This is a genomic window from Pseudonocardia sp. ICBG1142 (assembly GCF_020496255.1).
GTDB lineage: Bacteria > Actinomycetota > Actinomycetes > Mycobacteriales > Pseudonocardiaceae > Pseudonocardia.
In genome coordinates this window covers 1-57671 of record NZ_JAHLJC010000031.1, presented here as the reverse complement: position 1 = coordinate 57671, position 57671 = coordinate 1, and the positions used below count along the sequence as shown (strand labels likewise).

The window sequence follows — 57671 nt, the reverse complement described above, 5'->3', positions numbered from 1 at the left end:
GCCGAGGGTGCGGACCTGCTCGGACACCGCCTCGACGACGGCCGGGTGCGCATGCCCGAGCGCGTTGACCGCGAGCCCGGCGTACAGGTCCAGGTAGGCGCGACCCTCGGCGTCCCACACCCGGGCGCCCTCGCCGCGGACCAGGGTCAGCGGCGGGGTCCCGTAGTTGTTCATCAGGGCGGCCTGCCACCGCTGCGCGTGCGTGCTCATGTCGTTCCCCCAGCCGTGGCACCGGGGGCGTCCGGCAGCACCATCGTGCCGACGCCCTCGTGCGTGAACACCTCGAGCAGGACCGAGTGCGGCACCCGCCCGTCGATCACATGGGCCTGTCCGACGCCCGAGCGCACGGCGCGCAGGCAGGCCTCCATCTTCGGGGCCATGCCGCTCTCCAGGCGGGGCAGCATCGGCTCCAGCTGGTCCGCCGTCAGCGAGGTGATGATCGACTCCGGGTCGGGGTAGTTCGCGTAGAGACCCTCGACGTCGGTGAGCACCACGAGCTTCGCGGCGTCCAGCGCACCGGCCAGCGCCGCGGCGGCGCTGTCGGCGTTGATGTTGTGGACCTGGCCGTCGGCGTCCGGCGCGACGCCCGCGACGACCGGGATGCGGCCCGCGGCGATGATGTCCAGCACCGCGTCCGGGTTGACCTTCGTGACGTCGCCGACCAGGCCGATGTCGACGGGCTCGCCGCCGACCAGCGCGGTGCGCTTCTCGGCGGTGAACAGTCCTGCGTCCTCCCCGGACAGGCCGACGGCGAACGGGCCGTGGACGTTGATCAGCCCGACGAGCTCGCGCCCGACCTGGCCGAACAGCACCATCCGGACGATCTCCATCGTCTCCGGGGTGGTGACGCGCAGGCCTCCGCGGAACTCGCCGGGCATGCCGAGCCGCTTCAGCATGGCCGAGATCTGCGGCCCGCCGCCGTGCACGACGACCGGGTGGATGCCGGCGAGCCGCAGGAACACCATGTCCCGGGCGAAGGCCGGCTTCAGCTCCTCGTCGATCATGGCGTTCCCGCCGTACTTGACGACGACGATCCGGCCGTGGAACCGCTGCAGCCAGGGCAGCGCCTCGGCGAGCACGCCCGCCTTCTCCCCCGCCCGCTTCAGCCGGGCCGGGGTCTCCGGGGACGGCGCGATCTGCGGCTGGGGCAGCGCGTCCGGGGCGACCGGCTCAGGAGGAGTAGGCACTGTTCTCCTCGACGTAGGCGTGTGACAGGTCGGTGGTCCTGATCTCCGCGGTGTGCCCCTCGGCCCCGCCGGACAGGCCCAGCCCGACCTCGATCAGGACGTCCTTCCCGGACAGGTCGCAGTCGGCCCGGTCCCCGGCCACGGCCGCGCCCTTGCACAGCAGCACGCCGTTGATCGTGACGTCGAGGTGCTCGGGGTCGATCTCGGCGTCGGCGTACCCGGCGGCGGCCGCGACCCGGCCCCAGTTGGGGTCGGATCCGAACATCGCGGTCTTCACCAGGGAGTCGCGGGCGATCATGCGGGCGACGGTCACCGCGTCGTCCTCGGAGGCGGCGCCGGTGACCCGCACGGTGATGCGCTTGGTGACGCCCTCGGCGTCGGCCTGCATCTGCTCGGCGAGGTCACGGCACACGCGGGTGAGCGCGGCGGTGAACACCGCCGGGTCGGCCTCGACGCCGGACGCGCCGGAGGCCAGCACCAGCACGGTGTCGTTGGTGGACATCGAGCCGTCGACGTCGAGCCGGTCGAAGCTGTAGCGGACGGCCTCGCGCAGCGCGGCGTCGAGCGTCGCCCGGTCGAGCACCGCATCGGTGGTGAGCACGCTGAGCATCGTCGCCATCGACGGTGCGATCATCCCGGCGCCCTTGGTCGTGCCCCCGACGGTCCAGCCAGCCGGGTCGGTGACGACGGACTCCTTCGGGACGGTGTCGGTCGTCATGATCGCGCCGGCGACGGCGGACCCGGCCTCGGGCCCCGACGCCAGCTCCCCGGCGGCCGTCCGGACCCCGGCGAGCAGGGTCTCCCGCGGGAGCTGCTCGCCGATGAGGCCGGTGGAGCACACGGCGACATCGATAGCGCCGCAGCCGAGCACCTCGGCGGCCTGCTCCGCGGTGGCGTGCGCCGTCTGGAAGCCCTCGGCCCCGGTGCAGGCGTTCGCCCCGCCGGAGTTGAGGACGACCGCGCGCAGCGAGCCGGTGGTCAGCACCTGCTGCGACCACAGGACGGGAGCGGCCTTGACCTTGTTGCGGGTGAAGACCCCGGCGGCCTCGGTGCGCGGGCCGTCGTTCACCACGAGCGCCAGGTCGGCCCGCCCGGACTTCTTGATCCCGGCGGCGATCCCGGCGGCCCGGAAGCCCTTGGCTGCGGTCACGCTCACGGCGCCACTCCCGTCGTCGGCAGGCCGGTGGTCTCGGGCAGACCGAGGGCCAGGTTCATGCACTGGACGGCGCCGCCCGCGGTGCCCTTGGTCAGGTTGTCGATCGCCGAGACGACGACGAGGCGGCCCGCGTCGGCGTCGACGGTGACCTGCAGCGCGACGTTGTTGGAGCCCAGGGTCTGCGCCGTGGTGGGCCACTGGCCCTCCGGCAGCAGGTGCACGAACGGCTCGTCGGCGTAGGCCTTCTCGTAGACCGACCGGACCGCGGCCGCATCGGTCGCCGGGTCGGCCAGCAGGGCCGAGCAGGAGGCGAGGATGCCGCGCGGCAGCGGCGCGAGCACCGGGGTGAAGCTGACCGAGACGGGCGAGCCGAGCGCGGCGGACAGGTTCTGCGCGATCTCGGGGGTGTGCCGGTGCACACCGCCGACGCCGTACGCCGACAGCGACCCCATGACCTCCGCGCCCAGCAGGTGCGGCTTGAGCGACTTGCCCGCACCGGAGGTGCCGGTGACCGCGGTGATCACGACCTCGGGGGCGACCAGGACGGCGACCAGCGCGGGGACCAGCGCGAGGCTGGTCCCGGTCGGGTAGCAGCCGGGCACCGCGACGCGCCGGGTGCCGATCAGCGACGCCCGGGCGCCGGGCAGCTCGGGCAGCCCGTAGGGCCAGTGCCCGGCGTGCTCGCCGCCGTACCACCGGTCCCAGGCGGCCGGGTCGGTCAGGCGGTGGTCCGCCCCGCAGTCCACGACGAGGGTGTCCGGCCCCAGCTGCGCCGCCAGCTCGGCGGACTTGCCGTGCGGCAGGGCCAGGAACACCGCGTCGTGTCCGGCGAGGTTCTCCGCCGTGCTCTCGCCCAGGACGCGGTCCGCGAGCGGGGTCAGGTGCGGCTGGTGCTCGCCCAGACGCGTGCCCGCGTTCCCGCCGGCCGTGAGGGCGCCGATCTCCACCTCGGGATGTGCGAGCAGCAGCCGGAGGAGCTCTCCCCCGACGTAGCCACTGGCTCCCGCCACTGCGATGCGTACCACGTGGATGAGTATGCACGGCGACGCAAAGCCATGCAATCGGGATTCGCGATCGCGACCGGGCGGGGCGGAACCGGGCCCGGCGGGCACGTCCGGCGCCTAGTTTCCCGCGGGTGCGGCGACGGGTGACACGCGGGGTGGGACCGGGCGCGGGCACGCCTGCCCGGGAACGGTCGGCGACCGTGACGGCGGCGGTCACCGCGGTGGTCACGGCAGTGCTCGCGGTGCTGCTCGGCGGGTGCGCGTCGACCGTGGCCGGCACGCCGTGGCCCACCGGGCAGGGGCCGGCGCTGCCCTCGACCGCGGCGGCTCCGGTGGAGCCCACGCGGCGACCGCCGACGTCGTTCACGGTGCCGGGGCCGCTGTCGAACGGACCGCTCGCCGCCCCGACCACCGACGGCCGTCCGACGACGACGGTCCCGCCCGTCCCGGTTCCGCCCTCGTCCGGTCTCCCCGACGGCGGGGACGGCGGGGACGGCACGGCCCGCACGGTGCCGCCGGTGCCGGTCGGGGACGGTGCGTCCCGTGTCCCGGACGGCCGGACCCGGCCCGCACCGGACGCGCCGCGCGCCGCTCCCACGCGGGCCGCCGCGCCGGCTGCGCCGGCCGCCGCGCCGGCCCCGCTGACCTCCGACGTGGTGGCCGACGAGTGCCTGCTCGACCGTGCGGCGCTGACCGGGTTGCTGGGCGGCCCACCGGTCGCGCCGGCGACGAACGCCGTGGTCACCCGCACCGACGGGACCCGCACCCGGGCCTGTTTCGCGCTCGCCGACGGCGTGACGGTGTCGGTGAACGCCTACACGACCAACCGGAGCACCCCCGCCGGCTACGTCGCCGCCGCGCGGCACGGCAGCGCGGTGACCGGGCGGCCGGCGGGGACCTCGGCGACGGTGCTCGACACCGTCGCCGGGCCGACCCTGCAGCTGGCCACCGCCCGGTACCTCGTGACGGTGGCGGTCGCGGGGCGGACCCCGTCCCGGGACCAGTGGCGGGCCGCAGCGGTGGCCGCGGCCGCGGCGGTCCCGCGCTGAGCCGGCCGGGGCCGGCGCGGCACGGACCGCTGCGGGCCCGGGCTCAGCGCAGCGCGGCCCCGTGCCGGGCCGTGGCCTCGGCGACCGCCGCGTCGCGGGCGGCGTTCGCCTCCTCGCTGGTCAGCGTGCGGTCCGAGGCGCGCAGGCGCAGCGAGAACGCCAGCGAACGGCGCCCCTGTCCGACCTGGTCACCGGTGTAGACGTCGAACAGCCGCACCGACTCCAGCAGCTCCCCCGCGCCCGCGGTGAGCGCGTCGGCGAGGTCCGCCGCCGGGACCGACTCGTCGGCGACCAGCGCGACGTCCACCGCGACCGGCGGGAACGCCGACACCCGCGGCACCGGCAGGTTCTCCCGCAGCGGAATCGCGTCGAGGTCGATCTCGGCCGCGGCGGTGCGGGCCGGCAGCCCCAGCGCCTCGACGACCTTGGGGTGCAGCTCACCGGCGTACCCGACGACGGTGTCGGTCCCGGCCGCGTCGACCAGGACGAGCTCGGCGCACCGGCCGGGGTGCCACGGTGCGCGCTCGGCGCGGCGTGGCCGCAGCTCCACCCCGGCGGCGGAACCGGTCAGCCGGGCCGCCTCGACGGCGTCGGACCAGGACGCCGGACGGCCCGGGCCCCACCAGCCACGCGGCTCACGGTTCCCGGCGAGGACGATCCCGACGTGGACGGGCTGGTCGGGCAGCGCGGCGCGCAGGGCGGCGTACTCGTCGTCGGAGGGACGGCCGGTGACGGCCGGGTCGGGCATCGCGGGGGTGGTCTCCCCCGGCTGCACGACCTGGGCGATCGCGTACAGCGCGAGGTCCTCGGCGCCGCGGAAACGGTTGCGCACCAGCATGTCGAGCAGGCCGGGGAGCAGGGTCGTCGCGAGCCGGGACCGCTCGGCGTCGAGCGGGTTGGTGACGGCGACGGTGCGGCGGCGCTCGTCGTCGGCGGCCAGGCCCAGGTCGTCCCAGACGGCGTCGGAGACGAACGGGAACGGCAGCACCTCGACGTGGCCCGCCTCGGCGAGGGCCCGGGACACCGCGCGACGGCGCTGCTGGGCGGCGGTCAGGCCATGCCCGGCCGGGGCGGCGGGCAGCACCGACGGGATGGCGTCGTAGCCCTCCAGCCGCAGCACCTCCTCCACCAGGTCGGCGGCCATGGTGAGGTCCGGGCGCCAGGTCGGCGGGGTCGCGACGACGACACCCTCCCCGCCGGCGCCGGTGTCCAGGGAGATCGCGCAGCCGACCTGGGTCAGGCGCCGCACGGTGGCCCCGCGCGGGTACTCGACCCCGGCGACGCGGTCGGGCATCGACAGCGGCATCCGCACGCTCGCGACGGCGGGGACCCCGCCTTCGTCGGTGCGCCCGTCGGCGAGGGTGCCGCCGCCGAGCTCGACGAGCAGCTGCGCGGCACGCTCGGCCGCGACCGGCGGGAGCGCCGGGTCCACGACCCGCTCGAACCGCTTGGACGCCTCGCTGGGCAGCTTGTGCCGGCGTGCGGCGCGCGCGATCACCGGCGGCGAGAAGTGCGCGGCCTCCAGCAGGACGTCGACCCGGGCGCCGTCGGCGAGGTCCTCCGGCGCGGGGATCTCGGTGGACGCCCCGCCCATCACGCCGGCGAGCCCGATCGGGCCGGAGTCGTCGGTGATGAGCAGGTCGTCGGGGTCCAGGGCGCGGGTCTGGCCGTCGAGGGTCTGCAGCTTCTCCCCCGTCGTCGCGCGGCGGACCTCGATGGCGCCGCTCAGCCGGGACGCGTCGTAGGCGTGCAGCGGCTGACCGAGGTCGAGCATCACGTAGTTGGTGACGTCGACGACCAGCGAGATCGGGCGCATCCCGGCCGAGAGCAGCGCGCGCTGCATCCACCACGGACTGGGCGCGGCCGGGTCGACGCCGTCGACCCGCCGCGCGACGAACCGCGGGCAGGCGTCGGTGTCGGCGAGCCGGACCGGCCAGGCGTCGCCGGTGGTGTCCGGGACGGCGACCCGGGTGACCGGGTCGGTGTAGTCGGCGTCGAGCGAGGTCGCGAGCTCGCGGGCGAGGCCGCGGACGGCGAAGCAGTAGCCCCGGTCCGGGGTGACGGCGAGCTCGACGACGGGCTCGGTGAGCCCGAGGACCTCCAGCGCGTCGTCGCCGGGCTCGGCGGTGCCGGGCGGGAGCACGAGGATGCCGCCGGTGTCGGCGCCGAGGCCGAGCTCCTTCGCCGAGGCGATCATGCCGTCGGAGACCTTGCCGTAGGTCGTGCGTTGCGCGATCGCGAAGTCGCCGGGGAGCACGGCACCCGGCTCGGTGACGACGACGAGGTCGCCGACGGCGAAGTTCCGGGCACCGCACACCACGTAGCGGTGACGTGCTCCTTCGAAGCCCACCCGGCAGTACCGGATCGGCTTCTTGAACCCGGTGAGCTCCTCGATCTCCTGCACGCGGGCGACGGTCACCGGCCCGGTGATCGCGGGAGCCGGGTGGATGTCCTCGACCTCCAGCCCGACGCGGACGAAGGCGTCGCCGATCGCCTCGGGCCCGGCGGGCAGCGCCGCCGGGTCGATGTGCCGGGCGAGCCAGGACGCGGACACTCGCACTGCTCAGAACTCCTCGTGTGGAAGCGGGGTGGGCCGGGTCAGACGCCGAACGCGGTCGAGAAGCGGACGTCGCCCTCGACCATGTCCCGCATGTCCGGGATGCCGTTGCGGAACATGAGGGTCCGCTCGATGCCCATGCCGAAGGCGAACCCGGAGTACACCTCGGTGTCGACGCCGCAGGCGCGCAGGACGTTCGGGTTGACCATGCCGCAGCCGCCCCACTCGACCCAGCCGGGGCCGCCCTTCTTCTGCGGGAACCACAGGTCCACCTCGGCCGAGGGCTCGGTGAACGGGAAGTACGACGGTCGCATGCGGGTCCCGGCCTCGGGGCCGAAGACCGCGCGGGCGAACGCGTCGAGCGTCCCCTTGAGATGGGCCATGGTCAGCCCGCGGTCGACGGCGAGGCCCTCGACCTGGTGGAACACCGGGGTGTGGGTGGCGTCGAGCTCGTCGGTGCGGAAGGTCCGGCCCGGGCAGACGACGTAGACCGGCAACTCGCGCTCCAGCAGCGACCGGACCTGGACCGGCGAGGTGTGCGTGCGCAGCACCGTGCCCGAGTCCTGCCCGCGCTCGGGGTCACCCAGGTAGAAGGTGTCCTGCATGGTGCGGGCCGGGTGGTCCTTGCCGAAGTTGAGCGCGTCGAAGTTCAGCCAGGACGCCTCGACCTCGGGGCCCTCGGCGACCTCCCAGCCCATCCCGACGAAAATGTCGGCGATCCGCTCGGACAGCTGGGTGATGGGGTGGCGCGCGCCGCGCGGGCGGCGGTCCCAGGGCAGGGTGACGTCGACGGTCTCCTCGGCCAGCACCCGGGCGTCGCGCTCGGCGAGCAGGACCTCGCGGCGCGCGTCGAACGCGGCCTGGGCCTCCACGCGGGCGGCGTTGACCCGCTTGCCGGCGTCGGCGCGCTCGGGACCGGGCAGCTGTCCCAGCGACCGGCGCGCCATCGGGATCGGGGCGCGGTCGCCGAGGTGCGCGGGCTTCACCGCGGCCAGCGCGTCGAGGTCGCCCGCCTCGTCGAACGCCGTGCGGGCGGCCTCCACCGCGGCCTTCAGTACATCCGGGTCGAGAGGGCTCGCCGTGTCGTTCTCACTCATGGTGCCCACGATCGTAGAGGGCGGCCGCGAGCGGGTTTCAGCCGCGCGACGGGGGCAGCTGCGGGGCGACGCCAGCACGGGCCGCGACCGTCGCGTACAGGCAGATCGCCGCGGCGGTGGCGAGGTTCAGCGACTCGGCCCGGCCGTGGATCGGGACGCGGACCCGGTGGTCGGCGGCGTCGTACACCTCGGCCGACGGGCCGTGCGCCTCACTGCCGAGGATCCAGGCGACCGGCCCGGCGAGGGTCGGGGTGACGGCGGGGTCGTGCAGGTCGACCTCGCCGTGCCCGTCGGCGACGAGTGTGGTCAGCCCGGCCGCCCGGCACATCTCGACGACGGCGGGGGCGTCCCGGTCGCGGGCCAGCGGCAGGTGGAACACGCTGCCGGTGGAGGCCCGGACGGCCTTCCCGTTGTGCGGGTCGACGGTGTCCCCGGCGAGGAGGACCGCGTCGCAGCCGGCTGCGTCGGCGACCCGGATCACGGTGCCGACGTTGCCGGGGTCGGAGATGCCGTCGCAGACGGTGACGAAGCCGGGGACCCCGGCCAGCGCGGCGGACACCGGCACATCGAGCAGGTCGCAGACGGCGACGAGCCCCTGCGGGGTGACCGTCTCCGAGAGTGCCGCGGCGGCCTTCTCGGTCACCGGGGACACCCGGGCGCCGGAGCACTCCGCGGCCTCGACCAGCTCGGGGTGGCGCGCGGCGGCGACGGCGGTGACGAACAGCTCGTACACCGTGACGGCGTCGAGGGCCTCACGGACGGCCTGGGCCCCCTCGACGAGGAAACGCCCGGCCCGATCGCGCCCCGCGCGTCGCAGCAGCTTGCGTGCCGCTGCGACGCGGGGGGTGCGTTCGGTGCCGGGCGTGGAGTCCGCGGAGCGCTCACCGGCGCTGCGCGACTCGATGTCGCCCCGGGTCACCTCAGGCCGCGGAGCCCTGCTCGGTGCCGACCGGCAGGTTCTCCTTCGCCACCGCGACGAGCGCGGCGAAGGCGGCCGGGTCGCTCACGGCGATCTCGGCGAGGTTCTTGCGGTCGACCTCGACACCGGCGGCCTTGAGGCCCTGGATGAACCGGTTGTAGGTCATGTCGTTCGCGCGGGCCGCGGCGTTGATGCGGGTGATCCACAGCTGCCGGAAGTCGCCCTTGCGCGCGCGACGGTCCCGGTAGGCGTAGTTCATCGAGTGGAGCATCTGCTCCTTGGCCTTGCGGTACAGCCGCGAGCGCTGCCCGCGGTAGCCGGCGGCCGACTCGAGCGTGGTGCGGCGCTTCTTCTGGGCGTTCACGGAGCGCTTCACGCGTGCCATGGGGTATCTCCTGGGGCTTCTCCGGCACTACCGCGGTGGGGGTGCGGCGTGCCGGGGTTCGTGAAAGGGGCGGAAGGTCAGTGACCGAGCAGCTTCTTGACGCGCTTCACATCGGCCTTGGCGAGCTCGACGGTGCCCGACAGGTCACGCTTCTCCTTGCGCGACTTGACCTCGAGACGGTGCCGCAGCCCGGCCTGCTGGCGCATGAGCTTGCCGCCACCGGTGATGCGGACGCGCTTCGCGGTCCCCTTGTGCGTCTTGTTCTTCGGCATGACGTATCCGTTCGATGTCGGCCCCCGAGGTTCCGGGGGTCGGTGCGGGTACTGCGTGTCCCTCCCGTGCCCGGCGGCGGCCGGACACGGGAGTGGGACCTCACGCCTCGGCGTCTGCCGGGGCGTCGGAGCTGGCTGCGGCCGTCGTCTTGCGCGAGACCGGCTTCTTCGTCGGTGCCAGCACCATCGTCATGTTGCGGCCGTCCTGTTTCGGAGCGGCCTCGACGACGGCCATGTCACCGATGTCCTCGGCCAGGCGCTGGAGCAGGCGGTAGCCCAGCTCGGGACGCGACTGCTCGCGACCACGGAACATGATCGTGACCTTGACCTTGTTGCCGCCTTCGAGGAAGCGGATGACGTGACCGCGCTTCGTCTCGTAGTCGTGCTTGTCGATCTTCGGCCGGAGCTTCTGCTCCTTGATCACGGTGAGCTGCTGGTTGCGCCGGGACTCCCGGGCCTTCTGCGCGCTCTCGTACTTGAACTTTCCGTAGTCCATGAGCTTGCAGACCGGCGGGCGGGCCTGGCCGGCGACCTCGACGAGGTCGAGGTCGGCGTCCTGGGCCAGCTTGAGGGCGTCCTCGATGCGCACGATCCCGACCTGCTCGCCGTTCGGGCCCACGAGGCGGACCTCGGGCACGCGGATGCGGTCGTTGATGCGGGGCTCTGTGCTGATGGGGTCTCCTGAGTGACTCGCTGTGTCGCTACTACCTGCTGCGCCGGCGACGACAAGCGAAGACCCGTTGATCGGCCCGTGGCAGAATTCTGCCGCGAAGCCGAACCATGGACCCGGACACCGTCACGATCACGGCGCGGGTGGGAGCGGGGCTCCACTTGACGCCCGGAACACACGTGACAACGCGATCCCGGGTGGTCGCATTCCCGAGGGTAACAGGCCGCCGGTGCGCCGGGAACGCGGGGTCGGGCCGGGACCTGCGCGGACCCGACCCGAGGCGGGGCTCAGCCCGCGCTGGCCGCCTTGGCCCGACTGCGCCGTGCGGTGGTCGTCGACCGGCCCGCGGCCGCGGTCCCCGTGCCGCTTCCACTGCCCTTCGACGACGCGGCCCGCCGCCGGGCCGGTGTGACCGGGGTGTGGTCCGGGGTGACCAGGTCACGCAGGAACCGGCCGGTGTGGCTGTCGGGGTGCGCCGCGATCTGCTCCGGTGTCCCCTGCGCCACCACGGTGCCACCGCCCGAGCCGCCCTCCGGGCCCATGTCGATGACCCAGTCCGAGGTCTTGATGACGTCGAGGTTGTGCTCGATCACGATCACCGTGTTGCCCTTGTCCGCCAGCCCCTGGATGACGGCGAGGAGCTTGCGGATGTCCTCGAAGTGCAGGCCGGTGGTCGGCTCGTCGAGGATGTAGACGGTGCGGCCGTTGCTGCGCTTCTGCAGCTCGCTGGCCAGCTTGACCCGCTGGGCCTCACCGCCGGACAGCGTCGGCGCAGGCTGCCCGAGCCGGACGTAGCCGAGGCCCACGTCGACCAGGGTCCGCAGGTAGCGGGCGATCGAGGTGATCGGCTCGAAGAATTCGGCGGCCTCCTCGATCGGCATGTCGAGCACGTCGGCGACGGTCTTGCCCTTGTAGTGGACCTCCAGGGTCTCCCGGTTGTACCGGGCGCCCTTGCAGACCTCGCACGGCACGTAGACGTCCGGCAGGAAGTTCATCTCGATCTTGATCGTGCCGTCGCCGGTGCACGCCTCGCAGCGGCCACCCTTGACGTTGAAGGAGAAGCGACCCTCGGCGTAGCCGCGGACCTTCGCCTCGGTGGTCGCGGCGAACAGCTTGCGGACCTTGTCCCACACGCCGGTGTAGGTCGCCGGGTTGGACCGCGGGGTCCGCCCGATCGGCGACTGGTCGACCCGGACGAGCTTGTCGAGCTCGTCGACGCCGTTGATCCGGGTGTGCCTGCCGGGGACCTGGCGGGCGCCGTTGAGCCGGTTCGCCAGCACCGTGGCGAGGATGTCGTTGATCAGCGTCGACTTGCCGGACCCGGAGACCCCGGTGATCGACACCAGGCCACCGAGCGGGATGTCGACGTCGATGCCGCGCAGGTTGTGCTCCCGCGCGCCGACGATGGTCAGCCTGCGGTCGTGGTCGAGCACCCGGCGCTCGGGCAGCGGGATCGACTTGCGCCCGGACAGGTAGGCGCCGGTCAGCGAGGTGTCGTGCGACTCCAGGTCGGCGATGGTGCCCGAGTGCACGACGCGGCCGCCGTGCTCGCCGGCGCCGGGGCCGATGTCCACCGCCCAGTCCGAGGCGCGGATGGTGTCCTCGTCGTGCTCGACGACGATCAGCGTGTTCCCCAGCTCCTTGAGCCGAGTCAACGTGTCGATCAGCCGCCGGTTGTCGCGCTGGTGCAGCCCGATCGACGGCTCGTCGAGCACGTAGAGGACCCCGACCAGGCCGGAGCCGATCTGGGTGGCCAGCCGGATGCGCTGCGCCTCGCCACCGGACAGCGTGCCTGCGGCACGGTCCAGCGACAGGTAGTCCAGCCCGACGTCGAGCAGGAAGCCCAGCCGGGCCTGCACCTCCTTGAGCACCGCACCGGCGATCATCGCCTGCCGGTCGTCGAGCACCATGCCGTTCAGGAACTGTGAGCACTCGGCCACCGACATGTTCGACACCTGTGCGATCGACCGCTCCCCCAGGTCGCGGTGCGGCAGGGTCACCGACAGCACCTCGGGACGCAGCCGGGCGCCGTTGCAGGCCGGGCAGGGGATGTCGCGCATGTAGCCCTCGTAGCGCTCCCGCTGCGACTCGGACTCGGTCTGCTCCAGGCGACGTTCGAGGAACGGCATCACGCCCTCGAAGTTGGCGTAGTACGAGCGCTCGCGGCCGTAGCGGTTGCGGTAGCGCACGTGGACCTGGTCGTCGCTGCCGTGCAGGACCGCCTTCTGCGCGGCGGCGGGGAGCTTGCGCCAGGGGGTGTCCATCCGGAACCCGACCGCGGTGGCCAGGCCGGACAGCAGCCGGCCGAAGTACTCCGCGTTGTGTCCGGACGACCAGGGCGCGATGGCGCCGTCGCCGAGGGACAGGTCCGGGTCCGGCACGACCAGCTCCGGGTCGACCTCCTTCTTGATGCCGATGCCGGAGCAGGCCGGGCAGGCGCCGTAGGGCGAGTTGAAGGAGAAGGTGCGGGGCTCGAGGTCGTCGACGGCGAGGGTGTGCCCGTTCGGGCAGGCCATCTTCTCGGAGAAGCGGCGCTCGCGCTGCGGGTCGTCGTCGGGCAGGTCCACGAAGTCCAGCACGACCAGGCCGTCGGCCAGCCGCAGCGCGGTCTCCACCGAGTCGGTGAGCCGCTGCTTGGCCGTCGCCTTCACCGAGAGCCGGTCGACGACGACGGCGATGTCGTGCTTCTCCTGCTTCTTCAGCTTCGGCGGGTCCGACAACGGGTGGACCGTGCCGTCGACGAGGACACGGGAGTAGCCCTGGGCCTGCAGGTTCCCGAACAGGTCGACGAACTCGCCCTTGCGGGTCCGCACGACCGGCGCGAGCACCTGGAAGCGGCTGCCCTGCTCCATCTCCAGCACCTGGTCGACGATCTGCTGCGGGGTCTGCTTCTCGATCCGCTCGCCGCAGGTCGGGCAGTGCGGGATGCCGGCACGCGCGTAGAGCAGCCGCAGGTAGTCGTGGATCTCGGTGATCGTGCCGACCGTCGAGCGCGGGTTGCGGTTGGTCGACTTCTGGTCGATCGAGACCGCCGGGGACAGGCCCTCGATGAAGTCCACGTCGGGCTTGTCCATCTGCCCGAGGAACTGGCGCGCGTACGCCGAGAGGGACTCGACGTAGCGCCGCTGCCCCTCCGCGAAGATCGTGTCGAACGCCAGACTGGACTTGCCGGACCCGGACAGCCCGGTGAAGACGATCATGCTGTCGCGGGGCAGGTCGATGTCGACGCCCTGCAGGTTGTGCTCGCGCGCACCGCGCACGACCAGCTTCGGCCCCTCCGGGACCGGCGACGCGCCCGGGGACAGGGCGGTGCCGGCGTCGCGGCGGTCGGTGCTGTGGTCGCTCACGTTGCGCGCCTCCTGGGGTGGCGGTGCCGTCCGGGTCGGACCCGGTTGTGACGCCCGCGGGCTGACGGACATTCCCGGACCGGGCACCCGTGGCCGGTGAGGTTCGTCCCCTCGTCCGCCGTCGATGCTAGGTGCGACCCCCGACAGGAACCCGGTGAGCGGGGCCCGGCGGTGGTCCGGCGCGGTGGATGCACCTCGGTACGCGCCGGTCGGTCCACCGCGCACGGTACTCGCACGCCTGTTCGATCCGTCAGCGGCCCCGTGCGTGCGACCGGCGGGTTCTCCCCACCGCGGGATGTCGGGACGGGCCGCTACCCTCCCGCTCGTGGACGTCCTGGAGAACTACACCGGTCACACCGAGCCGGGCGGCGCGGCCATCCGCCGCGACCTGGAGCGGCTGAGCATCAGCAAGATCTCGGTCGGCGAGATGGACAACAACGCCTACCTGCTCGTGTGCAAGCAGACCAACGAGGCGCTGCTGATCGACGCGGCGGCCGAGCCGACCCGCATCGCCGACCTCATCGGCGCCGCGGACGAGCGCCCGGACCTGCGCCACCTGGTCACCACCCACCGCCATGCCGACCACTGGCAGGCGCTGGGCGCGATCGCGGGCATGTTCGAGCCGCGGCTGATCGCCCACCCGCTGGACGCCCCGGAGCTCCCCGCCCCGATGGACGAGTTCGTCGAGCACGGCGACACGATCGCCTTCGGTGAGATCGAGCTGGAGGTCATCCACCTGCGCGGGCACACGCCGGGCTCGGTGGCGCTGCTCTACCGCGGGGAGGACCGGCCGCACCTGTTCACCGGGGACAGCCTGTTCCCGGGCGGTCCTGGCAAGACCTGGTCGGCGGAGGACAACGCGCAGCTGATCAGTGACCTCGAGGAGCGGGTGTTCGACCGGCTCGACGACGACACCTGGTTCTACCCGGGCCACGGTGACGACTCGACGCTGGGGGCGGAGCGGCCGAGCATCCCCGAGTGGCGGTCACGGGGCTGGTGACCCTCGGCGTCACGCCGGGCCGCTGCGGGCGTAGCGGCCCGGCGTGACGCCGACCAGCCGCACGAACCGGCGGTGCAGGTGGGCCTGGTCGTGGAACCCCACCGCCGCGGCGGCCGCGGCCGGCGGCGTCCCGTCCAGCAGCAGTGACCGCGCCCGCTCGACGCGGCGGGCGTCGAGGTAGCGGTGCGGCGGGAGCCCGAAGCGGCGCGAGAAGGTGCGGACCAGGTGGCCGGGGTGGGCGTGCAGCAGGCGCCCGGCCTCGGCGAGGGTCACACCGTCGACGAGCCGGGAGTCGAGCAGGTCCCGCAGCCGGCCGGCCAGGTCCGTCGGCGGTACCGGGCCGGACCCGGCGGTCGGGTCCAGGTGCCGGGCGAGACGTTCGGCGACGAGTGCGAGGCGGCTCTCGGCGTGCAGCTCCTCCCCCGGCACCGCCAGCGCGCGGTGCAGCTCGTCGAGCCTGCGGCGCAGGAGGGGGTCGGCCACCCCCGGCCGGTCGACCGCGGGGCCGACCAGCCCGTCCGTCCCGGACGCCCCCGGGTCGAGCGCGGCGGGGTCGAGGTAGAGGACCCGCTTGCGGAAACCGGAGCCGCCCGCCGCGCGTCCGTCGTGCGCGACCAGCGGCGGCAGCAGCGTCACCGGGGCCTCCTCGGTCCCGTGCGGTCGCCGGTCCAGGTCGTAGCGCACGGCGCCGTCGTCGACGATCAGGACCGTCCACGTGGAGTGCGCGTGCAGCGGGTACCGGTGCCGGACGAAGCGCGCGTGCAGCACCTCCGTGATGCCCGGCACGCGCTGCGGCCGCCAGGCGGTGACGGCCTCGCCCGCCGCCCGCGAACCGGTTCCGGACATGTGCGGAACGTACAAGAGTGCAGGGGTCCTGCCGCCCGAGGATCGACGGCGTGACCGACACCGCCCTGCTCCCCGTCTCCTCCGATCGCCCCGCCACCAAGATCGCCGTCGTGCTGCGTGACGACCTGCGCGGCTGGCAGGTCGCGAACGTGACCGCCTTCCTCGCCGCCGGGGTCGCCGCGGGTGTCCCCGAGCTGATCGGCGAGCCCTACGCCGACGCCGACGGCACCGCCTACCTGCCGACCCTCGGTCTGCCGGTGCTCGTGCGTGCCGGGGACGCGACGACGCTCGCGACCTGCCGGGCCCGGGCGGTCGGCCGCGGACTGCCGGTGGCGGTGTTCACCTCCGCGATGTTCGGCACCGGCAACGACCACGACAACCGTGCGGTGGTCGCGGCGGCCCGGGCCGAGGAGCTCGACCTGGTCGGGCTGGCGCTGCACGGGCCGCGCAACGCCGTCGACAAGATCCTCAAGGGGACGACGACCCATCCGTGACGGCCGGTGCGGCCAGCCCGGCGTCGTCGAACAGCTCCCGCCAGCGCGCCGCCGGGAGCCGGTCCAGCGGCCGGTCGGCCGACGCCCACGCCGCGGCGACGGCCTCGGGCAGCAGGTCCGCGCCGACCAGCCCGGCGTCGGTGAGCTCGGCGAGCAGCTGCGGCACGCGGTGCCCGCCCACCCGGGCGACGGCGGCGTCCCAGTCGGCGCGGGTGAGCGGGCGGTCACGGTCGAGCAGCGCGTTGACGGTGATCTCGTACAGGGCCTGGCTCACGCCGCCAGGATGCCCCCTCGGCCCAGTTCCTCCAGCGCGAGCCCGGTGGAGCGTGGGCCGAGCAGGCCGACGTCGAGACAGAGCAGCACGATGAGCCCCGCGGCACCACCGAACACCGCGACCGGCCCGGCCGTGGCCAGCAGCGGGACGGCGACGAACGGGAGGAACGCCGACGTCGCGCGGGACAGCGAGTAGGCGATCCCGCCCGCGGTGGAGCGGATCGTCGTCGGGAAGATCTCGGCCTGGTAGATGTGGAAGGCGTTGGAGAACACGTTGCTCACCGCGGTCAGCGCGAACCCGGAGCCGACGATCACCAGCGGGGTCGCTCCGGCCGCGAACACGATGCCGAGCACTCCGATCGCCAGCGCCGAGGCGATGATCAGCCACTTCCGTTCGAACCGTTCGACCAGCGGGACCGAGGCGAGCGAGCCCAGCGGGTACCCGGCGAAGCTCAGCGCGGCGTAGCCGAGGGACTCGGTGATGTCGAAGCCCTTGGCCACCAGGACCAGCGGCGCGAGCGTGCCGAAACCGTAGTAGGCGACCGTCTGGAGCACCTGGAAGATCAGGAGCATCACCGTGCGGGTGCGGTAGACCCCGCTGAACGCGATCCGCAGCACCGCGACGGTCGAGCCGGCCCGCGGCTCCCCCGAGTCGGCCGTGGACACCTCCCCCTCGACCGGGGCGCCGGCCCGCCGGGCCACGTCCGCCGCGACGGCGGCGGCCTCCTCGCGCCGTCCGTGGGCGACCAGCCAGCGCGGGGACTCGGGCAGCACGCGGCGCAGCACCAGTACGAAGAACGCGCCCAGCCCGCCGGCGACGAGCAGCCAGCGCCAGCCGTCGACGCCCGCGATGGACTGCGCCGCGACGAGCCGGCCGCCGAGCAGCGCGGCCACCGGCACCCCGAGGAAGCCGACGGTGTACGCCCACGCCGTCCAGCGGCCGCGTGCCCGCCGGGGCAGGAACTCGGCCAAGTAGGTGTCGACGAGCACCAGCTCGGCGCCCAGCCCGAGGCCCGCGAGGAAGCGCAGAACGAGGAAGGTCTCCAGGTTCGGCGAGAACGCCGCCGCCACGGAGAACAGCGAGTAGGTGAGCAGGTTCAGCAGGAACACGGTGCGCCTGCCGAACCGGTCGGCCGCGATCGACAGCAGGACCGCGCCGACGAACATCCCGAGGAAGCCCGACGACACCACCGCCGCCTTGCCGGCCGAGCCGAGTGCCCACTCGCGGGCCAGGATCGGGGCCAGCACGCCACCGAGGAACACCTCGTACAGGTCGAAGAACGACCCGATCCCCACCAGGACGACGAGCCGTCGGTGCCATCCCGACAGCGGCAGCGACTCCAGCACCGCCGCGGGTCCGCTCGTGGCCGTCCCGGGCCGGGCCTCCGTCATCGCTTCCCCCTCACCGTCGTTGGCCTTGCTCACCATTGCACATTGCAACGCCGTCGTGCGGTGACCGGTACAGGACGGGCGGCGTCCGGCAGGATCGCCGGGAGCGGCACGACCCACGGTTGCCGTGCACGGACGGTCACCGAGACGAGGCGACCGGCCGCCGTGACTGCCCCGAACGGCCGCTGTCCGGGGACGGTCGGCCCGCTTAGCGTCCCGGACCGATGAGCGCTCCCCACGCCGACGACCGCACCCCCGCGCGCCCGGACGGCCGCCGCAACGGGCATCCGACGACGCTGCTGACCGGCGCCGCGCCCGCCGACGGCCTCCCGGCCCCCGGTACCGCCGCACCCACGACCGGGCCGGTCGCACCCGGTCCCGTCCCCGCCCCGCGCGCCGGGGGCTGGACCGGGGACCGTGCCGGGACGCAGCGGGAACCCGCGCCGGAGCCCACCGAGCTGACCGGACCGGTCGACGCCCGGAACCGGCCGGGCCCGCGGACCCCGCCGCTGCCCTGGCCCGCCGTCCCGGCCGAGGAGCGGCCGGTGGGCGGGGTCCCGGAGCAGCGGACCGGGCCGGCCGTGGGCGCGCAGGCTCCGTGGACCGCAGGTCCGGTTCCGGGGCCCGGCCGCGCCCCGTTCCCGAACGCGCCCTCGGCGGTGCCGGTCCAGGGCAGCCCGGTTCAGGGCAGCCCGGTTCAGAGCAGCCCGGTTCAGAGCGGCCCGGTTCAGAGCGGCCCGGTCCAGAGCGGCCCGGTCCAGGGCGGCCCGGTTCAGGCAGGCCCGCGCGCCGCCGCGCCCGTGCCGGTCGTGTACCCGCCCGGCCACGCCGCGTCCGGGACCCCGGCCGGACGGTGGGACGCCCTGCGCGACCGGCTGTCCGCGGCCCGGCTGCCCGACGGCGGGCTGCGCGACGCCGTCGGGCACCGGACCGCGGCGATCGCGGTGGCCGCGACGCTCGTGCTGGCCGCGGCGGTGGTCGTCGCCGCCTACGTCGGCTCCGGGCGCACCGGCGACCCCGGCGCGCCGCAGGGCGCCGGGGTCGCTCCCGCCCCGGTGGCGGCCCCGGCGGAGCTGGTCGCGGGCACCACCGCGGCCGACCCGGCCGCGTTCGGGTCGCCGATGTCGTTCACCTCCCCGACCGGCAACATCTCCTGCCGGATCACCGGCGGCGCCGGGGGCGGCGCCGTCCGCTGCGATGTCACCGCCCGCACCTGGTCGGCGGGTGACTGTCCGGACGCCGCGCTGGTCACCGGCGGACCGGCGGGCGCCCGCACCGAGTGCGGAGGGGCACCCGTCACGTCCGCCGCGGCGGTGCTCGACTACGGCACCCACCTCACCCAGGGCGACGTCACCTGCGTCAGCTCGCGGACCGGCGTCGAGTGCCGCGACGCCCGCACCGGCGCCGGCTTCGTCGCGGCCCGGGCGGCGTACCGGCTCTACTGACCCGCCCGCTACCGTCACCGACCGTGAGCGCCGCCGACCCGCCCGTTGTCGTCGAGATCTTCACCGACGGTGCCTGTGTCCCGAACCCGGGGCCGGGCGGGTGGGGCGCGGTGCTGCGGTACGGCAGCCACGAGCGTGATCTGTACGGCGGCGAGCCGGAGCGCACGACGAACAACCGGATGGAGCTCACGGCCCCGATCCGCGCGCTGGACGCGCTGACCCGGCGCAGCGTCGTCCACCTGCACACCGACAGCACCTACGTGCGCAACGGCATCACCCAGTGGCTGCCGCGCTGGCAGGCCCGCGGCTGGCGGACCGCGGCCGGCGAGCCGGTCAAGAACGACGACCTGTGGCGCGAGCTCGACGCCGCCGTCCGCCGCCACGACGTCACATGGTTCTGAGTGAAGGGCCACGCGGGGCACCCGGAGAACGAGCGTGCCGACCGGCTCGCCGCCCGCGGCTGCGAGGAGGCGGGCGGGCGCGTGTCCGGGAAGCGGCCGTCCCGCACGCGGTGACGCCGGGGAGATAGCGTCGGCTCCGTGGCCGACTCGTTCCCCCGCCTGCACGCCCGCACCCGCCGCTTCACCCTCGGGGTCCCCCGCGGGTTCACCGTCGCCCCGGACGGGTCGCGGGCGGTGTTCCTGCGCAGCCGGTCCGGCACCGACCCGGTCACCTGCCTGTGGGCGGTCGACGCCGCGACGGGTGCCGAGCGGCTGCTCGTGGACCCGGCGTCGGTGCCCGGGCTGCCGGGCGAGGAGGACCTGCCCGCCGCCGAGCGGGCCCGCCGCGAGCGGGTCCGTGAGCAGGCGGGCGGCGTCGTCGGGTACACCACCGACGCCGCGGTCACCCGGGCCGTGTTCGCGCTGTCCGGGCGGCCGTTCACCGTCGCCCTGACCGGGGAGCCGGATGTGCGGCCGCTCGACGTCGGCGGGATCGAGGCCGTGGTGGACCCGCGGATCGACCCGAACGGCGCCCGGGTCGCCTTCGTCGCCGAGGGCGCACTGCACCTGCACGACCTCACGACCGGCACGACGACCGCCCTGCTCACCCCCGACGGCGACGACGTCTCCTGGGGTCTGCCCGACTTCGCCGCGGCCGAGGAGATGGACCGCCACCGCGGGTTCTGGTGGTCCCCCGACGGCGACGCGCTGCTCGTCGCCCGGGTGGACGAGTCCCCGGTCGCCCGCTGGCACATCGCCGACCCGGCGCACCCCGACCGCGTCCCGACCACGGTCCGCTACCCCGCCGCCGGCACCCCGAACGCCCGCGTGGGGCTGGTCGTCGTCGCGCTGGACGGCACCCGCACCACCGTGACCTGGGACGACGAGACCTACGAGTACCTCGCCACCGCGGACTGGGACACCCACGGGCCGCTGCTGTCGGTCCAGCCACGCGACCAGCGGGAGGTCCGCACCCTGGCCGTCGACCCCGCGACCGGTCGGACCACGACGCTGCACTCCCAGACCGACCCGGTGTGGGTGGAGAACGTTCCGGGTGTCCCGGCGCGCACCGCGTCCGGGGCGCTGGTGCGGGCCGAGGACTCCGGCGGGGCGCGTCGGCTCGTCGTCGGCGACACCTACCTGACCGGCCCGGAGCTGCAGGTGCGTGGGGTCGTCGGCATCGACGGCGAGACCGTCCTGTTCCGGGCCTCGACGGAGCCGACCTCGGTGGCCGTCTACTCGGTGACCCCGGGGTCCGAGCCGGTCGCGGTGACGCCGACGACCGGGGTGCACGCCGTCGCCGCGGCGGGGGGCACCACCGTCCGCGTCTCCCAGGACCTCGCGACGGCGCCGCACGCGGTGCTCGTCACCGCCGGCGGGGCGGAGCACCCGGTCGCCGGGCACGCCGTCGACCCCGGGTTCGACCCGGCCCCGGTGCTGCACTCCTTCGGTGAGCGGGAGCTGCGCACCGCGGTGTTCCTGCCGTCGGGCCACGTGCCGGGCACTCCGCTGCCGGTGCTGCTCGACCCCTACGGCGGCCCGCGCTCCCAGCGGGTGCTGCAGGCCCGCAACGCGCACCTGACCAGCCGTTGGTTCGCCGAGCAGGGCTTCGCCGTGCTGGTCACCGACGGTCGTGGCTCCCCCGGGCGCGGTCCGGAGTTCGAGCGCGCGATCCACGGCGACCTGGCGGGCCCGGTGCTGGAGGACCAGGTCGCGGCGCTGCACGCCGCCGCGGCGGCCTATCCCGATCTCGACCTGGGCCGGGTCGGGATCCGCGGCTGGTCGTTCGGCGGGTACCTGTCCGCGCTCGCGGTGCTGCGGCGGCCCGACGTCTTCCACGCCGGCATCGCCGGCGCGCCGGTCACCGACTGGACGCTCTACGACACCCATTACACCGAGCGCTACCTCGGGATGCCGGGCGGTGAGCCGTACACCCGCTCGTCGATCATCGACGACGCCGCGACGCCGCCGACCCCGGAGCGGCCGCACCGTCCGCTGATGGTCGTGCACGGTCTCGCCGACGACAACGTCGTCGCCGCACACACCCTGCGGCTGTCCTCGGCGCTGCTCGCGGCAGGCCGCGCGCACCAGGTGCTGCCGCTGTCCGGGGTCACCCACATGACACCGCAGGAGGTCGTCGCCGAGAACCTGCTGCTCCTGCAGGTCGAGTTCCTCCGGGACGCGCTCGGCGCCTGAGTGCGAACACGTGTTTCACCGATTCCGACGATCACCGGCGGCGGCCGGACCCGATCTCCGGGCACCGCGTCGTCGCAGGTGAGAGCGCCGCGTGTCCGGCAACGACCGGATGCGCGGCCGTCGCCGGCCCCCACGGGAGGGCCCCGGGCCCGCTTGCGACCCCGCTCACACTGTGGCTCCCTGGGCCTCAGGGATCACCTCCGTCGGGCCCGGTCACGGGCGGCCGGCGGGCGTGGGCGACGACGCCGTGGGGAGCAGCATGACGATGTCCGGCCGGGCCACGCGGTCCCTGTGGATCTGCGAGCCGTGCGGCTTCGTCTACGACCCGGAGGAGGGCGACCCGGACGGCGGCGTCGAGCCGGGCACCCCCTTCGAGGACATCCCCGACGACTGGATGTGCCCGATCTGCGGCGCCGCCAAGTCGGACTTCCGCCCGTTGGAGCCGGGAGAACAGTTCCCGGGGTGAGGACACCGAGACCATGGTCATGATCGCCGGATACGACCACTTCGTCCAGCTGGCCGAGTCGCTGCAGTGGGACGAGACCGACCTCGACCTGGGCCCGGACCGCGACGCCTGGACCCGGCTCGCGCCGGACGAGGCGGCGACCGTGCGCGGGCTGGTCGCCGGGTTCGCCGTCGCCGAGGCCTCGGTGGCCGGGCAGCTCGGCTCGTACCAGGCCGCGGCGCTCGACGACACCATGCAGGCCGCGTTCCGCGCCCAGGCCCGTGACGAGGCGCGGCACGCCCGGTTCTTCGACCTGGTCGCCGCGCAGGTGCTGGGGGTCCCCGGCGACACCCCGGCCGACCGGCTGGACGTGCTGCGACGCGAGGTGAGCTCGGAGCTCGTCGATCTGTTCGAGCACCGGCTGCCGTCGACCGCCCGCCGGCTCGCCGACGACCACACCGGACTGACCGGGGCGGTCGGGCTCTACCACATGGTCATCGAGGGCGTCGTGCTGCTGGCCGGCCAGCACGCGATGCTCCAGGCCCTGGACCGACTGTCCGTCCCGCTGCCGGGCGTGCGCCGCGGGACCGAGCTGGTCCTGCGCGACGAGCGCTGGCACATCGGCTTCGGCTCGCGGGTCGTGCAGAGCGCCGAGCTGGGCGGCGAGGAGGCCGACGCGCTGCTCGAGCAGGGCGAGACCGCGGCGAAGGTCTGGGGCGGGCTCATCACCCCCGACGCGATCGCGCTCGCGGTGAAGCAGCACCGCCGTCGCCTCAAGGCGGCGGGCATCAAGTTCTGGTGACACCCCCTTTCGGGAAACATGTGTTTCATTCCCTCCGGGCCCGCGACCCGACCTGCACGGAATGGACGCGGACGGTTCCGCGGGCGAGGCGCGCAGGTGTCCACACCGGAGCCCGCGGCGCCGCCCGGGGTGCGACGTCGCACGTCACGACGGGGACGGACACCTCGCCCCCGCAACGGTGCGTGCCGCCGCACCGACGTCACCGACCTCTGGTCACCACGATTCCCGGAGCCGCCGAATGCGATTCGCCACCGTTTTCGGAATACCCATCGTACGACTCGAACAAATACTCCGGAAGTCTCCGGAGAATCGCCGTCGAGTCGTGGACATGACACCGCGCAGGCGGATCTGACCTGCTGGTAGATCGTCCGCGCCGAGCCCCGGCCGCTGCGGGAGATCGTTTTCGCACATCGACCCGAGCATTCATGATCGTCGGCGCGGAATCGGGTGCGCGCGCAGGGTTGACGCTTACCACCGCGCAGTGTGAAAGTGATCACGTACCCACCGACGAATTGCGCTCGGGAGGAAAGTGTCAATGACGACCACCGACAACGAACGCGCCGAACAGCTGGAGGCCGCGGGTCTCGGCGGGCAGAACCGGCTGGCGCTCGGCCGGCTGCTCGGCAGCGGGACCATCGGGTACGCCGAGGAGGGACCCGACGGCGTCCTCCGGGCGACGATCCGGATCCCCGAGGACGAGATCTGCTACGAGCCCGGGATCCTCATCCTCCCGCACGGCGGTGACATCGAGCTGACCCTGATCAACGACGACAAGAACACCCACTGCGCGGTGCTGCCCAGCAACGGCGACCCCAAGTTCATCTGGCTGGTGAACCACTCCAAGGGCACCGCGAAGATCAACCTCGACGGGCCGGGAACGTACTACTACGGCTCCGCGAGCGGCAACGACGAGGGCCGCGGTCTCACCGGTTCGATCGTCATCGGGGGCGAGGTACCCGACCACGCCAAGCTCGACCGTCCCCCGCAGCCGCGACCGTAGGAAGGATCCCGAGATGACCGACTACGTCGACGCGGGCGAAGCGATCCCGCACGTACAGCTCACCAACGTCCGGGGCGAGGCCCCGGCCACCTCCACCGTGGACTACGACCGCATCCGCGGCGCGCGCTCCGAGCCGCAGAACTGGCTGACCTACTACGGCACCTACGACGGCCAGCGCTACAGCGAGCTCGACCAGATCGACAAGGACTCCGTCCGCCGGTTGTCCCCCGCCTGGGTCTTCCAGGCCGGGGCCGTCGGCATGCAGTCCGGTGCGTCGACCTACTCGTTCGAGGCCTCACCGATCGTCGTCGAGGGCGTCATGTACGTCTCCGGCCCGGACGGCCGCGCCTGGGCGATCGACGCGAGGACCGGCGAGGAGCTGTGGCGGTACAAGCACGCCTCGCCCTACGACGTGTCCCTGTGCTGCGGCAACGTCAACCGCGGCCTCGCCGTCGGGCACGGCAAGGTCTACCTGTACACCCTCAACGCGCACATCGTCGCGCTCGACGCGACGACCGGGAAGGTCGTGTGGGACACCGTCAACGGTGACGTCCGCGCCGGGGAGAGCGGCTCGGTCGCGCCGCTGATCGTCAAGGACCTGGTGATCGTCGGGAGCGCCGGCGGGGAGTTCGGCGTCCGCGGACACCTCGACGCGTTCGACGCGCACACCGGTGAGCGGCGCTGGCGCTGCTACACCGTCCCGAAGCCGGGCGAGCCCGGCTCGGAGACCTGGCCCGACGACGGCGAGGCCTGGCAGCGCGGCGGCGGGAACTGCTGGGTGACACCCACCTACGACCCGGAGCTGGAGCTGCTGTTCCAGGGCACCGGGAACCCCGCGCCGGACTTCGACGGCGGCGTCCGGCCGGGCGACAACCTCTACACCGACTCGACGATCGCGGTGGACGTCAACACCGGCGAGATCCGGTGGCACTACCAGTTCACCCCGCACGACCTGTGGGACTACGACTCCACGATGGAGAACGTCCTGTTCGACGCACCGGACGGGCGCAAGCTGCTCGCCCACGCGGACAAGAACGGCTACTTCTTCGTGCTCGACCGGACCAACGGCGAGCTCGTGCGCGTGTTCCCGTTCGTCGACCGGATCACCTGGGGCGAGATCACGCCGGACGGCACGGTGATGCCGAAGATCTACCCCGACGAGGAGGGCGTCCCGGTGCACTTCTGGCCGGGCCCGGCGGGTGGCAAGGAATGGACGCACATGTCCTACAACCCGCAGACCGGGTTGATGTACGTGCCCGTCCAGGAGGTCGGGGCGACCGCCACCCGGCGCCGCCGCGAGTTCAAGGAGTCCATCCCCTACTGGGGCGCCGGTGTCGCCGTCGACATCGAGGACTTCTACGGGTTCGTCGCCGCCATCGACCCGCTCACCGGCGAGGAGAAGTGGCGCTGGAACAACGAGTACCCGATGTGCGCCTCGACGCTGACCACCGCGGGCGGCCTGGTCTTCCAGGGCACCCCGACCGGTGAGTTCGTCGCGCTCGACGCCTCGACCGGGGAGAAGCTCTGGTCGTTCCAGTGCGGGAGCGGGCACCACTCCAGCCCGACCACCTTCGAGGTCGACGGCAGGCAGTTCGTCGCCGTGCCGACCGGGTGGGGCGGCTGGGTCGAGGGGTTCCTGCCGGGTCTGCTCGGTGCGGCCGCAGGTGACGCGTTGTTCTGCTTCGCGCTGCCCGAGCAGTAGGACCCGCCGTTCCGGGGAACCCGGACGTCGTGAGGAGGGAGGTGATCGCATGGAGTCGACCACCGAGTGGGAGGCGCCGGAGTTCGAGGAGATCGGCTGCGCGCCCGAGGTGACGATGTACATCGCCCGTACCGAGGCGTGAGACGGCCGGCGGCCGGGGGTGCGCGAACGGCGCGCCCCCGGCCGTCGCCGTGGGACAAGGGGGGTGCCATGAGGATCCGGGTCCTCGGCTCGGCGGCGGGTGGCGGGTTCCCGCAGTGGAACTGCGGCTGTCCGGGCTGCCGGGCGGTGCGCGACGGCTCACGGCCGGCGACGCCGCGCACCCAGTCCTCGATCGCCGTCTCCCCCGACGGCAGGCGGTGGTGGCTGGTCAACGCCTCCCCCGACATCCGCACCCAGCTCGCCGACACGCCCGCGCTGCACCCCACCGGCGACCGGACGACCCCGCTGCAGGGGGTGCTGCTCACCGACGCCGAGATCGACCACACCCTCGGGCTGGTGCTGCTGCGCGAGGGCCGCGGGGTGTCGCTGCACGCGACCGCGGCGACCGAGCGCACCCTGCGGGCGGGCTCCGGGCTGCTGTCCACCCTGGAGCGGTTCTGCCCGGTGACGTGGACCGAGGTCGTCCCGGGGACGGACCACGACCTCGGCGGCCTGGCCTACCGCGCGTTCGAGGCACCGACCGGTAAGCACGACAGGTTCGCGTCCCCGCGCAGCGCAGGCGGAGCGGGCATCGGTACCGCCGAGGGCCTGCCCGGGCGCGTCGTCGGGTACCGGTTCACCGACACCGCGTCCGGCCGGTACGCCGTGTACCTGCCCGGTGTCCAGGAGCTGACCCCCGCGGTGCAGGACGAGATCGACGGCGCGGACCTGCTGCTCGTCGACGGCACGACCTGGCACGACGACGAGCTGGTGCGGCTCGGGCTGGCCGCGAAGACCGCGCACGACATGGGACACCTGCACATCGGCGGCCGTGGTGGCAGCCTGGAGGTGCTCACCGCCCTCGGTGTGCCCCGGATCGTCTACGTGCACGTCAACAACACCAACCCCGTCCTGCTGGAGGACTCCGCCGAACGCGCCGCGGTCACCGCCGCCGGGGTCGTCGTCGGGTTCGACGGACTGGAACTGGAGGTCTGACATGACCGCTCCGGACACCGCGCTGGTGCGACGCCTGCGGGCGCACGCCGCGCAGTACCACTCGGCGCACCCGTTCCACGTCCGCATGAACGACGGCACCCTCACCCCCGACCAGATCCGCGGATGGGTCGCGAACCGGTTCGCCTACCAGGAGGCCATCCCGGTCAAGGACGCGGCGATCCTGTCGAACTGCCCCGACGTCGGGGTCCGTCGGCGGTGGATCCGCCGGATCACTGACCATGATGGGGTCCACGACGGCCGGGAACCGGGCAGCGGGAACTCCGGACAGGGGGGTATCGAGGCGTGGCTGCGGCTCGGCGAGGCGTGCGGGCTGAGCCGGTCGGAGATCCTCGACCACCGGCACGTCCGGCCCGGGGTGCGGTTCGCCGTCGACGCCTACGTCGGCTTCGCCCGCACGAGGCCGTGGGTCGAGGCGGTCGCGTCGTCGCTGACCGAGCTGTTCGCCCCGGACCTGATGGCCGAGCGGCTGGCGGCGTTCGAGAAGTACTACACCTGGATCGACCCGGACGGGCTGCAGTACTTCCGCAACCGGCTGGTCCAGGCCCCGCGGGACTCCGAGCACGCGCTGGAGGTCGTCGTCGCGCACTGCCGCACGCCCGCCGAGCAGGACGCCGCCGAGGCCGCGCTGTCGTTCAAGTGCGACGTGCTGTGGGCGATCATGGATGCGATCGACCATGCCTACGCGTGACGGGTCGACGGCCGCCGGTGCGGCGCGGGTGCCGGCACCGCGGCGCGGCGAGCGGGCCGCCCGCGCGGCCACGGTGACCGGGGGCTCCCGGCCCCGGCTGGGCCGGCACGTGCGGATGCGCCCGGACCGCCCGACCGACGGCTGGGTGCTGCTCGGGCCGGAGACCGTCGTCGTGCTGAACCGGACCGGGCACGCGGTGCTGCGCCTGTGCGACGGCGAGCGCACCGTCGACGACATCGTCGCCGCGCTGGTCGCGGACTTCGACGAGGCCGACGAGCTGGTCGTCGGGGAGCAGGTGCGGGACTACCTCGCCCGGCTCGTCGACCGGAACCTGGTGGCGCTCGGATGAGCGCCCCGCGCCCGTTCGGGCTGCTCGCCGAGCTCACCTACCGCTGCCCGCTGGCGTGCGCCTACTGCTCGAACCCGATCGAGCTGTCCCGCTACGACGACGAGCTGTCCACCGCCGACTGGCAGCGCGTGTTCGGCGAGGCCGCGGCCATGGGCGTGCTGCAGTGCCACCTGTCCGGCGGGGAGCCGCTGCTGCGCCGGGACCTGCCCGAGCTGGTCCGCACCGCCGCCGAGCTGGGCATGTACACCAACCTGGTGACCAGTGCGATGGGCCTGTCCCGCCCGCGGGCCGAGGCGCTGCGCGCGGCGGGTCTGGACCACGTGCAGGTCAGCGTGCAGGCCGACGAGCCCGCCACCTCCGACCGGATCGCCGGGATCCGGTCGTTCGAGCGGAAGCTGGAGGCGTGCGCGCTGGTGCGCGAGCTGGGCTGGCCGCTCACGGTCAACGTGGTCCTGCACCGCGGCAACATCGACCGGGTCGGCGCGATCGTCGACCTCGTGGAGCGCCTCGGCGCGGACCGGGTGGAGCTCGCCAACACCCAGTACTACGGCTGGGCGTGGCGCAACCGGTCGTCGCTGCTGCCGACGGCTGCGCAGCTCGACCGGGCCGAGGAGGTCGTCTCCGCCGCCCGGGCGCGGCTGGCCGGGTCGATGGAGGTCGTGCACGTGCTGCCCGACTACTACGCCCGCCACCCCAAGCCGTGCATGGGGGGCTGGGCGCAGCGCCAGCTCACCGTCGCCCCGAACGGCGACGCGCTGCCCTGCCCGGCCGCGCAGACCCTGCCGCTGCCGCGGGCCTCGGTCCACGACGCTGGCCTGGCCGAGATCTGGACCTCGGCGCCGCTGTTCACCGCCTACCGCGGCGAGGACTGGATGCAGGAGCCGTGCCGGACCTGCGACCGGCGCGAGATCGACCTGGGCGGGTGCCGCTGCCAGGCGTTCCAGCTCACCGGCGACGCCGCGGCCACCGACCCGGTGTGCCACCTGTCGCCCGAGCACGGGCTCGTCGAGGACGTGGTGGGCGAGGCCAACCGGCCGGGGCGGGTCGACCTGGAGCTCGCCCCCCGCCCGCACCGCTGAGCCCGACCGGGTCAGCGCAGGTGCGCGGCGTCCCAGAAGCGGTACGACCGGTCCGCGGGGTCGACGACCGCGTCGTCGACCTGCGGTCCGGCGGCGATCAGCCGACGCAGGTAGTCCCCCACACCCGTCCCGACCACGCGGCGCTCGTCCTCGTCCGGCCCGGCGACGACGATCTGCCCCACGGTGCCGCCCGGCTCCGGGACGGTGTCGACAACCAGGGCGTTCCCGCCGCCGTCGACGGCCAGCGGCCACCAGCCCGCGTCCCAGTAGCGGGCGCGCACGGGGTCGCCCGCGCGCACGGTCACGAAGTCGCTCCCCACGGTGGCGACGGCGTCGACCCAGACGCGGTACTCCCGGGTCGCCTCGGCCAGCGGGACGAAGCGGTAGGTCGCGGGGAACAGGCTCGTCGCGACCTCCGGGTGCGGACCGGGGGCGCGCGGGTGGTCGGCCAGCTGGCCGTCGGCGAGCGCGTAGAGCGCCCGCAGCGCGGCCGGGAACTCCCGGCCGAATACGGCCTCGGCGTCGGCGACCGCGCCCGGCTCCGCGGGCGCGCGGAGGTTGGACGAGGCCGGGATCCCGGCCCGTTCCAGCACGTCGAGCCAGCGGGGCCAGGCGGTCGCGACGCCGTCGTCGGGAGCGCCGCCGGGGAGGTCACGGTCACCGGTCACGGTGTGCAGCCTGCCACGACGGGCGGGCCCGGGGCGCACCCGCCGACGGGTTCTGGCAGGGTCGTCGCACACCCCAGGCCCGCCCCCGTGGGCCGTCCCCGTCCGTGAGGAGCACGTCCGTGTCCGCACCGCAGAAGCCCGCCGTCGAGATCGTCGACGGCCCGCTGCCCACCGACCTCGTGACCGAGGACCTCTCCGTCGGCGACGGCCAGGAGGCCAAGCCCGGTGACACCGTCGCCGTGCACTACGTCGGGGTCTCGCAGTCCACCGGCCGCGAGTTCGACAACTCCTACGACCGCGGCCAGCCGCTGCAGTTCGGGCTCGGCGCCGGGCAGGTCATCTCCGGCTGGGACAACGGCGTCGCCGGGATGAAGGTCGGCGGCCGCCGCCGGCTCGTGATCCCGCCGCACCTGGGCTACGGCGCCCAGGGCGCGGGCGGCGTCATCGCCCCGAACGAGACCCTGATCTTCGTCTGCGACCTGGTGGGCGTGCGCTGACCGCACTCCTGCTGATCTCCGACACCCACCACCCGAGCCGCGGGGCCGCCCACTCCGGTGGGCTCCCCGGGCCGGTGTGGGACGCCGTCGACGCCGCCGACGTCGTGGTGCACGCCGGTGACTGGTGCTCGGTGGAGCTGCTCGACCGGGTCGCGGGCCGCGCGGCTCGGCTGCTCGCCTGCTGGGGCAACAACGACGGCGACGACGTGCGCGCCCGGCTGCCGGAGACGGCCCGGGCGAGGATCGACGGGGTTCGGGTCGCGGTGACCCACGAGACCGGCCCGAAGCAGGGCCGCGAACGCCGGGTACTCGCCGCGCACCCCGACACCGACCTGCTGGTGTTCGGGCACTCGCACATCCCGTGGGACTCCGTCGCCGACGGGCTGCGGCTGCTGAACCCGGGGTCGCCGACCGACCGGCGCCGGATGCCGACCCACACCTGGATGACGCTGAGCCTGCACGACGGCCGGATCGACGACGTCGTGCTGCACCACCTCTGACGTCCCGTCAGCCGTCGTCGTCAGCCGTCGTCAGCCGTCGTCATCGTCGTCGGGCTGCTGGCCCCGGTCCTGCGGGACCGGAGCCGCCGGGGCCTGCCGGTCGTCGTCCACCCGGGTCGCCGACGACGGGCCGCCGGCCGGGGAGTCGTCGTCGCGGGCGCCCTCGCCCGTGCCGAACACCAGCACCAGGCCGATCAGCGCGGCCACGACCGCGAGCGCCGCGGCCATCCGGTCCTTCGCGAGCCGGTCCTTCGTGGGCATCGGGTCTCCCTGCGGTGCTCAGTCGTCGACGGGGACGCCGCCGAAGACGGTGAGGCTGACGACGAAGTAGGCGGCGTAGAGCACGAGCAGCACCACGCCGTGCCAGCGGCGGATCCGCCCGGTGCCGAGGAACACCGCGGAGAGCACCGTCAGCCCGAGTAGCACCGGCAGGTGCCAGACTAGGGCCGTCGGGTCGACCACGATCGACCCGCCGACCAGCAGGATCACGCCGAGCTTGCCGGTGACCGAGAACACGACGCTGCCGAGCACGTTCGCGACGGCGATCTCGGGTGCGCCGCGCCGGGCCGGCTCGACGGTGATGAGGATGTCCTCGAGCGACAGTGCGAGCGTCGCGATGGTGACCCCGAAGACCGTCCCGCTGATCGCCCAGGTCTCGAGGATGCCCTCGGTGCCCTGCCCGGCGACGAGTGCGCCGACGACGAGCCCGATCAGCGCGATGACGGCGAACAGGACGGTCCGCCCGGGCGGCTGGGACCGTGCCTTCAGGAACCCGTCGTCGACGCGCAGGTCCTCGGGCAGCCGGAACCCGGGGCTGCTGCCGTCCGCCGTCCCGGTCCGGGGTGGGCCGCTCGTCGCGACCGTCGCCGTCGTGCTCCCGCCCGCGCCGACCCCGGCCCGCTCCAGCTGCTCGTAGACCTCGGCGTTGCGCCAGACGGGCCGTCGGGCGGAGTACTCGCGGTAGGCGATCCAGCCGACGAAGGCGACGAACAGCAGGATCAGCACGATGCCGGTCCCGGCGGTGAGCAGGCCGCTGAGCGCCAGCAGGAACATCACCACCGGAGCGGCGACGTAGAGCGCGAGGTAGTCGCGCGGGACCTCGACCCGGGTCGGCGCGATGATCGCGGCGAGCGCCAGCACGATGCCGGTCAGCGCGATCGTGGTGCCGATGACGGTGCCGAGCGCGACGTCGCTGAGGTCCTCCATGTTGAGGACGACGCCGAACGCGAGATCGTCGAACTCGATGCCGGTGAAGACGACGGCGATCAGGAACAGCGAGATCGCCCAGCGGCTCGCCACCCCGACCAGGTAACCGATGAGCTTCTCCGCGCTGTAGACCAGCACGGCGACGCCCAGAACGAACTCGATCACCGGGATCATGCGTCAGCCCCTCGCTACGCTGCCAGGATCACTCGATGGTGACCTGGGCCACGTGCCGATGCAACACTTGACACCGCGAGCGAGAACGTCTCGGCAGGTCAGGGGCGGCGCCGGCGACGGGGGCGGACACGGAGCCGCCCCGGTGTCCGATGCGGACGCCGGGGCGGAGGGAGGCCGTCGGGGACGGTGGGTCTCAGTCGCGCGGAGGCGCGCTCACGCGGTGGTCGGCCTGCTCGTCACGGGCCACGATCTGCGCGGCCTCCTCCTTCGTGCGGGCCAGCGGCGGCGCGGTGATCCCGCTGCCCTGCTCGGCCAGCTCGGGCTTCATCCGGACCGCGACGAGGCTGGCGATCGTGGTGATCGCGAGGACGCCGACGATGACGCCGAGCGAGAGCCCGATCCCGACCTCGGGGACCGGGACCGGCTGCCCGCCGTTGATGAAGGGCAGCTCGTTCTCGTGCAGGGCGTGCAGGGCGAGCTTGACGCCGATGAAGGCGAGCAGCACCGCCAGGCCGTAGGACAGGAAGACCAGCTTGTTGAGCAGCCCGCCGAGCAGGAAGTAGAGCTGACGCAGCCCCATCAGCGCGAACGCGTTCGCGGTGAAGACGAGGTAGGGCTCCTGGGTGAGCCCGAAGATCGCCGGGATCGAGTCCAGGGCGAACATGATGTCGGTGACGCCGATGGCGATCATCACGATCAGCATCGGGGTCAGCCAGCGCTTGCCGTCGATCTTCACCGTGGTCTTGGCGCCGTGGTAGTCGTCGGTGACCGGGAAGGCCTTGCGGACCCACTTCAGGACCCGGCCCTCCTTCCACTCCTCGTCGTCGCCGCCGGCGGCCTGCTTGACCAGCGAGACCGCGGTGTAGATGAGGAACGCGGCGAAGAGGAAGAACACCCAGCTGAAGCGGTCGATGACCGCCGCGCCCGCGGCGATGAAGATGCTGCGCATGATCAGCGCGATCACGATGCCGACCAGCAGCACCCGGTGCTGGTGGAGGACCGGGACCTTGAACGCGGACATGATGATGAGGAAGACGAACAGGTTGTCGACCGACAACGAGTACTCGGTCAGGTAGCCGGCGAAGAACTCGCCGGCGTAGGTGCCGCCGGAGAAGAACCAGACCCCGCAGCCGAACGCGACGGCCAGCGCCACGTAGAAGACGACCCAGCGGGTGACCTCGCCCAGGGTCACGGCGTGCGGCTTGTGGTCGTTGAGCCACAGGTCCGCGCCGATCACCAGCACGAACCCGACGATGGTGACCAACCAGACCCACAGGGGTACGTTCACGGACTTTCTCCAGACCAGGGCAGCGTCAGACAGCCCGAGGTCTCTCCCGCCACGGCACCCCGGTCCTGCGACTGCCGAGCGTGGCCGGTGGTGCCGGGTCCGCGCGCGAGCCACGCTCACGACGACACCGTGCTGACGACACCACCGCGGTAGGGATACTCCCCTGCGGTAGGTGAAGTGTCCTCCCTGCACCGTTGCGTGGCGAGTCGGGGTGACCCAGTGCACCCGGTCGGTGACCCACTTCGTCCGTAGTGTCCGGTTCAGTGACGCGCGGGACGGCTGAGCCGGACCTTGTCGATCTCCTCGCCGAGGTCGGTGATCGCGTGCACGACGAGCTGGGAGTCGGTGCCGTGCGAGCCGGGCACCACCGAGCAGCGCAGATAGGCGTAGCCGAGGTACCGGGTCCGCGACCAGGTGACGGTCTCGGCCTGCTTCTGGTCGTCGGGTCCCGCCACGAAGCTCGTGACCGGCGCCTGCTCGGTCTCCTGGCCGCGGTGGCTGTCGGTCTCGCCGGGCTGCCAGCGGTAGCGGGGCCGTCCGCCGGAGCCGACGCAGACGTAGGTGGTGCCGTCGGTCTCCGGGTGGACGGTCGAGCGGTCCGGGGCCGGGCGGGTGGGGCGGCCGTCACGGATGGGGTCGGTGCGCTCGTACTGGTGGTTGTGGCCCTGCACGCACAGGTCGACCCGGTAGCGGTCGCACAGCGGCGCCAACGCCCGTCGCACCCCGGCGTCGGAGGCGTGCGCGCCGGAGGTGGCGAAGGCGCAGTGGTGGAAGAACAAGACGATCCACTCGATGTCCGGGTCGGCGCGCCAGCCGGCCAGGGTCCGCTCCAGCCAGGCCAGCTGGGTGCCGCCGGAGTAGCCGGCGTTGGTCGGGATCTCGGTGGACAGGTCGTTGGCGTCGACGCTGGCGACCCCGACGGTGCCGTGGGTGAACGCGTACACCGAGGGGCAGCCGCGGGGGCCGGTCCCGGGCAGCGACAGCCGGGCGGCGTGCCCGGCGTAGCCGTGTGCGGGGCCGTCGGCCCGGTTCAGGTCGTAGAGCGCCTCCATGTCGTGGTTGCCGGTGGCGAACATCCACGGGGTCGACGCGGCCGAGCGTTCGATCGCGGCGAAGTAGGTGCTCCAGACCGTGGGGTCGAAGCTGTCGTGGGCCTCGTCGTCGTGCCCCGCGCCGTCGAGGGCGGGCTTCCCGGCACCGGAGGGGTCGGCGTAGCAGATGTCGCCGGCGAGCAGGTGGAACGCGGGCTGCTCGGCCGCGACGAGCGCGGTCAGCGCCTCCGACGGCATCGGACTGCGGTGGGTGTCGTCGGCCTTGTAGAGATTCGGCTCGGCGCCGGTGCTGACACCCTGGTCGGCGAACGCGGTGAAGGTGAACCGGTGCCGGGTGCCGCGCGGCGCGGCCGTGCGGAACGTGCTGGTCGCGGTGGTCGTCGCGGTGCCGTCCGCGCCCTCCAGCCGGAACCGGTAGACGTAGCGGCTGCCGGGGGTCAGACCGTCGGCGCGGGCATGGACGAACCACTGCCGGGTGCCCCGGATGCCGCCGTCGGCCTGCGGGACCAGGCTCTCCAGCGGGCGGACCTGCACCGGGAGGGTGAGGCCGAACCCGGAGTCGGTACCGACGTCGACGACCATCCGGCCGGGCGGCGGTGCCGCGGTCAGCTCCCCGGAGAACGACATCGACCGGGCCGGGTCCGGCCCGTAGGCCAGGTGCCGTCCGACGACGGTGACCGGCGCGGGCCCGGCGGCCGCGGCGACCCCGCGTGCCCACGGTGACCCGGACGCGGCGAGCGTGGCCAGCACGCCGGCGCCGCCGCGCAGCGCGGTGCGCCGGCTGACGGGGTGCCGACGCAGGAACGCGGCCAGCCAGTCCTGCTGGTCGGCGATCGTCATGTCGACGGCGAGTGCCCGCGGGACACCGACGCCGGGGGTCTCTCCGGTGGGGTTGACGCTCACACCCGGTGACGGTGCCGGGTCGCGGCTTCCGGTCGGCGTTGCACGGCGGAACAGAAGGTGAACGGGCGACGACACCCGGGGGTCGCGCGCCGTTGGTGCGGAGTTCATCCCGCGGTGGCCGGTTCCCGCGGTGGCCGATTCCCGCGGCACCGGCGCGGGGACGGTCCGGTGGACGGGAACGGACGGGACGTGGTGGGGCGCACGCACCGCCCGGCGACGCGGCCGCGGGGATCTGCGTAGTTTCGACGAGGTGCACGTGCTCCCCCGGGCCCGGTGGGTCCGTACCCCGATCGTGGCGGCGACGGTCACCGCTCTGGTGCTGGCGTTCGCCCCCGCCGCGGCGACCGCCCCCGGTGTCCCGGGCGCGACGGCGGCACCCGCCGCGGCGTCCGCCGACGACGGCGGGTCGGTCGCCGTCACCGCCGAGCGGGTCGCCGTCCCGGCCGGACCCGGACAGCCGGGCACGATCGACCTGGACACCTCGCTCTACGTCCCCGCCTCGGCGACCGCGGCCTCCCCCGCCCCCGCGGTGCTGGTCGCGCACGGCTTCGGCGGCAGCAAGGACTCGGTCGACTCCGACGCCCGCGAGCTCGCCGCCCGCGGGTACGTCGTGCAGACGTGGACCGCGCGCGGTTTCGGCGCCTCCGGCGGCAGCATCGGGCTCGACGACCCGGACCGCGAGGTGGCCGACGCCTCCCGGCTGGTCGACCGGTTGTCCCGGCGCGCGGACGTGCAGCAGGACGGCCCCGGTGACCCCCGCGTCGGGGTGACCGGCGGCTCCTACGGCGGCGGCCTCGCCCTGCTGCTGGCCGGCTACGACCGGCGGATCGACGCGATCGTCCCGGTGATCACCTGGAACGACCTCGGGCAGGCGCTGTTCCCGAACAACGCCGTCCCCACCGGCACGAGCGCACCCGGCACCCCCGCCGCGGGAGCGGGCGCCGGTGACGGGGTGTTCAAGAGCGGCTGGGCCGGGGTGTTCTTCGGCTCCGGAGGCCGGGTCCCCGCGGGCGGCGACACCGCATCCGGGGCCGGGTCGGGCTCCGGCGACGAGTCCGGCGGCGGCTTCGGCGGGTCGGGCGCGACCGGCGGGACCGGCGGGTCGACCGGCGGCGGGGCCGACGGAGGCGGCGGTGTCGGCTCCGGGAGCGGGACCGTCGACGCCGGGACCGCGGCAGGCGGGACGGGGAGCTCCGGCCCGGCCGGCCCCGGCACGTCCGCGGGCAGCCCCGGTGCGGTGCCCGGCGCACCCTCGGACCCGGTCTGCGGCCGCTTCGCCCGCGACGTCTGCGCCGCCTACGGCGAGGCCGCCCGCACCGGCCGCGTCTCCCCGGAGCTGGCCCGGCTGCTGCGCCGCTCCTCCCCCGCGACCGTCACCGACCGGATCACCGCGCCGACGCTGCTCGTCCAGGGCGAGCAGGACACCCTGTTCGGTCTCGACCAGGCCGACGCGAACGCCCGCCAGATCGCCGCGAACGGCACCCCCGTGTCGGTGCTGTGGTTCGCGGGCGGCCACGACGGCGGCGGCCCCGACTCCGAGGTCCGCGCCCGCATCGCCGACTGGTTCGACCAGCACCTGCGGGGCCTGCCCGCCGCCGAGGGCACCACCGGCGGCCTCGCCGAGGCCCCCTTCGCCTACCAGGTCCGCAGCTCCGTCCGCGCCCGCGACGACACCCCCACCGGCCGGACCGTCCTGGCCGACGCCTACCCCGGCCTGAGGGCGGGCTCCGCTCCCGCACCGACCACCGCGCTGCCGCTGGAGGGCGGCGAGCAGACCGTCGTCCACCCGCCGGGCGGGAACCCCTCGGCGCTCACCTCGCTGCCGGGGCTCGGCTCGGCGCTCGGGTCGCTGGGCTCGCTGGGCGGACTGTCCGGCCTGACGACGCCGGGCCAGTCCGCCCGGTTCCTCACCGCGCCCGTCGCCGACGCGATGCAGCCGTCGGGGGCACCGCGGGTGACGGTGCGCGTCGCGCGGGTCGCCGGACAGCCCGCCCCGGACACCGCGGTGCTGTTCGCCTCGCTCACCACGCTCGGCCCGGACGGGCGCAGCACGCTGCTGGGCAACGCCGTGGCACCCCTGCGGATCGCCGTCCCCGCCGACGGGTCCCCGGCCGAGACCACGGTGACGCTGCCCGGCGTCGTCGCACCGGTGCAGGCCGGCAGCCGCCTGCTGGTGCAGCTGTCGACGACCGACCAGGGCTACGACTCCGGCCCCGACCCCGCCGTGTGGCGGGTCGGGCTCGCCGGGGACACCGCGCTGTCGGTGCCCCAGGTGCCCGGCCGCACCGAGTCGGCGGGGACGGTCCCCCTGTGGCCGGTGCTCGGGATCGCCGCCGTGCTGGCCGCGGCACTCGTGGCGTGGCTGGTGGCGCGGCTGCGGTCGCGCCGGGCCGACCCCGCCGACGACGACGTGCCCGACGACGCGGCGCCGCTGGTCGTCGGCGGGCTGGCGAAGACCTACCGCAACGGGTTCGCCGCGGTGTCCGACGTGTCGTTCACGGTGCCGCGCGGCGCGGTGCTCGGCCTGCTCGGCCCGAACGGCGCCGGCAAGACGACCGTCCTGCGCATGCTCATGGGCCTGATCACGCCCACCGCCGGGACGATGACGGCGTTCGGCCGCCCGATCCGGCCCAGCGCGGCGGTGCTGTCGCGGATCGGCGCGTTCGTCGAGGGCCCCGGGTTCCTGCCGCACCTGTCGGGCGCGGAGAACCTGCGCCTGTACTGGGAGGCCACCGGACGCCCACCGGAGCAGGCCCGGATGGCCGAGACGCTGGAGATCGCCGGTCTCGGCGAGTCGGTGCACCGCCGCGTCGGCACCTACTCCCAGGGCATGCGGCAGCGCCTCGCGATCGCGCAGGCGATGCTGGGCCTGCCCGAGCTGCTCATCCTCGACGAGCCCACCAACGGGCTCGACCCGCCCCAGATCCACGCGATGCGCGAGCTGCTGCGCCGCTACGCCGCGGGCGGCCGGACGGTGCTCGTGTCCAGCCACCTGCTGTCGGAGGTCGAGCAGACCTGCTCTGAGGTCGTGGTCATGCACCGCGGCACGGTGGTCGCCGCGGGGACGGTCGCCGAGCTGATGGCGGCCGGGGGCGGCTCGTCGTTCACCGTGGACGACACCGGCCGGGCCGCGGCGGTTCTGGCCGCCCTCGACGGCGTCACCGACGTCGTCACCGGGGACGAGCCGGGCGTCGTGCACGCCCACACGGGCGACACCGCCCGCGCCGACGCCGTCGCCGCGCTGGTGTCCGGCGGGGTCGCGGTCAGCGCGGCCGGGCCGCGCGGCCGGCTGGAGGACGCGTTCCTGGAACTGGTGGGCCCCGAGGGCCGTGACGTGGGAGCCCCGCAGGGACAGGACGTGGTGGCCCCGCAGGGGCGGGACGTGGGAGCCCCGCGGGGGCAGGACGCCGGAGGTACCCCGTGAGTGACGACCGTCAGCTCTCGACCCGTCGCGGGCACGTCGGCGACCTCGTGACCGGCCGGGCCGCGCCGCCCGCCGTCCCGGGACGCACGATGCCGCTGCGCACCGAGCTGGTCCGCCAGCTCCAGCGCCGTCGCACCCAGGTCGCGTTCGCGCTGGTCGTGGCGATGCCGATCATCCTGTGGGCGGCGTTCTCCCTCGGCGACGACGACCCCGGCGCCCGCGGCCCGAGCCTGGTCGACCTGGCGTCGGGCAGCGCCGCGAACTTCGCGGTGTTCACCTTGTTCGCCTCGGCGAGCTTCCTGCTGGTGGTGCTGGTCGCGCTGTTCTTCGGCGACACCGTGGCCTCGGAGGCGTCGTGGTCGTCGCTGCGCTACCTGCTGGCCGTCCCGGTGCCGCGGGCGCGGCTGCTGCGGCAGAAGGCCGTCGTCGCGGGGGTGCTGTCGGTGGCGGCGCTGCTGCTGCTCCCGGTCGCCTCGCTGGTGGTGGGCGCGCTCGCCTACGGCACCGGCGACCTGGTCTCGCCGATCGGGGAGTCGCTGCCGTTCTGGAGCGCGGTCGGGCGGGTGATGCTCGGCGCGCTGTACGTGACCGTGCAGCTGAGCTGGGTGGCCGGACTGGCGTTGCTGCTGTCGGTGAGCACCGACGCCCCGCTGGGCGCGGTGGGCGGCGCGGTGATGGCCTCGATCGTCTCCCAGATCATCGACCAGATCGAGGACCTGGGGATCATCCGGGACTTCCTCCCGACCCACTACGGCGACGCCTGGTCGGCGCTGCTGGCGACCGACGTCGACTGGTCGGACATGACCTACGGCGCGTTCTCCGCGGTCTGCTACGCGACCGTGTTCCTGGGGCTCGCGGCGTGGCGGTTCCGCACCAAGGACATCACCAGCTGACCGCGGTGCCGGGCCGCCCCGCGTGGCCCGGCACCCGGCGCGTCGCTCAGACCATGACCACCCCGCCGTCGATCACGACGGCCTGGCCGGTCATGTAGTCGGAGTCCGGGCCCGCGAGGTAGGAGACGAAGGCGGCGACGTCGTCGGGGGTCTGTACCCGGCCCAGCGGGATCCCGGCCGCGTACTGCTTCAGCGTCTCGCCCTTGCCGGCGCCGCTGCGGGCGCCCATCTGCTCGTCGATCAGGTCCCACATGTCGGTGCCGACGATCCCCGGGCAGTACGCGTTCACCGTGATCCGGTGCGGCGCCAGCTCCTTCGCCGCGGCCTGGGTGAGGGCGCGGACGGCGAACTTCGTCGCCGAGTAGTGCCCCAGCAGCTCGAAGCCCTGGTGCCCGGCGATCGACGCGGCGCTGATGATCTTCCCGCCGGTCCCGCGGTCGATCATCACGCGGGCTGCGGCCTGCAGGCAGTGGACGACGCCGAACACGTTGACGTCGAAGATCGTGCGCAGGTCCTCCGGGGTCACCTCCAGCAGCGGTTTGACCTGGGCGATGCCGGCGTTCGCGACCATCACGTCCAGCCCGCCGAGCTCCTCGGCGACCTGGCCGACCATCGCGGTGACCGCGTCGGGGTCGGTGACGTCGGCCGGGTAGGCCACCGCGGTACCGCCCGCCGCGCGGATCTCCTCGGCGACGGCGGTGGCGCCGTGGGTGTCCCGGTCGTTGACGGCGACGGCGTGCCCGTCGCGTGACAGGCGCAGCGCGATGCCCCGCCCGATCCCGCGTCCGGCTCCGGTGACCACGGCGACACCCATGTCGGCCCTCCCAGTTCGCTCGCGCGGGCCGCCGGGGGCGGCGTCCCTGCCGCGGCGGGACGTTCCCGCGTCCGCCAGTCCACCCTGGTGGCGCGGGTCCCGGACAGCGTTGCAGGCCGGTTGCAGCGCCCGCCGTCGGCCGGGCGGGTGCCCGGCCGACGCGGGACCGGTCCGCGCCGGGCGTCGCCGCCCGGGCGGCGGTCAGTCGCGGTGCAGGGCGGCGACGCCGGGTGCGCCCGACTCGCGCACCACCCGGCTGCCCGCCAGCCCGGTCAGGTCCAGCTCGACCTCGGGAGCGATCCGGTAGGGGCGGGCCAGCAGGATGCCGCCCAGGTTCCGGCGCAGCCGGGACATCTCCGCGCGGACGGTGACCAGGTGCGCCCGGTCGCCGTAGAGCCCCTGGGACAGGGTCGCGGCGTCCAGCCCGCCCGACCCGGCCCGGGCGAGGAGCACCAGGACCTCGGCGTGCCGGGTCGACAGCGGGTGCACCCAGCGGGTCGTGCCCTCGATCACGGCCTGCGGCGGGCGGCCGTCCAGGTCCAGGCGCAGCCGCATCCGTCTGCCCCCGCCGGACGCCGGGCGCAGCAGCCAGCCGCCGGGCACCGGCTCGGGCAGGCACGGTCCGAGCCCGTGCACGGCGATCAGGCGTTCGGGCACCGGCGCGGCGACCCGTTCGACGCCGGGCAGCCCGGACGCGGCGGCCACCCAGCCGTGGTCGTCGACCACCAGGCCGGGCCCGGTGTCACCGGCGAGCATCGGGGCGCCGATGGTGCGCAGCGCATCGAGGCGGGCCTCGTGGCGCTGCCACAGCCCGGCCTCGGCGAGCCGCACCGCGGTGTCGACGAGCGCCACGGTCGTCGGGTGGACGGTCTCGGCGGGCCCGGACAGGTCGACGACACCGAGCAGCTCACCGCTGCGCGGGTCGTGCACGGGGGCCGCGGTGCAGGTCCAGCCGTGGTGGCTGCGCACGAAGTGCTCGGCGGAGAAGATCTGCACCGGCCCGCCCTCCGCGAGCGCGGTCCCGATCGCGTTGGTGCCGACCGACCGCTCGGACCACTCGGCGCCCTCGGTGAACCCGAGCGCGTCGGCACGGCGGCGGACCGCGGTCGAGCCCTCCCGCCACAGCAGGACCCCGTCGGCGTCGCAGACGACCATCACGTGCCGGGCGTCCTCGGCGACAGAGGTCAGCGCGGCACGCAGCGCGGGCAGCACCGGGGCCAGCGGCGAGGTCGCCCGCCGCTGCTCGACGACGGCGGCGTCCAGCGGGCCGGGCGGCTCACCGGCGTCGGGGTCCACGCCCTGGGCCCGGACCCGGTCCCAGGACCGGGTGACCAGCCGGCGGCCGCGGGCCGTGTCGCCGGGGCGGGCGTCGCCGGACAGCACCGCGTCGTGCAGCCGGGACAGCATCCGGGCGTGCCGACCGAGGTCGGTCCCCGGGCGGACGGCACACACGCCTGCCCGGTTCCGGTCGTCGTCGACTGGCTCCACCGGCACCTCCGGCCCCCACAGTAGGCGGGCGCCCGTGACCCGCGCCATAGTCGCGGACGGTCGTGCCCCGGGGCCCCGCCCGAGGGTCAGGAGCCGACGCGCAGCCGTTCCGGACGCAGCGCCCGCGGACCGCCGGGACGCCCCGGGCCCCGGGTGACGTACCAGCAGCCGAGCCCGAGGGTCAGCGCGGCGGGGATGACGTAGCTGGCCCCCAGGACCTGCTCCCAGAGGCTCCACTTCATCTCGACGCCCCACACGTTGGGCATCCAGCGGAACGGCGCGACGTAGAAGATCGCGGCGATGACCACGCCGACCACGGCCCACCCGGCACTGCGGTACCGCAGGGCGTGCGCACCGATCCCGATCAGGGCGGGCACGACCCACACCCAGTGGTGCGACCAGGCGGTCGGGGTCGCCATCAGCACGACGGCGGCCGTCGCCGACATCGCGATCACCGGCTCGGAGCGCCGGATGATCGGCACGGCCAACGCCAGCAGGACCGCGACGATGCCCAGCCACAGGATGTGGAACCAGGGCTCGGGGACCTCCTGGCGGGCGAGCACGGCCTGCACGGTCTCGTTGGAGAAGAACGTCGAGCCGCTCACCCCGGCGGCCGGCCCGCCGACGAACCAGTACCGCACCGAGGAGTCGAGGTCGACGACGAACCCGAGCCCGGTGGCGAGGATGCCGGTGACGACGGCGACCCCCGCGGCCTTCCAGTCCCGCCGGACCAGGAAGTACAGGACGAACCCGCCCGGGGTCAGCTTGATCGCCGCGGCCAGGCCGAGCAGCAGCCCGCGCGGCCACCAGGTCCGCGGGGCGAGGAGGTCGACCAGCACCAGCAGCATCAGCACGAGGTTGATCTGCCCGAAGGCGAAGGTCTGCGCGACCGGCTCCATCAGCAGGACCGCGGCCAGCACCGGCACGCCCAGCAGGAACGGCGCCCGCCACCCGCCCGCGGGCCAGGCGACGCGGATCGTGAGCGCGATGCAGATCGCCAACGACAGCACCGAGGCGACGAACTGCGCGGTGAACGCCACGGCGTAGGGCACGACGGTCAGCGGCACCATCGTGATGGCGGCGAACGGCGGATAGATGAACGGCAGCTCGGGCCCGTGCAGGGGCAGCGGGAGCCGGCCGTACATGTCGTTGCCGTCCAGCCAGGCCTGCACGCCGATCCGGTACACGTCGAGGTCGAGCGCGTAGTTCCGCAGCCGGTACCAGGACCAGTACAGCGCGGCCACCAGCAGCGGGACGGTGACCACCAGCGTCCACCGGGTCAGCGCCGCCGCGCGCAGCCTGCCGACCAGCGCGGCGCCGCCCCGGCCGGGGGCTGCGGGCACGTCCGGGTCGGGCGTGGTGCGGATGACGGTCACGCGGGGCTCCTCCGAGAACGACCGGGCCGCCCGGGCCGGACGGGGATGCGGCCGCGTGACGGGCGGACCGGCGGCCGGACGGGAGATGACGGTGGTCCACGGTAGCGGGGAGGCCCGGCCGCCCCGCCGCGGACCCGCCTACGACACCCCGGCCGCGTCCATCCCCCGCAGCTCCTTCTTCAGGTCGGCGATCTCGTCGCGCAGCCGGGCCGCCAGCTCGAACTGGAGGTCCCGTGCGGCGGTGAGCATCTGGTCGTTCATCTGCTGGATGAGGTCGGCCAGCTCGGCGCGCGGCATGCCCGCCGTGTCCTTCGCCGCCACCCCGGAGCTCCCGGCCGCGGCCGGGGCGCGGCCCTTCTCCCCCGCCGCGCGCTTGCCGCGCGAGGCGTTGCGGCCCGACCCGCCCACCGGGACGGTCTCGGTGTCCTCGGCCTCCCGGTAGACCTGGTCGAGGATGTCGGCGATCTTCTTGCGCAGGGGCTGCGGGTCGATCCCGTGCTCGGTGTTGTAGGCGATCTGCTTGGCGCGGCGCCGGTCGGTCTCGTCGATCGCGTACCGCATCGAGTCGGTGATCTTGTCGGCGTACATGTGCACCTGACCGGAGACGTTGCGCGCCGCGCGGCCGATGGTCTGGATCAGCGAGGTGCCGGACCGGAGGAAGCCCTCCTTGTCCGCGTCGAGGATCGCCACCAGCGACACCTCGGGCAGGTCGAGCCCCTCGCGGAGCAGGTTGATGCCGACCAGCACGTCGTACTCGCCCGACCGCAGCTGCCGCAGCAGCTCCACCCGGCGCAGGGTGTCGACCTCGGAGTGCAGGTACCGGACCTTGATCCCGAGCTCGAGCAGGTAGTCGGTGAGGTCCTCGGCCATCTTCTTGGTCAGGGTGGTGACCAGGACCCGTTCGTCCTTGGCGGTCCGGTCCCGGATCTCGGCGACCAGGTCGTCGATCTGTCCCTTGGTCGGCTTCACGACGACCTCGGGGTCGACCAGACCGGTGGGGCGGATGACCTGCTCGACGAACTCGCCGCCGGTGCGGTTGAGCTCGTAGGGGCCCGGGGTCGCGGACAGGTAGACGGTCTGGCCGATCCGGTCGGCGAACTCCTCCCAGGTCAGCGGCCGGTTGTCCACCGCGGAGGGGAGGCGGAAGCCGTACTCGACGAGGTTGCGCTTGCGGGACATGTCGCCCTCGTACATGCCGCCGATCTGCGGCACCGTCACGTGCGACTCGTCGATGACCAACAGGAAGTCGTCCGGGAAGTAGTCGATCAGGGTGGCCGGCGCGGTGCCGGGACCGCGGCCGTCGATGTGCCGGGAGTAGTTCTCGATGCCCGAGCAGAACCCGACCTGGCGGATCATCTCGATGTCGTACTGGGTCCGCATCCGCAGCCGCTGGGCCTCCAGCAGCTTGCCCTGGTTCTCCAGCTGCGCGAGACGCTCCTCCAGCTCCGCTTCGATCGCGCGCACGGCGCGCTCCATCGCCTCCGGGCCCGCGACGTAGTGCGTCGCCGGGAAGACCTTGATCTCGTCGACCTGCTCGACCTCCTCCCCCGTCAGCGGGTTGAGGTAGTACAGCGCCTCGATCTCGTCGCCGAAGAACTCGATCCGCAGCGCCAGCTCCTGGTAGGCGGGGATGATCTCGACGGTGTCGCCCCGGACCCGGAACGTGCCGCGGGTGAAGGACATGTCGTTGCGGGTGTACTGCACGTCGACCAGCAGCCGCAGCAGCCGGTCCCGCTCGACCTCCTCGCCGACCCGCAGCGAGACCGACCGGTCGAGGTAGGACTGCGGGGTGCCCAGGCCGTAGATGCACGACACCGAGGCGACCACGACGACGTCGCGCCGGGACAGCAGGTTCATCGTCGCCGAGTGCCGCAGCCGCTCGACGTCGTCGTTGATCGAGCTGTCCTTCTCGATGTAGGTGTCGGTCTGCGCGATGTAGGCCTCGGGCTGGTAGTAGTCGTAGTACGAGACGAAGTACTCGACCGCGTTGTTCGGGAGCATCTCCCGCAGCTCGTTCGCCAGCTGGGCCGCCAGGGTCTTGTTCGGCGCCATCACCAGCGTGGGCCGCTGCTGCTGCTCGATCAGCCAGGCGGTGGTGGCCGACTTGCCGGTACCGGTGGCGCCCAGCAGCACGACGTCCTGCTCGCCGGCACGCAGCCGACGGTCCAGCTCGGCGATCGCGGCCGGCTGGTCACCTGCCGGGACGTGGTCGCTGACCACGCGGAACGGGGCCGTGCTGCGCTCGACCGCGCCCACCGGGCGGTGCTCGGAGTGCGCGCGCGGGGTGTCCGCCGGGGTGGTGCCCGCGTCCGGGTGCGCAGCGTCCCCCCGGGCACGGGAGTCCGCCGCGCTGCCCGGGACCTCGGTCGCGAATGCCATGACACCAGGGTACGAGCGACCCCCGACACTTTCCCGTCGCACGCCCCGCCGGGACCGCCGGAGGGGGCAGGATGGTCGACCGTGCACCCGCCCAAGACACAGACCTTCGACCCCGAGCGGGGCGTCCAGGTCGACACCAAGGGGACCCACCGCGAGATCACCACGCTGCGCGAGGAGGACTGGGGGCTGTACCTGTCCCGGCCCGTCGTCGCCCGGCCGAACGCCTGGTGGATCGAGACCTGGGTGCTGCCCGAGCTGGGCGTGTGCCTGTCGGACTGGCGGTGGCGGCCCGGGCACGAGCGCGACCAGGACGTGTACGTCGACGTCGCCGCGATCTCCCGCGAGGGCAGGCGGCTGCACATGACGGACCTCTACCTGGACCTCGTCGTGCGCCGCGGCCGCGGGACCGACGTCATCGACGTCGACGAGTTCGTCGCCGCCGTGGCGCAGGGGCTGGTCGGGACCGACCTGGCCGAGTACGCCCTGGAACGGTCGCACGCGGTGCTCGACGGGCTGGTCCGCCACGACCACGACCACGTGGCCTGGCTGGCGTCGCTCGGGATCGACCTGGGGCCGCGGGACCGGCCGGAGGACGCTCCGGACTGACCGGCCGCGAGGGCCGGCCGGGGTGTGTCCCGGGGTGTGTCAGAGCGCGGAGGACTGCGCCGGGGCGAGGCCGACCGCGCTGGTCGAGGTCTCCGACGTCGTCGTCCCGGTGGTCGTGGTCGTGGTCGGGTCGGACGACGCGGTGGTGGTCGGCGCGGCCGAGTTGGACGTCGTCGGGGCCGGGTTGGTCGTCGTCGGCTCCGGGGTGCCCTCGTCGGTCGGCTCCGGCGTCGAGGTCGGCGGCGTCGTGGTGACCGGCGGAGGTGTGGTCGTCACCGGCGGCTTCGTCGTGGCCGGCGGAGGCGTCGTCGGCTCGGGCGAGCCCTCGTCGGTCGGCTCCGGCGGGGTGGTGGGCTGCGACGGGGTCGGCTGGCCACCGGTGAACGGCGGCGGGACCACGGGCGCACCGGGGGTTCCGGGCGCGGGCGCCGAACCGGGCGCGGGGACGACGGGCGAGCCGCCACCACCGGGCAGCGCGCCACCCTGGGTCGCCGCGACGGTCGGGTCGAACGCCGGCGGGAGGCCGTCCCCGCCGGCGGCCGCGCCACCCGGCGCACCGGTCTCGACGGGGTCCGGACTCGGGCCGGTCGCCTGCGGCGCGGCGATGGCGAAGGGCGGGCCGACGAAGCTGCCGTCGGGCGCGGTCGCGGTCGCGACGGCGGTGATCCCGCCCAGTGACCCGACGGTGAGCACCGCCGCGGCCGCGGCCGACGTGGCCCGGCGCGCACCGGCGGCGCGGGAGATCACGTCGTCGACGGCCGGCAGCGGCACGGCCGCCGCCAGGACGTCGTCGAGCCGGTGGAACTCCCGGTCGATGTCGGCGAACCCGTTCATGCCCGTCCCCCCTCGGTGGCGGGTGGGTATCCGCCACGCAGGTCGTACTGCGGCGTCCGGTGACCCGGCGGCGGTCCCCCGACCGCGCCACCCGCCGGTCCGATGATCTCCTCCAGCACCTCGGCCATGCCCTCGGTCACGACCTCGCGACCGCGGACGAGCCGGCGCCGCACCTCGTGCACGGTGACCCGCTCGAGCGCGGCGACCGCGCCGGTCGACAGGCCCGCCATGTGGTGCAGCACCACGGCCCTGCGGTCGACGGGCGCGAGCCGCCCGAGCGCCTCCAGGAGCGCCCCGGTGCGCGGGTCGGTCTCCTCCGGGGCCGGCCTGCGACGGCGACGCAGGATCCGCGGCCGCATCGACGTGCGGATCGCGACCCGTCGGACCCAGCCGACGGCGGCGTCCTCGTGGTCCGGGCCCGCGGGTTCGGCACGCAGCGCGGCCCAGCGGCGCCAGGCACGCGAGTAGGCGTCCTGCACCGCGTCGTGTGCGTCGTACGGGTTGAGCGTGATCGCGTAGAGCTGCGCGACCAGGCGCGGGTAGTGGGTCTCCAGGTGCGCCCCGAAGTCCGCGCGGAGCTCGCCGTGCGGGAGCGTCCGGTGCTGCTGGACGACGGCGCCGCTGATCGGCGGGGCCTCGTACTCGGCGCCGTACTCGGCTCCGTAGTCGGCGCCGGTCCATGCGTCGCGGTCGGCCGCGCCCGGCTCGCCGGGTTCCGACACACCGCCGTACTGGTCCGTGTGGGGGAACGCGGGCGCGCGCTCGGGCTCGGCGAACTCGCCGTCCGCCCCGAAACGCTGGGCCACTGTGCTCAACCCCGTGTCCTCTCGTCGCCGTCACCGGGCCCTGCGGCCCGGTGCCGATCACCGTGGTGCCCTGTCCGATCGGCGGGTACCCGCAGGTACCGCCGCCGATCCGGGCAGGAGCACCCTCTGCCCCGCCTGATCGACCAACGAGCGTGCGGCGTTACAGAAACGGCCCGGCGCGATCCGATCGTCACGTTCCGCGTGATCTGCATCCCGATCTGGTCACTCGTCCGGATCAGAGCGCCACTCCGCCGTGCACGCACGGTAGTGACGTGGGTCCGCGTCGTCGGCGTGCCGCTCCGCCGCGGCGCGCTTGTGCGCGGCGTAGTCGGTACGGGCGGTCGCGTCGGCACGCAGCCGGTCCCGCAGCTCGACCGCGTGCTGCCACGCGGGCGAGCCGTGCACCCGCACGGCCAGCACCGCGGCCCGTCCCGGGTCGGCCGAGCGGTGCACCCGCACCGTGCCCGCGTCGCCGCCCGGGGCGGCGGCGTCGACCGGGAACCCGGCCGTGACCAGGGCATCGGTGATCCGGTCGGCGTCGGCCGGGGACACGATCGCGAGCTGTAGGTCGAGGACGTCGCGGGCCGGGAGCCCCGGGACGGCCGTCGACCCGATGTGCTCCACCCCGCGGCCGGGACCGCCCGCGGCGACCGCGACCCGCTCGGCGAGCCGGCGGGCCTGGGCCGCCCAGTCCGGGCCGTGCTCGACGAGCAGGGGCGACCCGTCCACGGCCGGGCGGCCGGTCCGCAGGTTCTCCTCGAACCCGGTGAGCCGCCCGTCCCACAGCGCGTCCACCCGGCGGCGGGTGTCCTCCGGGTCGCCCGAGTTGTCCAGCCAGACGTCGGCGACGGCGCGACGCTGCTCGTCGGTGGCCTGGGCGGCGATCCGGGCCCGGGCGTCCTGCTCGGCCATCCCCCGCGCGGACACCAGCCGCCGGACCCGCTCCTCGGCGTCCACCCCCACCACGACGACCAGCGGGAAGGCCGGGGCCATCCCGCCCTCGACGAGCAGCGGGATGTCCTGCACGACGATCGCGTCCGGCGCGGCGGCGGCGACGATCTCGTCGGACCGGGCCCGCACGAGCGGGTGCACGATGCCGTCGAGGGTGCGCCGGGCCGCGGCGTCGGCGAAGACGAGAGCGGCGAGAGCAGGCCGGTCGAGGCGGCCGTCGGCGTCGAGGACGTCCCGCCCGAACGCCTCGACGATCGCCGCCAGTCCCTCGGTGCCCGGTTCGACGACCTCGCGGGCGATGACGTCGGAGTCGACCAGCACCGCCCCGCGTTCGACCAGCCGCGTCGCGACCGTCGACTTGCCCGCACCGATTCCGCCGGTCAGCCCTGTCCGCAGCACGTGATCACCGTAGCGGGCCGCACCGGGTACCCCGGGTGGCGCTCAGGTGGTGCCGCGCGCGCTGCCCGCGGCGCCGTCGCCGGCCTGCGGGGCGGGCGCCGCGGGCGGCGCGTGGTGGGGGTCGGCCGCGCGGACGGCGGCTGGGTCGGCGTCAACGCCGGGATGATGCGCTGGGCCAGGTCGGGCAGGGTCTCGGCCGCGGACCGGGTCTGCCCCGGAGCCGCCACCGGCAGGATGAACGTCAGCGTGTCGACGCCGTAGACCAGCGCCAGGGTGGTCTCGTCCGGCCGCTCGACGAGGACGCCGGGGACCGAGCCCACGGTGATGTCGCGCGACGCGGTGGCCGAGCCCCGCTCGGCGTTGGTGTTGAGCTGCCACTGCCGCGCCGCGGACGCGGCGTCGGTGTAGCGGCCGATGTTGAGCTGGAACAGCACCGGGCCCGAGTTGCGCGCCCCGCCGAAGGCCTGGGTCTGGCCGCCCGCCCGGTAGGTGCAGGCGGTGCGCTCGGTGCGGTTGACCGCCGCCTCGGGGACGCCGCGGACCGACTGGACCGACACCGACCCCAGTACCTGGCCGAACAGCGCGCCGGCCTGCTCGGGGTCCATCAGCTGCGCACAGTCGGTGGGCAGCGCGATCGGGACCGGTCCCCGCCCGGCCTGGGCGGCGCCGGACTGCTCGGCCGGGAACGTCGGGACCGCGATCCCGGTGTCCCCGGACGCCGTGCCGCACCCGGCGAGCACCGCGGTCAGCAGGATCCCCGCGAGCGCGGACCGTCCGCGACGCCGGGACGGGCGGGTGTGGGACAGGAGCTCGCCGGAACGCGTCCGGCGGACGGTACGGCCGACCATGCATCCAATCTAGGCCGACCCGAAGATCGACTCAGAGCGGGTGCGCGCGCCGTGATCAACCGCAGCCGAACCGTGATCTCCACCATGCGTGTCCACCCTGACACGCCGAGCGAGATGAACCGGTGTCCACCGCGCGCCGTAGGGCCGCCGTGAAACGGGCCGGGCCCCGGTGACCGTGACGGTCACCGGGGCCCGGTGTGGTGCTGGCGCCGGTCCGGGGTGGGACCGGCAGGGGGCTGTCAGGCCCCGCCGGAGAGCTTCTCGCGCAGTGCGGCGAGCTGCTCGTCGCTGGCGAGCGAGCCACCCGACTCGGCCTGGCCACCGCCACTGCTGCCGGCGGCCGGACGGTCGTCGTCGCCGCCGGAGGAGTAGTTCGCCGGCGCGATGTCGTTGCCGCCCTCCGCCTCGGCCTCGGCGGCCTTGCGGATCTGCGCCATGTGCTGCTCGTAGCGGGCCTGCGCCTCGGCGTACTGCTTCTCCCAGGCCGCGCGGGCCTCGTCGAAGCCTTCCTTCCAGTCGCCGGAGTCGACGTCGAAGCCCTCGGGGTAGATGTAGTTCCCCTGGTCGTCGTACTCGGCGGCCATGCCGTAGCGGGTCGGGTCGAACTCGGTGTCGACCGTCATGCCCTCGTTGGCCTGCTTCAGCGACAGCGAGATGCGACGGCGGTCGAGGTCGATGTCGATGACCTTGACCATCGCGTCGTCGCCGACCTGGACGACCTGCTCGGGGATCTCGACGTGGCGCTCGGCCAGCTCGGAGATGTGGACCAGGCCCTCGATGCCCTCCTCGACGCGGACGAACGCGCCGAACGGGACGAGCTTGGTGACCTTGCCCGGCACGATCTGGCCGATCGCGTGGGTCCGGGCGTAGAGCCGCCACGGGTCCTCCTGGGTCGCCTTCAGCGACAGGGAGACGCGCTCGCGGTCCAGGTCGACGTCGAGAACCTCGACGGTGACCTCCTGGCCGACCTCGACGACCTCGCTCGGGTGGTCGATGTGCTTCCAGGACAGCTCGGAGACGTGCACCAGACCGTCGACCCCGCCCAGGTCGACGAACGCACCGAAGTTGACCACCGAGGAGACGACGCCCTTGCGGACCTGACCGCGCTGCAGCTGGTTGAGGAACTCGCTGCGGACCTCGGACTGGGTCTGCTCGAGCCAGGCGCGGCGGGACAGGACCACGTTGTTGCGGTTCTTGTCCAGCTCGATGATCTTGGCCTCGATCTTGCGGCCGACGTACGGCTGCAGGTCGCGCACGCGGCGCATCTCGACCAGCGAGGCCGGGAGGAAGCCGCGGAGCCCGATGTCCAGGATCAGGCCGCCCTTGACGACCTCGATGACGGTGCCCTCGACCGGCTCGTCGGCCTCCTTGAGCGCCTCGATCGTGCCCCAGGCGCGCTCGTACTGCGCGCGCTTCTTGGACAGGATCAGCCGGCCCTCCTTGTCCTCCTTCTGGAGGACGAGGGCCTCGACGAACTCGCCGACCTCGACGACCTCGGCGGGATCGACGTCGTGCTTGATCGACAGCTCGCGCGAGGGGATGACGCCCTCGGTCTTGTAGCCGATGTCGAGCAGGACCTCGTCGCGGTCGACCTTGACGATGGTGCCCTCGACGATGTCGCCATCGTTGAAGTACTTGATCGTCTGGTCGATGGCGGCGAGGAAGTCCTCCTCCGACCCGATGTCGTTGATAGCGACCTGCGGCGTGGTCGGGGCGGCGGTGGTGTCGGTGGACATGTAGTGAGGTGCTCCGATGGATTTCTCTGGCATGGTCGGCCCGGTCGGCTCTGCTGCAGCAGTGCGCCCCGGTTCTGGTACGTGTAGCTGTGACGTTGTAACAGTCACCCTCTGGCGTCGATTCCCGTGGTCGGGAACATCGGTGCACGGACGTCCGCGAGACCGGCGCTGGAGTGGCGCCGCGCGGTCGGCCGACACGTTGACCACGGTGCGGAAAGAATGCTACGCGGCCCGTGAACCCCCCGGCAATGCGGGTCCGCCATCTGCGGGACCACCCGCGCTTGCGACGATCGGGTGGTCATGAGCAGCCGCGACGAGTACTTCTCCGCCGAGGACGCCGTGGGCACCACGGGCGTCGCCCGGCGCCGCGTCGGCAGCGCCGAGTCCGAGGCGGCCGGGCGCCGCTGGTGGGACACCGACGCCGACGACTACCTGGCCGAGCACGGTTCCGACATCGGCGACGAGGCGTTCGTCTGGTGCCCGGAGAACCTGCACGAGGACGAGGCCGGCCTGCTGGGCCCGCCCGCCGACCTCGTCGGGAAGCGGGTGCTGGAGGTCGGTGCCGGCTCGGCCTCGTGCAGCCGGTGGCTCGCCCGCCGCGGAGCGCGCCCGGTGGCGCTCGACGTCTCCGGCGGGATGCTGCGGCACGCGGCCCGGCTCAACGCCGCGCTCGGACTGCCCGTGCCGCTCGTGCAGGCCGGCGCCGAGCACCTGCCGTTCGCCGACGCCACCTTCGACCACGCCTGCTCGGCGTTCGGGGCGATCCCCTTCGTCGCGGACCCGGGTCGGGTCATGCGGGAGGTGGCCCGGGTGCTGCGACCCGGTGGGCGCTGGGTGTTCGCGGTGAACCACCCGATGCGCTGGGTCTTCCCCGACGACCCCGGCGAGCAGGGGCTCACCGTCGTCCAGTCCTACTTCGACCGGACCCCGTACCTGGAGGTCGACGGCGACGGCCGGGCCACCTACGTCGAGCACCACCGCACCCTCGGCGACCGGGTGCGCGACGTCGTCGCCGCCGGGCTGGTGCTCGACGACCTGGTCGAGCCGGAGTGGCCGGAGGGCCACGAGCGGGTGTGGGGGCAGTGGTCGCCGCTGCGCGGCGCGCTGTTCCCCGGCACCGCGATCCTCGTGACCCACCGACCGGGCTGAGCCGGCCGGGTCGGCCAAGTCGGTCGTCAGGGTCGGCCGGGTCGTCAGACCTCCAGGACCGCGCCGGTCTCCAGGTCGTAGCGGGCGCCGACGATCGTGAGGTGGTGGTTGCACCCGGATTCCGCAGTTCGTGGGCAGATGTGAGGGCTGAATTCGGGGGTTGACCTGCAGGACCGCTGGTGTGGGAGCGGGGTGGGCGTGTGTCCATGCCCGCCGCGGTGCCTGTTGGCGCTGTTTGGGCTGGTTAGGCGGGGTCGAGGGTGGTGATCCGGGGTGGTGGGGTGACCCCGCAGGCCCGAAGAATGCCGGCCTGGGTGGTGGTGAGCTCGGTGGTCTGCACGACGGTGCCGGCCGGGCCGGTGAGGGTGATCGTGTGCAGCCGGCCCAGCTCGCGGGAGATGGTGCGCCAGGTGCGGCCGGTGCGGCGTTCGGCGACCCGGATCAGCAGCAGCGCCAGCCAGCAGAGCAGGACGTGGGCGCGGATGCGGAGTTCGAGGCGGTGGAACACCGGCCGCAGCTCGATGGTGGATTTCAAGTCGCGGAACCCGCGCTCGGCCTCCAGCAGGTTCTTGTAGCCCAGGGCGACGTCCTCGGCCGAGAGGTCCGGGTCGGAGGTGGACAGCAGGTACTTCCCGTCCAGCTTCGCTTCGGCGGCGATCTTGGTCCGGTCCAGTTGCAGCCGCCCGGACGGTGTCTGGCGCAGCCACCGGCCCAGGGCCGGGTGTTCACGCAGCGCGCATTCGGCCTTGACGTGCGCGGCCTCCTCACGTTCGGCGGCCCGGGCGGCGTGCCGCCACGCGGCCTTGCTGGTTGTGGTGGCGGCGCGGCGGGTGCGGGCGGCCTCGCGGGCTCGGGTGCGGGCGGACGCGATGCGGTCGAGCTCGGCGGAGATCCTGGCGATCGCGGCTTCGCGGGCGGCCTGGTCGCGTTCGGCCTCGTCGGGGTTGTGGCAGATGATCCACCGGACGCCGGGGTGGAGTCGATCCGGACTTCCTTGACGCGCAGGTTGTCCCGAACCTGCTGGTAGCGGCCCTGGCGGGACAGTGCCTGGGCGGCGTGCGGGCTGCCGTCGCGCATCCGTTCGCCGGCGATGTAGTGCCCGCCCGCGCGCTGAAGGTAGGCCAGGTTGTCCCGGGAGGAGAACCCGCGGTCGACCACGGTGACCACGCGGCCCAGTCGCCACCCCCGTAGGTCGTCCTTGACCTGCGGCAGGATCGCCTGGTCGTTGGTGTTGCCGGGCCAGCACCAGCACCGGACCGGGATGCCTTCCCGGGTGACGGCCAGCCCGATGACGATCTGCGGCAGGTCCCGGCGGTGGTCCTTGGAGTGCCCGTAGCGCCGGAACCCGCCCGGGCCGCCTGGGCTTGCCACTGCGTCTGATCCGTCGACGCTGCTGTCGGTGCTGCTGTCGGTGCCCTCGGCGGGGTCGGGGTCCTCGGTGTCGCGCTCGAAGTAGGTGCTGGTCGTGTCGAAGAACAGCAGGTCGACCTCGAGGTTGAGCAGGTCCGCGACCGCGAAGAACACCGCCTCCTGCACCTTCGCGTCGGTGTCGGCCTCGATCAGCAGGTCCATCGCCCGATACGCCTGATCCTCGCTGAGCGCGTCCAGGCCGGGGATCGCCACGTCGTGGCCGACCCACTCGGCCGCGGCCAGCTTCGAGGACGGGTCGATCGCCCGGTTCGCCACCAGCGCGAACAGCACCCGCTCGACATCGGTGGTGAACCGGCGCCCACCCAGCACCTTGCGCAGGGCGGCCTCGACGTCCAGGGCCTTCCACAGCCCGTTCAGCAACCACGCCGCCCCGGCCGGGCGGGAGGCGATCAACCGCAGCCCCTCGGCCGCGGTACCGGCGCCCGCGGACTCAGCGGCGTCCGTGCCGGCGTCGGTGCCGGGTTCGCCCAGGTAGCGGTTGATCGAGCGGACCAGCCGGCGCAGCCCGTCGGGGTCCAGGCGGTCCTCCCGGCCGAGGTTGAGCAGCACGTTCGCCTTCGTGGTGGCACCGACGCGTTGGTTGTGGGCCAGGGCCAGGTAGCGCACGACCGAGCCGTCCTTGTTCCGCCGCTCGGTCGTCCGCAGATACATGACCGCAGCCGATCACACTCCGGGCAGCTCACACAAGCCTCAACCCGCCAAAACGTGTGCCCACGTTTTCGAGCACTCTCACGCAGGCGCAGCACGCTGACCAGGCCTTACTCCCCGCGGACCCCGCTCATGTGCCCATCAACTGCGGAACGCGGGTTGCAGACCGCCCCCGACAGCGACGGGTCGGCCGTCAGCTGGGCGACCACCCGGCGCACGTTCGCGTCGACCGCGCCGGCCACGGCGGCCTCACCGGAGCCCTCGCACACCGGGACGATGTCGCCGACCAGGGCGCCCAGCGTCGACGGCGCCGGCGCGGGCTGCCCGGAGGCGACCGACACGGCCGCCTTCACCGCACCGCACTGGGAGTGGCCGAGCACCACCAGCAGCGGGATGCCCAGCGCCCCGGCGCCGAACGCCAGCGTGCCGAGCACGGCGTCGTCGACGACCTGGCCCGCGGTCCGGACGACGAACAGGTCCCCCAGGCCCAGGTCGAACACCAGCTCGGCGGGCACCCGCGAGTCCGAGCAGGACAGGATCATCGCGGCCGGGGTCTGACCCGCCACCGCGGCGGCGCGCTCCTCGGCGGACCGACGCGGGTCCTCGCGCTCGTCGCGCTGCCAACGGCCGTTGCCCTCCAGCATCATCTGCCACGCCTGGGCCGCGGTCGGCCTGCTGTCGTTCGCCATAGGGTCTCCCTCGGTCGGCGTCTCACCGACCAAGATCGGTGAACGGGTCCGCACGGACAAGCATGCACGCCGCCGCACGCCTCCCGTGTGACGAGGCCCGCACGGCCGGGCGGCACCGTCCGCGCACCCCGGGACACCCGCGGCGGCCCCGTCGTCCGCGGCCACGGGCCGACGTAAGGTCGACGGGTGCCGATCACCCCCGACCAGCTGCCGGAGCTGAGCTCCGAGTACGCCCTGGAACAGCTCAACGACCGGATGGGCATCGAGATCCTCGCGGTCGGCCTCGACGAGGTCGTCGGCCGCATGCCGGTCGCGGGCAACCGTCAGCCCTACGGGCTGCTGCACGGCGGCGCCAGCGGCGTGCTCGCCGAGACCCTCGGGTCCACCCTGTCCGCGATGCACGCGCTGCCCGAACGGTTCCCGGTCGGGCTGGAGCTGGCCTGCACCCACCACCGTTCGGCCACCTCGGGCTGGGTCACCGGCACCGCCCGGCCGGTCCACATCGGGCGGTCCACCTCGACCAGCGAGATCGTCCTCGTCGACGACGAGGGCCGCCGCGTCTGCACCGCGAAGCTGACCTGCCTGCACCGCGACACGCGCCCACCCGCCGGGAGCGCGACACCCCGCCCGTCGTAACGAAGTCCTCCGGCGAATCGAATCCCTTCTTCCTGGCCACTTCTTCCGCGTGTCACGCTTCGGTTAAGAGCACTGCGCAACCGCTTTCCTGGCGCGCAATTCGGGGGCTAGTTTCCGACCGACCTCGTCCGACGGGCGCAGGCGTACGGAGACCGGCTCTTTCGGGGGAGCGGTCGAGCAGGAGGGCCGACGTGTTCGGATCACGACTCAAGGGCGCCGGTAGGCGGGGGCGCACCATCGCCGTCGCAGGCGGTGTCGCACTCGCACTCACGCTGTCGGGCTGCGCCGCCGGTCAAGGTGGCGGCGGGCAGGGCGGCGGTGGCGAGCAGCAGGGCAACCGCCCGGACATTCCCGCCGTCGCGACGCTGCCCGTTCCGGCGAACGCCGCGAACCCGGCGGGCGACGGCAGCGCACAGTGCGCACCGACCACCACGCTCGCGTACGCCGGTGCACTGACCGGTAGCAACGCACAGCTGGGCGTCAACATCGTCAACGGCGTGCAGCTGGCCATCGACCAGCACAACAAGGCGAACCCGGGCTGCCAGGTGCAGCTCAAGCGGTTCGACACCGAGGGCACCCCGGACAAGGCGCCGGGCATCGTCACCCAGGTCGCGAGCGAGCAGCCGATCATCGGCGTCATCGGCCTGCCGTTCTCCGGTGAGTCCAAGGCGACCGGCGGCATCTTCGAGCAGGCGGGCCTGGTCCACCTGACCCCGTCGGCGACGAACCCGGCGCTGACCAAGAACGGCTGGACCACGTTCTTCCGGGCGCTGGCCAACGACAACGTGCAGGGACCGGCCGCGGCCAAGTTCATGGCCGGCAAGCTGGGCGCGAAGAAGGTCTGCGTCATCCAGGACGACTCCGACTACGGCGTCGGCCTGGCCGCGGCGACCAACCAGGCACTGCAGGCCACCGGCATCGACGCAAGCTGCCAGGACAAGGTCACCACCGGCCAGAAGGACTTCTCGGCCGTCGTCTCGAAGGTCGTCTCGGCCCAACCCCAGGCGGTGTTCTACTCCGGCTACTACGCCGAGGGCGCCCCGCTGGACCAGCAGCTGTCCAACCGCGGCTTCACGGGCGTGTTCCTCGGCCCGGACGGCGTCAAGGACGACCAGTTCGTCCAGCTCGCGGGCGACGCGTCCAACAACGCGTTCTTCACCTGCCCCTGCACCCGGGTGAGCTGATCCCGGAGTTCGCCGACGCCTACAAGACCGTCAGCAACGGTGCCGCCCCCGGCACCTACTCGCTGGAGGGCTACGACTCGGCGACCATCCTCCTCAAGGCGATCGACTCCGGTGCGACCGACCGTGCCGCGGTGAAGAACTTC

General features: G+C 73.9%; 53 protein-coding genes and 1 pseudogene (1 of these 54 running past the window's edge). 23 read left to right on the top strand and 31 right to left on the bottom strand.

Features of this window, described 5'->3' with window-relative positions; translation table 11 throughout:
* The 4 genes in view from KPL59_RS24770 to argC are tightly spaced (at most 34 nt apart) and all read right to left on the bottom strand, a layout consistent with a single transcriptional unit that may run on beyond the window.
* On the bottom strand, positions 1-210 hold the start of the coding sequence (locus tag KPL59_RS24770; protein WP_226362173.1) for an acetylornithine transaminase. Its footprint begins 984 nt before the window's first position; 210 of the gene's 1194 nt are visible here — the first part of the coding sequence; its start codon is at positions 208-210; its stop codon lies off the left edge, out of view.
* Positions 207-1136, bottom strand: a complete 930-nt coding sequence (gene argB, locus KPL59_RS24765; protein ID WP_226362808.1) for an acetylglutamate kinase — start codon at positions 1134-1136, stop codon at positions 207-209. Before argB ends, KPL59_RS24770 begins: the two co-directional genes overlap by 4 nt.
* Positions 1137-1170: 34 nt before the next feature.
* A complete protein-coding gene (gene argJ / locus KPL59_RS24760) occupies positions 1171-2343 on the bottom strand; it encodes a bifunctional glutamate N-acetyltransferase/amino-acid acetyltransferase ArgJ (RefSeq protein WP_226362172.1) in 1173 nt (390 codons plus the stop codon).
* Positions 2340-3374, bottom strand: coding sequence for an N-acetyl-gamma-glutamyl-phosphate reductase (argC, locus tag KPL59_RS24755; RefSeq protein WP_226362807.1), 1035 nt, complete (start codon positions 3372-3374; stop codon positions 2340-2342). Before argC ends, argJ begins: the two co-directional genes overlap by 4 nt.
* Positions 3375-3490: 116 nt before the next feature.
* Here argC and KPL59_RS24750 point away from each other — a divergent pair, with 116 nt between their 5' ends.
* Positions 3491-4396: a hypothetical protein gene (locus KPL59_RS24750; protein WP_226362171.1), complete on the top strand. Its 906-nt coding sequence runs from the start codon at positions 3491-3493 to the stop codon at positions 4394-4396.
* Positions 4397-4439: 43 nt separating this feature from the next.
* Here KPL59_RS24750 and pheT read toward each other — a convergent pair whose 3' ends face one another.
* From pheT to uvrA, 7 genes are all read right to left on the bottom strand, one after another.
* Positions 4440-6956, bottom strand: a complete 2517-nt coding sequence (gene pheT / locus KPL59_RS24745; protein WP_226362170.1) for a phenylalanine--tRNA ligase subunit beta — start codon at positions 6954-6956, stop codon at positions 4440-4442.
* A 38-nt stretch (positions 6957-6994) separates the two neighbouring features.
* Positions 6995-8050, bottom strand: coding sequence for a phenylalanine--tRNA ligase subunit alpha (gene pheS, locus KPL59_RS24740; RefSeq protein ID WP_226362169.1), 1056 nt, complete (start codon positions 8048-8050; stop codon positions 6995-6997).
* A gap of 37 nt (positions 8051-8087) precedes the next feature.
* Positions 8088-8969, bottom strand: coding sequence for an RNA methyltransferase (locus tag KPL59_RS24735; protein WP_308187944.1), 882 nt, complete (start codon positions 8967-8969; stop codon positions 8088-8090).
* 1 nt (position 8970) lies between these two features.
* Positions 8971-9354, bottom strand: coding sequence for a 50S ribosomal protein L20 (rplT, locus tag KPL59_RS24730; RefSeq protein WP_020623392.1), 384 nt, complete (start codon positions 9352-9354; stop codon positions 8971-8973).
* A gap of 77 nt (positions 9355-9431) precedes the next feature.
* Complete coding sequence (gene rpmI / locus KPL59_RS24725) at positions 9432-9626, bottom strand: 50S ribosomal protein L35 (protein WP_020623393.1); 195 nt, start codon at positions 9624-9626, stop codon at positions 9432-9434.
* Between the two features lie 100 nt (positions 9627-9726).
* Positions 9727-10263: a translation initiation factor IF-3 gene (infC, locus tag KPL59_RS24720; RefSeq protein ID WP_020623394.1), complete on the bottom strand. Its 537-nt coding sequence runs from the start codon at positions 10261-10263 to the stop codon at positions 9727-9729.
* Between the two features lie 320 nt (positions 10264-10583).
* Positions 10584-13601: an excinuclease ABC subunit UvrA gene (gene uvrA, locus KPL59_RS24715; protein WP_226362805.1), complete on the bottom strand. Its 3018-nt coding sequence runs from the start codon at positions 13599-13601 to the stop codon at positions 10584-10586.
* Between the two features lie 367 nt (positions 13602-13968).
* Between uvrA and KPL59_RS24710 the strand changes: the two genes are divergently transcribed.
* Positions 13969-14643: an MBL fold metallo-hydrolase gene (locus KPL59_RS24710; RefSeq protein WP_226362168.1), complete on the top strand. Its 675-nt coding sequence runs from the start codon at positions 13969-13971 to the stop codon at positions 14641-14643.
* 9 nt (positions 14644-14652) lie between these two features.
* Here the strand turns inward: KPL59_RS24710 and KPL59_RS24705 are convergent, their stop codons facing one another.
* Positions 14653-15489, bottom strand: a complete 837-nt coding sequence (locus KPL59_RS24705; RefSeq protein ID WP_226362167.1) for an AraC family transcriptional regulator — start codon at positions 15487-15489, stop codon at positions 14653-14655.
* A 50-nt stretch (positions 15490-15539) separates the two neighbouring features.
* On the opposite strand from KPL59_RS24705, the gene KPL59_RS24700 reads away from it, so the two are divergent.
* Positions 15540-15983 carry a DUF2000 domain-containing protein gene (locus KPL59_RS24700; protein WP_226362166.1) on the top strand — a complete coding sequence of 148 codons (444 nt, stop codon included), beginning with the start codon at positions 15540-15542 and terminating at the stop codon, positions 15981-15983.
* Here the strand turns inward: KPL59_RS24700 and KPL59_RS24695 are convergent.
* Together KPL59_RS24695 and KPL59_RS24690 are read right to left on the bottom strand one after the other, a co-directional pair.
* Complete coding sequence (locus KPL59_RS24695; RefSeq protein ID WP_226362165.1) at positions 15958-16257, bottom strand: hypothetical protein; 300 nt, start codon at positions 16255-16257, stop codon at positions 15958-15960. The genes KPL59_RS24700 and KPL59_RS24695 overlap by 26 nt on opposite strands.
* On the bottom strand, positions 16254-17681 hold the full coding sequence (locus KPL59_RS24690) for an MFS transporter (protein WP_226362164.1): 1428 nt from the start codon (positions 17679-17681) through the stop codon (positions 16254-16256). Before KPL59_RS24690 ends, KPL59_RS24695 begins: the two co-directional genes overlap by 4 nt.
* 188 nt (positions 17682-17869) lie before the next feature.
* Between KPL59_RS24690 and KPL59_RS24685 the strand changes: the two genes are divergently transcribed.
* The 12 genes and pseudogenes from KPL59_RS24685 to pqqE all read left to right on the top strand — a co-directional run bounded on the left by KPL59_RS24685 (position 17870) and on the right by pqqE (position 28949).
* The gene (locus tag KPL59_RS24685; protein WP_226362163.1) at positions 17870-19090 is read left to right on the top strand and encodes a hypothetical protein; all 1221 of its coding nucleotides are present in this window, start codon (positions 17870-17872) and stop codon (positions 19088-19090) included.
* 23 nt (positions 19091-19113) lie between these two features.
* Positions 19114-19605 (top strand): annotated as a pseudogene (gene rnhA / locus KPL59_RS24680) (ribonuclease HI).
* A 24-nt stretch (positions 19606-19629) separates the two neighbouring features.
* Positions 19630-21726, top strand: coding sequence for a DPP IV N-terminal domain-containing protein (locus KPL59_RS24675; RefSeq protein ID WP_226362162.1), 2097 nt, complete (start codon positions 19630-19632; stop codon positions 21724-21726).
* Positions 21727-21985: 259 nt separating this feature from the next.
* On the top strand, positions 21986-22192 hold the full coding sequence (locus KPL59_RS24670) for a rubredoxin (protein WP_075311660.1): 207 nt from the start codon (positions 21986-21988) through the stop codon (positions 22190-22192).
* A 19-nt stretch (positions 22193-22211) separates the two neighbouring features.
* Positions 22212-22973, top strand: coding sequence for a ribonucleotide-diphosphate reductase subunit beta (locus KPL59_RS24665; protein WP_226362161.1), 762 nt, complete (start codon positions 22212-22214; stop codon positions 22971-22973).
* A gap of 535 nt (positions 22974-23508) precedes the next feature.
* Entirely contained in the window at positions 23509-23973 is a 465-nt protein-coding gene (locus tag KPL59_RS24660) for an MSMEG_3727 family PQQ-associated protein (RefSeq protein ID WP_060712364.1), read from the top strand.
* A 13-nt stretch (positions 23974-23986) separates the two neighbouring features.
* The gene (locus tag KPL59_RS24655; RefSeq protein ID WP_226362160.1) at positions 23987-25675 is read left to right on the top strand and encodes a PQQ-dependent dehydrogenase, methanol/ethanol family; all 1689 of its coding nucleotides are present in this window, start codon (positions 23987-23989) and stop codon (positions 25673-25675) included.
* A gap of 49 nt (positions 25676-25724) precedes the next feature.
* Entirely contained in the window at positions 25725-25817 is a 93-nt protein-coding gene (gene pqqA / locus KPL59_RS24650; RefSeq protein ID WP_060712366.1) for a pyrroloquinoline quinone precursor peptide PqqA, read from the top strand.
* Positions 25818-25885: 68 nt separating this feature from the next.
* Complete coding sequence (gene pqqB, locus KPL59_RS24645) at positions 25886-26812, top strand: pyrroloquinoline quinone biosynthesis protein PqqB (RefSeq protein ID WP_226362159.1); 927 nt, start codon at positions 25886-25888, stop codon at positions 26810-26812.
* 1 nt (position 26813) lies between these two features.
* The gene (gene pqqC, locus KPL59_RS24640) at positions 26814-27521 is read left to right on the top strand and encodes a pyrroloquinoline-quinone synthase PqqC (RefSeq protein ID WP_226362158.1); all 708 of its coding nucleotides are present in this window, start codon (positions 26814-26816) and stop codon (positions 27519-27521) included.
* Positions 27508-27870 carry a pyrroloquinoline quinone biosynthesis peptide chaperone PqqD gene (pqqD, locus tag KPL59_RS24635; RefSeq protein WP_226362157.1) on the top strand — a complete coding sequence of 121 codons (363 nt, stop codon included), beginning with the start codon at positions 27508-27510 and terminating at the stop codon, positions 27868-27870. Before pqqC ends, pqqD begins: the two co-directional genes overlap by 14 nt.
* On the top strand, positions 27867-28949 hold the full coding sequence (gene pqqE / locus KPL59_RS24630) for a pyrroloquinoline quinone biosynthesis protein PqqE (RefSeq protein ID WP_226362156.1): 1083 nt from the start codon (positions 27867-27869) through the stop codon (positions 28947-28949). Before pqqD ends, pqqE begins: the two co-directional genes overlap by 4 nt.
* A gap of 11 nt (positions 28950-28960) precedes the next feature.
* Here the strand turns inward: pqqE and KPL59_RS24625 are convergent, their stop codons facing one another.
* Positions 28961-29617 carry an SMI1/KNR4 family protein gene (locus KPL59_RS24625; RefSeq protein WP_226362155.1) on the bottom strand — a complete coding sequence of 219 codons (657 nt, stop codon included), beginning with the start codon at positions 29615-29617 and terminating at the stop codon, positions 28961-28963.
* A gap of 119 nt (positions 29618-29736) precedes the next feature.
* On the opposite strand from KPL59_RS24625, the gene KPL59_RS24620 reads away from it, so the two are divergent.
* Both KPL59_RS24620 and KPL59_RS24615 read left to right on the top strand, forming a co-directional pair.
* Entirely contained in the window at positions 29737-30114 is a 378-nt protein-coding gene (locus tag KPL59_RS24620) for an FKBP-type peptidyl-prolyl cis-trans isomerase (protein WP_020626759.1), read from the top strand.
* Entirely contained in the window at positions 30111-30614 is a 504-nt protein-coding gene (locus tag KPL59_RS24615; RefSeq protein ID WP_226362804.1) for a metallophosphoesterase family protein, read from the top strand. The genes KPL59_RS24620 and KPL59_RS24615 overlap by 4 nt, the downstream gene beginning before the upstream one ends.
* A gap of 30 nt (positions 30615-30644) precedes the next feature.
* Here the strand turns inward: KPL59_RS24615 and KPL59_RS24610 are convergent, their stop codons facing one another.
* The 4 genes from KPL59_RS24610 to KPL59_RS37135 form a co-directional block, all read right to left on the bottom strand.
* Positions 30645-30875 (bottom strand): hypothetical protein, encoded by a 231-nt coding sequence (locus tag KPL59_RS24610; protein ID WP_226362154.1) that lies wholly within the window; start codon positions 30873-30875, stop codon positions 30645-30647.
* Positions 30876-30893: 18 nt separating this feature from the next.
* Positions 30894-31994, bottom strand: coding sequence for a sodium:calcium antiporter (locus tag KPL59_RS24605; RefSeq protein ID WP_226362153.1), 1101 nt, complete (start codon positions 31992-31994; stop codon positions 30894-30896).
* Positions 31995-32187: 193 nt separating this feature from the next.
* Positions 32188-33282 (bottom strand): TerC family protein, encoded by a 1095-nt coding sequence (locus KPL59_RS24600; RefSeq protein ID WP_226362152.1) that lies wholly within the window; start codon positions 33280-33282, stop codon positions 32188-32190.
* A gap of 260 nt (positions 33283-33542) precedes the next feature.
* Complete coding sequence (locus tag KPL59_RS37135) at positions 33543-35237, bottom strand: metallophosphoesterase (protein ID WP_226362151.1); 1695 nt, start codon at positions 35235-35237, stop codon at positions 33543-33545.
* A 256-nt stretch (positions 35238-35493) separates the two neighbouring features.
* Between KPL59_RS37135 and KPL59_RS24590 the strand changes: the two genes are divergently transcribed.
* The gene (locus tag KPL59_RS24590; protein WP_308187943.1) at positions 35494-38661 is read left to right on the top strand and encodes an alpha/beta fold hydrolase; all 3168 of its coding nucleotides are present in this window, start codon (positions 35494-35496) and stop codon (positions 38659-38661) included.
* An 89-nt stretch (positions 38662-38750) separates the two neighbouring features.
* Positions 38751-39554 (top strand): ABC transporter permease, encoded by an 804-nt coding sequence (locus KPL59_RS24585; protein ID WP_226362803.1) that lies wholly within the window; start codon positions 38751-38753, stop codon positions 39552-39554.
* Positions 39555-39600: 46 nt separating this feature from the next.
* Here KPL59_RS24585 and KPL59_RS24580 read toward each other — a convergent pair whose 3' ends face one another.
* The 4 genes from KPL59_RS24580 to uvrB form a co-directional block, all read right to left on the bottom strand.
* Positions 39601-40368, bottom strand: a complete 768-nt coding sequence (locus KPL59_RS24580) for an acetoin reductase (protein ID WP_226353082.1) — start codon at positions 40366-40368, stop codon at positions 39601-39603.
* A gap of 201 nt (positions 40369-40569) precedes the next feature.
* Positions 40570-41856 carry a GAF domain-containing protein gene (locus tag KPL59_RS24575; protein ID WP_226362150.1) on the bottom strand — a complete coding sequence of 429 codons (1287 nt, stop codon included), beginning with the start codon at positions 41854-41856 and terminating at the stop codon, positions 40570-40572.
* A gap of 86 nt (positions 41857-41942) precedes the next feature.
* Complete coding sequence (locus KPL59_RS24570; protein WP_226353084.1) at positions 41943-43232, bottom strand: glycosyltransferase 87 family protein; 1290 nt, start codon at positions 43230-43232, stop codon at positions 41943-41945.
* 138 nt (positions 43233-43370) lie between these two features.
* Positions 43371-45611, bottom strand: a complete 2241-nt coding sequence (uvrB, locus tag KPL59_RS24565) for an excinuclease ABC subunit UvrB (RefSeq protein WP_226362149.1) — start codon at positions 45609-45611, stop codon at positions 43371-43373.
* Positions 45612-45692: 81 nt separating this feature from the next.
* Here uvrB and KPL59_RS24560 point away from each other — a divergent pair, with 81 nt between their 5' ends.
* Complete coding sequence (locus tag KPL59_RS24560) at positions 45693-46217, top strand: DUF402 domain-containing protein (RefSeq protein ID WP_226362148.1); 525 nt, start codon at positions 45693-45695, stop codon at positions 46215-46217.
* Positions 46218-46256: 39 nt separating this feature from the next.
* Here the strand turns inward: KPL59_RS24560 and KPL59_RS24555 are convergent, their stop codons facing one another.
* The 5 genes from KPL59_RS24555 to rpsA all read right to left on the bottom strand — a co-directional run bounded on the left by KPL59_RS24555 (position 46257) and on the right by rpsA (position 51791).
* Complete coding sequence (locus KPL59_RS24555) at positions 46257-47051, bottom strand: hypothetical protein (RefSeq protein ID WP_226362147.1); 795 nt, start codon at positions 47049-47051, stop codon at positions 46257-46259.
* A complete protein-coding gene (locus KPL59_RS24550; RefSeq protein ID WP_226359775.1) occupies positions 47048-47857 on the bottom strand; it encodes an RNA polymerase sigma factor in 810 nt (269 codons plus the stop codon). The genes KPL59_RS24555 and KPL59_RS24550 overlap by 4 nt, the downstream gene beginning before the upstream one ends.
* A gap of 222 nt (positions 47858-48079) precedes the next feature.
* Positions 48080-49207, bottom strand: coding sequence for a dephospho-CoA kinase (coaE, locus tag KPL59_RS24545; RefSeq protein ID WP_226359527.1), 1128 nt, complete (start codon positions 49205-49207; stop codon positions 48080-48082).
* Positions 49189-50055: a hypothetical protein gene (locus tag KPL59_RS24540; protein WP_226359528.1), complete on the bottom strand. Its 867-nt coding sequence runs from the start codon at positions 50053-50055 to the stop codon at positions 49189-49191. The genes coaE and KPL59_RS24540 overlap by 19 nt, the downstream gene beginning before the upstream one ends.
* A gap of 239 nt (positions 50056-50294) precedes the next feature.
* Positions 50295-51791 carry a 30S ribosomal protein S1 gene (gene rpsA / locus KPL59_RS24535; protein ID WP_020622849.1) on the bottom strand — a complete coding sequence of 499 codons (1497 nt, stop codon included), beginning with the start codon at positions 51789-51791 and terminating at the stop codon, positions 50295-50297.
* 300 nt (positions 51792-52091) lie between these two features.
* On the opposite strand from rpsA, the gene KPL59_RS24530 reads away from it, so the two are divergent.
* Positions 52092-52940 (top strand): class I SAM-dependent methyltransferase, encoded by an 849-nt coding sequence (locus KPL59_RS24530; protein WP_226359529.1) that lies wholly within the window; start codon positions 52092-52094, stop codon positions 52938-52940.
* A 244-nt stretch (positions 52941-53184) separates the two neighbouring features.
* On the opposite strand, the gene KPL59_RS24525 is transcribed toward KPL59_RS24530, so the two are convergent.
* From KPL59_RS24525 to KPL59_RS24515, 3 genes are all read right to left on the bottom strand, one after another.
* A complete protein-coding gene (locus KPL59_RS24525) occupies positions 53185-53475 on the bottom strand; it encodes a hypothetical protein (protein WP_226362146.1) in 291 nt (96 codons plus the stop codon).
* On the bottom strand, positions 53472-55022 hold the full coding sequence (locus tag KPL59_RS24520) for an IS1634 family transposase (protein ID WP_226362145.1): 1551 nt from the start codon (positions 55020-55022) through the stop codon (positions 53472-53474). Before KPL59_RS24520 ends, KPL59_RS24525 begins: the two co-directional genes overlap by 4 nt.
* Before the next feature lie 107 nt (positions 55023-55129).
* The gene (locus tag KPL59_RS24515; RefSeq protein WP_226359531.1) at positions 55130-55708 is read right to left on the bottom strand and encodes a carbonic anhydrase; all 579 of its coding nucleotides are present in this window, start codon (positions 55706-55708) and stop codon (positions 55130-55132) included.
* 186 nt (positions 55709-55894) lie between these two features.
* On the opposite strand from KPL59_RS24515, the gene KPL59_RS24510 reads away from it, so the two are divergent.
* Positions 55895-56344: a PaaI family thioesterase gene (locus tag KPL59_RS24510; protein WP_226359532.1), complete on the top strand. Its 450-nt coding sequence runs from the start codon at positions 55895-55897 to the stop codon at positions 56342-56344.
* 191 nt (positions 56345-56535) lie between these two features.
* A complete protein-coding gene (locus KPL59_RS24505; RefSeq protein WP_226362144.1) occupies positions 56536-57528 on the top strand; it encodes a branched-chain amino acid ABC transporter substrate-binding protein in 993 nt (330 codons plus the stop codon).
* The last annotated feature ends 143 nt before the right edge of the window (positions 57529-57671 follow it).

Coding starts and splice junctions, on each gene's coding strand:
- KPL59_RS24515 (WP_226359531.1), bottom strand. CDS start 55,708: ATGGCGAACGACAGCAGGCCGACCGCGGCCCAGGCGTGGCAGATGATG.
- KPL59_RS24540 (WP_226359528.1), bottom strand. CDS start 50,055: ATGGTCGGCCGTACCGTCCGCCGGACGCGTTCCGGCGAGCTCCTGTCC.
- KPL59_RS24555 (WP_226362147.1), bottom strand. CDS start 47,051: ATGAACGGGTTCGCCGACATCGACCGGGAGTTCCACCGGCTCGACGAC.
- rpsA (WP_020622849.1), bottom strand. CDS start 51,791: ATGTCCACCGACACCACCGCCGCCCCGACCACGCCGCAGGTCGCTATC.
- KPL59_RS24655 (WP_226362160.1), top strand. CDS start 23,987: ATGACCGACTACGTCGACGCGGGCGAAGCGATCCCGCACGTACAGCTC.
- pqqD (WP_226362157.1), top strand. CDS start 27,508: ATGCCTACGCGTGACGGGTCGACGGCCGCCGGTGCGGCGCGGGTGCCG.
- KPL59_RS24685 (WP_226362163.1), top strand. CDS start 17,870: ATGAGCGCTCCCCACGCCGACGACCGCACCCCCGCGCGCCCGGACGGC.
- KPL59_RS24660 (WP_060712364.1), top strand. CDS start 23,509: ATGACGACCACCGACAACGAACGCGCCGAACAGCTGGAGGCCGCGGGT.
- KPL59_RS24585 (WP_226362803.1), top strand. CDS start 38,751: ATGCCGCTGCGCACCGAGCTGGTCCGCCAGCTCCAGCGCCGTCGCACC.
- pqqE (WP_226362156.1), top strand. CDS start 27,867: ATGAGCGCCCCGCGCCCGTTCGGGCTGCTCGCCGAGCTCACCTACCGC.
- KPL59_RS24580 (WP_226353082.1), bottom strand. CDS start 40,368: ATGGGTGTCGCCGTGGTCACCGGAGCCGGACGCGGGATCGGGCGGGGC.
- rpmI (WP_020623393.1), bottom strand. CDS start 9,626: ATGCCGAAGAACAAGACGCACAAGGGGACCGCGAAGCGCGTCCGCATC.
- KPL59_RS24530 (WP_226359529.1), top strand. CDS start 52,092: ATGAGCAGCCGCGACGAGTACTTCTCCGCCGAGGACGCCGTGGGCACC.
- KPL59_RS24605 (WP_226362153.1), bottom strand. CDS start 31,994: ATGATCCCGGTGATCGAGTTCGTTCTGGGCGTCGCCGTGCTGGTCTAC.
- uvrB (WP_226362149.1), bottom strand. CDS start 45,611: ATGGCATTCGCGACCGAGGTCCCGGGCAGCGCGGCGGACTCCCGTGCC.
- pqqB (WP_226362159.1), top strand. CDS start 25,886: ATGAGGATCCGGGTCCTCGGCTCGGCGGCGGGTGGCGGGTTCCCGCAG.
- KPL59_RS24665 (WP_226362161.1), top strand. CDS start 22,212: ATGATCGCCGGATACGACCACTTCGTCCAGCTGGCCGAGTCGCTGCAG.
- KPL59_RS24670 (WP_075311660.1), top strand. CDS start 21,986: ATGACGATGTCCGGCCGGGCCACGCGGTCCCTGTGGATCTGCGAGCCG.
- rplT (WP_020623392.1), bottom strand. CDS start 9,354: ATGGCACGCGTGAAGCGCTCCGTGAACGCCCAGAAGAAGCGCCGCACC.
- KPL59_RS24520 (WP_226362145.1), bottom strand. CDS start 55,022: ATGTATCTGCGGACGACCGAGCGGCGGAACAAGGACGGCTCGGTCGTG.
- pqqA (WP_060712366.1), top strand. CDS start 25,725: ATGGAGTCGACCACCGAGTGGGAGGCGCCGGAGTTCGAGGAGATCGGC.
- KPL59_RS24610 (WP_226362154.1), bottom strand. CDS start 30,875: ATGCCCACGAAGGACCGGCTCGCGAAGGACCGGATGGCCGCGGCGCTC.
- pheS (WP_226362169.1), bottom strand. CDS start 8,050: ATGAGTGAGAACGACACGGCGAGCCCTCTCGACCCGGATGTACTGAAG.
- pqqC (WP_226362158.1), top strand. CDS start 26,814: ATGACCGCTCCGGACACCGCGCTGGTGCGACGCCTGCGGGCGCACGCC.
- KPL59_RS24705 (WP_226362167.1), bottom strand. CDS start 15,489: ATGTCCGGAACCGGTTCGCGGGCGGCGGGCGAGGCCGTCACCGCCTGG.